The sequence below is a fragment of the Caloramator fervidus genome (assembly GCF_900108045.1).
Taxonomy (GTDB): domain Bacteria; phylum Bacillota; class Clostridia; order Clostridiales; family Caloramatoraceae; genus Caloramator; species Caloramator fervidus.
Genome location: NZ_FNUK01000016.1, coordinates 1 through 48,176 on the forward strand (window position 1 = coordinate 1; position 48,176 = coordinate 48,176).

The 48,176-nt window shown below is 31.2% G+C and carries 47 protein-coding genes and 1 other RNA gene; 3 read left to right on the forward strand and 45 right to left on the reverse strand.

Going from position 1 to position 48,176, the window contains the following annotated elements; genetic code table 11:
* The 6 genes from C4R78_RS06450 to C4R78_RS06475 form a co-directional block, all read right to left on the reverse strand.
* The coding region (locus C4R78_RS06450; protein WP_173689750.1) for a transposase at positions 1-245 on the reverse strand (245 nt) is incomplete at its 3' end.
* Between the two features lie 138 nt (positions 246-383).
* A complete protein-coding gene (mnmA, locus tag C4R78_RS06455; protein ID WP_103896265.1) occupies positions 384-1,463 on the reverse strand; it encodes a tRNA 2-thiouridine(34) synthase MnmA in 1,080 nt (359 codons plus the stop codon).
* Between the two features lie 43 nt (positions 1,464-1,506).
* Entirely contained in the window at positions 1,507-1,929 is a 423-nt protein-coding gene (gene nifU, locus C4R78_RS06460) for a Fe-S cluster assembly scaffold protein NifU (RefSeq protein ID WP_103896266.1), read from the reverse strand.
* A gap of 2 nt (positions 1,930-1,931) precedes the next feature.
* Positions 1,932-3,116 carry a cysteine desulfurase NifS gene (gene nifS, locus C4R78_RS06465; protein ID WP_103896267.1) on the reverse strand — a complete coding sequence of 395 codons (1,185 nt, stop codon included), beginning with the start codon at positions 3,114-3,116 and terminating at the stop codon, positions 1,932-1,934.
* Positions 3,117-3,118: 2 nt separating this feature from the next.
* Complete coding sequence (locus C4R78_RS06470; RefSeq protein ID WP_103896268.1) at positions 3,119-3,559, reverse strand: RrF2 family transcriptional regulator; 441 nt, start codon at positions 3,557-3,559, stop codon at positions 3,119-3,121.
* A gap of 84 nt (positions 3,560-3,643) precedes the next feature.
* Positions 3,644-4,954, reverse strand: coding sequence for a replication-associated recombination protein A (locus C4R78_RS06475; RefSeq protein ID WP_103896269.1), 1,311 nt, complete (start codon positions 4,952-4,954; stop codon positions 3,644-3,646).
* 99 nt (positions 4,955-5,053) lie between these two features.
* On the opposite strand from C4R78_RS06475, the gene C4R78_RS06480 reads away from it, so the two are divergent.
* Positions 5,054-6,250, forward strand: coding sequence for an MFS transporter (locus C4R78_RS06480; RefSeq protein ID WP_103896270.1), 1,197 nt, complete (start codon positions 5,054-5,056; stop codon positions 6,248-6,250).
* Here the strand turns inward: C4R78_RS06480 and C4R78_RS06485 are convergent.
* From C4R78_RS06485 to C4R78_RS06495, 3 genes are read right to left on the reverse strand one after another with little or no spacing between them, the layout of a single operon-like run.
* On the reverse strand, positions 6,247-7,515 hold the full coding sequence (locus C4R78_RS06485; RefSeq protein ID WP_103896271.1) for a hypothetical protein: 1,269 nt from the start codon (positions 7,513-7,515) through the stop codon (positions 6,247-6,249). The genes C4R78_RS06480 and C4R78_RS06485 overlap by 4 nt on opposite strands.
* 48 nt (positions 7,516-7,563) lie before the next feature.
* On the reverse strand, positions 7,564-8,145 hold the full coding sequence (rbr, locus tag C4R78_RS06490; protein ID WP_423236638.1) for a rubrerythrin: 582 nt from the start codon (positions 8,143-8,145) through the stop codon (positions 7,564-7,566).
* 12 nt (positions 8,146-8,157) lie between these two features.
* The gene (locus C4R78_RS06495) at positions 8,158-8,418 is read right to left on the reverse strand and encodes an ATP cone domain-containing protein (protein WP_103896273.1); all 261 of its coding nucleotides are present in this window, start codon (positions 8,416-8,418) and stop codon (positions 8,158-8,160) included.
* Between the two features lie 166 nt (positions 8,419-8,584).
* On the opposite strand from C4R78_RS06495, the gene trpS reads away from it, so the two are divergent.
* Complete coding sequence (gene trpS / locus C4R78_RS06500) at positions 8,585-9,583, forward strand: tryptophan--tRNA ligase (RefSeq protein WP_103896274.1); 999 nt, start codon at positions 8,585-8,587, stop codon at positions 9,581-9,583.
* A gap of 18 nt (positions 9,584-9,601) precedes the next feature.
* Here trpS and orr read toward each other — a convergent pair whose 3' ends face one another.
* From orr to C4R78_RS06680, 36 genes are all read right to left on the reverse strand, one after another.
* Positions 9,602-10,660, reverse strand: coding sequence for an ornithine racemase Orr (gene orr / locus C4R78_RS06505; protein WP_103896275.1), 1,059 nt, complete (start codon positions 10,658-10,660; stop codon positions 9,602-9,604).
* A gap of 1 nt (position 10,661) precedes the next feature.
* On the reverse strand, positions 10,662-12,020 hold the full coding sequence (locus C4R78_RS06510) for a GlmL-related ornithine degradation protein (RefSeq protein WP_103896276.1): 1,359 nt from the start codon (positions 12,018-12,020) through the stop codon (positions 10,662-10,664).
* The gene (oraE, locus tag C4R78_RS06515; RefSeq protein WP_103896277.1) at positions 12,010-14,214 is read right to left on the reverse strand and encodes a D-ornithine 4,5-aminomutase subunit OraE; all 2,205 of its coding nucleotides are present in this window, start codon (positions 14,212-14,214) and stop codon (positions 12,010-12,012) included. Before oraE ends, C4R78_RS06510 begins: the two co-directional genes overlap by 11 nt.
* Positions 14,207-14,581: an ornithine aminomutase subunit alpha gene (locus C4R78_RS06520; RefSeq protein ID WP_103896278.1), complete on the reverse strand. Its 375-nt coding sequence runs from the start codon at positions 14,579-14,581 to the stop codon at positions 14,207-14,209. Before C4R78_RS06520 ends, oraE begins: the two co-directional genes overlap by 8 nt.
* Before the next feature lie 16 nt (positions 14,582-14,597).
* Positions 14,598-16,025: a 2-amino-4-oxopentanoate thiolase subunit OrtB gene (ortB, locus tag C4R78_RS06525; protein ID WP_103896279.1), complete on the reverse strand. Its 1,428-nt coding sequence runs from the start codon at positions 16,023-16,025 to the stop codon at positions 14,598-14,600.
* Entirely contained in the window at positions 16,012-16,320 is a 309-nt protein-coding gene (gene ortA / locus C4R78_RS06530; RefSeq protein ID WP_103896280.1) for a 2-amino-4-oxopentanoate thiolase subunit OrtA, read from the reverse strand. Before ortA ends, ortB begins: the two co-directional genes overlap by 14 nt.
* Positions 16,321-16,336: 16 nt before the next feature.
* Entirely contained in the window at positions 16,337-17,377 is a 1,041-nt protein-coding gene (gene ord, locus C4R78_RS06535) for a 2,4-diaminopentanoate dehydrogenase (protein ID WP_103896281.1), read from the reverse strand.
* Positions 17,378-17,647: 270 nt separating this feature from the next.
* Complete coding sequence (locus C4R78_RS06540) at positions 17,648-19,027, reverse strand: sigma-54 interaction domain-containing protein (RefSeq protein ID WP_103896282.1); 1,380 nt, start codon at positions 19,025-19,027, stop codon at positions 17,648-17,650.
* Entirely contained in the window at positions 19,024-20,271 is a 1,248-nt protein-coding gene (locus C4R78_RS06545) for a competence/damage-inducible protein A (protein WP_103896283.1), read from the reverse strand. Before C4R78_RS06545 ends, C4R78_RS06540 begins: the two co-directional genes overlap by 4 nt.
* A gap of 30 nt (positions 20,272-20,301) precedes the next feature.
* Positions 20,302-23,424 carry a hypothetical protein gene (locus C4R78_RS06550; RefSeq protein ID WP_103896284.1) on the reverse strand — a complete coding sequence of 1,041 codons (3,123 nt, stop codon included), beginning with the start codon at positions 23,422-23,424 and terminating at the stop codon, positions 20,302-20,304.
* A gap of 36 nt (positions 23,425-23,460) precedes the next feature.
* Entirely contained in the window at positions 23,461-24,210 is a 750-nt protein-coding gene (locus tag C4R78_RS06555; protein WP_103896285.1) for a patatin-like phospholipase family protein, read from the reverse strand.
* Between the two features lie 62 nt (positions 24,211-24,272).
* Entirely contained in the window at positions 24,273-25,505 is a 1,233-nt protein-coding gene (glyA, locus tag C4R78_RS06560) for a serine hydroxymethyltransferase (RefSeq protein ID WP_103896286.1), read from the reverse strand.
* Between the two features lie 120 nt (positions 25,506-25,625).
* Positions 25,626-25,898, reverse strand: a complete 273-nt coding sequence (locus C4R78_RS06565) for a metal-sensitive transcriptional regulator (RefSeq protein ID WP_103896287.1) — start codon at positions 25,896-25,898, stop codon at positions 25,626-25,628.
* A 12-nt stretch (positions 25,899-25,910) separates the two neighbouring features.
* Positions 25,911-26,405, reverse strand: a complete 495-nt coding sequence (locus C4R78_RS06570; protein WP_103896288.1) for a YajQ family cyclic di-GMP-binding protein — start codon at positions 26,403-26,405, stop codon at positions 25,911-25,913.
* Positions 26,406-26,475: 70 nt separating this feature from the next.
* Positions 26,476-27,192 carry a tRNA threonylcarbamoyladenosine dehydratase gene (locus C4R78_RS06575; protein WP_103896289.1) on the reverse strand — a complete coding sequence of 239 codons (717 nt, stop codon included), beginning with the start codon at positions 27,190-27,192 and terminating at the stop codon, positions 26,476-26,478.
* 17 nt (positions 27,193-27,209) lie between these two features.
* A non-coding RNA gene (gene ssrS / locus C4R78_RS06580) (6S RNA) lies at positions 27,210-27,391 on the reverse strand.
* A 53-nt stretch (positions 27,392-27,444) separates the two neighbouring features.
* Complete coding sequence (gene aspS, locus C4R78_RS06585; RefSeq protein WP_103896290.1) at positions 27,445-29,238, reverse strand: aspartate--tRNA ligase; 1,794 nt, start codon at positions 29,236-29,238, stop codon at positions 27,445-27,447.
* 10 nt (positions 29,239-29,248) lie between these two features.
* Entirely contained in the window at positions 29,249-30,508 is a 1,260-nt protein-coding gene (gene hisS / locus C4R78_RS06590; protein ID WP_103896291.1) for a histidine--tRNA ligase, read from the reverse strand.
* 90 nt (positions 30,509-30,598) lie between these two features.
* Positions 30,599-32,017 carry a coproporphyrinogen dehydrogenase HemZ gene (gene hemZ, locus C4R78_RS06595; RefSeq protein ID WP_103896292.1) on the reverse strand — a complete coding sequence of 473 codons (1,419 nt, stop codon included), beginning with the start codon at positions 32,015-32,017 and terminating at the stop codon, positions 30,599-30,601.
* A 12-nt stretch (positions 32,018-32,029) separates the two neighbouring features.
* Positions 32,030-32,215, reverse strand: a complete 186-nt coding sequence (locus C4R78_RS06600) for a hypothetical protein (RefSeq protein WP_103896293.1) — start codon at positions 32,213-32,215, stop codon at positions 32,030-32,032.
* A gap of 53 nt (positions 32,216-32,268) precedes the next feature.
* Positions 32,269-32,889 (reverse strand): MBL fold metallo-hydrolase, encoded by a 621-nt coding sequence (locus C4R78_RS06605; protein ID WP_103896294.1) that lies wholly within the window; start codon positions 32,887-32,889, stop codon positions 32,269-32,271.
* Between the two features lie 9 nt (positions 32,890-32,898).
* Positions 32,899-33,348, reverse strand: coding sequence for a D-aminoacyl-tRNA deacylase (gene dtd, locus C4R78_RS06610; RefSeq protein ID WP_103896295.1), 450 nt, complete (start codon positions 33,346-33,348; stop codon positions 32,899-32,901).
* Between the two features lie 10 nt (positions 33,349-33,358).
* A complete protein-coding gene (locus tag C4R78_RS06615) occupies positions 33,359-35,506 on the reverse strand; it encodes a RelA/SpoT family protein (RefSeq protein WP_103896296.1) in 2,148 nt (715 codons plus the stop codon).
* A 105-nt stretch (positions 35,507-35,611) separates the two neighbouring features.
* Complete coding sequence (locus C4R78_RS06620) at positions 35,612-36,130, reverse strand: adenine phosphoribosyltransferase (RefSeq protein WP_103896297.1); 519 nt, start codon at positions 36,128-36,130, stop codon at positions 35,612-35,614.
* Between the two features lie 2 nt (positions 36,131-36,132).
* The gene (gene recJ, locus C4R78_RS06625; protein WP_103896298.1) at positions 36,133-38,496 is read right to left on the reverse strand and encodes a single-stranded-DNA-specific exonuclease RecJ; all 2,364 of its coding nucleotides are present in this window, start codon (positions 38,494-38,496) and stop codon (positions 36,133-36,135) included.
* Positions 38,497-38,597: 101 nt separating this feature from the next.
* Entirely contained in the window at positions 38,598-39,464 is an 867-nt protein-coding gene (secF, locus tag C4R78_RS06630) for a protein translocase subunit SecF (protein ID WP_103896299.1), read from the reverse strand.
* Between the two features lie 14 nt (positions 39,465-39,478).
* A complete protein-coding gene (secD, locus tag C4R78_RS06635; RefSeq protein WP_103896300.1) occupies positions 39,479-40,711 on the reverse strand; it encodes a protein translocase subunit SecD in 1,233 nt (410 codons plus the stop codon).
* Positions 40,712-40,775: 64 nt separating this feature from the next.
* Entirely contained in the window at positions 40,776-42,140 is a 1,365-nt protein-coding gene (scfB, locus tag C4R78_RS06640; RefSeq protein WP_103896301.1) for a thioether cross-link-forming SCIFF peptide maturase, read from the reverse strand.
* A gap of 53 nt (positions 42,141-42,193) precedes the next feature.
* Positions 42,194-42,334 (reverse strand): six-cysteine ranthipeptide SCIFF, encoded by a 141-nt coding sequence (gene scfA / locus C4R78_RS06645; RefSeq protein ID WP_103896302.1) that lies wholly within the window; start codon positions 42,332-42,334, stop codon positions 42,194-42,196.
* Between the two features lie 83 nt (positions 42,335-42,417).
* Complete coding sequence (locus C4R78_RS06650; protein WP_103896303.1) at positions 42,418-42,816, reverse strand: TIGR04086 family membrane protein; 399 nt, start codon at positions 42,814-42,816, stop codon at positions 42,418-42,420.
* 46 nt (positions 42,817-42,862) lie between these two features.
* Positions 42,863-43,987, reverse strand: coding sequence for a tRNA guanosine(34) transglycosylase Tgt (tgt, locus tag C4R78_RS06655; protein WP_103896304.1), 1,125 nt, complete (start codon positions 43,985-43,987; stop codon positions 42,863-42,865).
* Between the two features lie 10 nt (positions 43,988-43,997).
* Entirely contained in the window at positions 43,998-45,023 is a 1,026-nt protein-coding gene (queA, locus tag C4R78_RS06660; RefSeq protein ID WP_103896305.1) for a tRNA preQ1(34) S-adenosylmethionine ribosyltransferase-isomerase QueA, read from the reverse strand.
* Positions 45,013-46,026 (reverse strand): Holliday junction branch migration DNA helicase RuvB, encoded by a 1,014-nt coding sequence (gene ruvB / locus C4R78_RS06665; protein WP_103896306.1) that lies wholly within the window; start codon positions 46,024-46,026, stop codon positions 45,013-45,015. Before ruvB ends, queA begins: the two co-directional genes overlap by 11 nt.
* 9 nt (positions 46,027-46,035) lie before the next feature.
* Entirely contained in the window at positions 46,036-46,620 is a 585-nt protein-coding gene (ruvA, locus tag C4R78_RS06670; RefSeq protein ID WP_103896307.1) for a Holliday junction branch migration protein RuvA, read from the reverse strand.
* Between the two features lie 9 nt (positions 46,621-46,629).
* Positions 46,630-47,124, reverse strand: a complete 495-nt coding sequence (ruvC, locus tag C4R78_RS06675; protein ID WP_103896308.1) for a crossover junction endodeoxyribonuclease RuvC — start codon at positions 47,122-47,124, stop codon at positions 46,630-46,632.
* Positions 47,125-47,197: 73 nt separating this feature from the next.
* Positions 47,198-47,779, reverse strand: a complete 582-nt coding sequence (locus C4R78_RS06680; protein ID WP_103896309.1) for a hypothetical protein — start codon at positions 47,777-47,779, stop codon at positions 47,198-47,200.
* Between the two features lie 213 nt (positions 47,780-47,992).
* Here C4R78_RS06680 and C4R78_RS09355 point away from each other — a divergent pair.
* The coding region (locus C4R78_RS09355) for a transposase family protein (RefSeq protein ID WP_146057674.1) at positions 47,993-48,176 on the forward strand (184 nt) is incomplete at its 3' end.

A 48,176-nucleotide genomic window follows, 5' to 3' on the forward strand; every position in this document is an offset into this window, starting at 1 on the left:
ATCGTTTGGCGTATAGATTTTATACCAAACATATATTGAATTAAAACTATTTTAATTAATACAACAGGATCTATGCTTGGTCTCCCATTATTTAAGCAATACATGTCCTTTACAAGATCATATATGAAATCAAAATTGATAGCTTTTTCTATTTTTCTAACTAAATGATCTTCTGGAACCAATTGGTCAACAGAGATAAATTCAACTTGTTCTCTACGAATTTTATCTTTGTTGATTGTTAGCATACTTATCCTCCTTTATTACTTCGTATATTATTATATTTCGACATAAAAAAAGAGAATCCTTTTTTTGTGATGGATTCTCTTTTTAAAATTATACTTTGTCAACAATCTGACAGCTTTAAAGTAAAACCTTTAAAGCTGCTATAAAATATCTTTTATTATTCCTCCACCAACCACTATATCATTATCATAAAAAACAACCGATTGTCCTTTAGTTATAGCCCTTTGAGGTTTATCAAACTCCACAATAACTCCACCTTTGTATGGATAAATAATAGCATCAGCTTCCTTAGCTGTATATCTTATTTTTGCCGTAACCCTCATTTCACTTTCTAATTTATCAAAGGGAATAAAATTTACGTCTTCTGCATAAAGCCTATTTTTAAAAACTTCTTTTTCATCTCCTACCACAACTATATTTTTTTCTGGAATTATATCTATAACAAAAACAGGTTTTCCAAGGGCAAGTCCTAATCCCTTTCTTTGGCCAATAGTATAATGTATTATTCCTTTATGTTCTCCTAATATGTTTCCATTAACATCAACAAAATAACCTTTTTTTACTTTGTCAGGTACTCTTCTCTTTATAAAACCTGCATAATCATTATCTGGAATAAAACAAATCTCTTCACTATCCGGTTTATTATAAACCTCAAGACCTATTTCCTGTGCTATTTTCCTTACTTGATCTTTTGTATAACCTCCAAGAGGCATTAAGGTATGAGCAAGTTGGTGTTGGGTTAAATTATATAACATATAAGTTTGATCTTTTTTAGAATCTTTAGACCTTAACAAAAGGTATCTTTTTTTATCCTCATCATATTTAATAGATGCATAATGGCCTGTTGCAATATATTTTGCCCCAAGGGCATTAGCCTTTTTTAAAAACTCATCAAATTTAATGTATTTATTACATGCTATACATGGATTTGGAGTTTTGCCGGCAAGATATTCATCTACAAAATAATTAATAACCTTTTTCTCAAAAACTTCTCTAAAATTCATTACATAATAGTAAATTCCAAGCTTATCTGCTACTTTTCTTGCATCATTTACTGCAGAAATTGAGCAACATCCTCCAATTTTATCTTCATAAAATACATCCTTAGGAACTAAAGTCATTGTTATTCCTATAACATTATAACCTTGTTCTTTGAGAAGATAAGCTGCAACAGAGCTGTCTACTCCGCCACTCATACCTACTACAACTGTTTCCTTCATTAAATCACCTCACTAAAATACCCCGGAAAATCCGGGGTTTTTACTATTCATGATGATCATGTTCAGAATTTGAAAATCTATCTTCCCATGGCTCTAGACCATTTTTTATCCTATAATCATTTATAGCTTTATGAATTGCTTCCTCTGCAAGAACTGAACAGTGCATCTTTACAGCAGGAAGACCACCTAAAGCTTCTGCAACCGCTTTATTTGTCAAATTCCATGCTTCTTCAAGGGTCTTTCCTTTAATAAGCTCTGTTGCCATGCTGCTTGATGCAATTGCTGCTCCACATCCAAAGGTTTTAAATTTTACATCCTTTATTATATTATCTTCTATTTTTAAATAAATCTTCATCATGTCCCCGCATTTTGGATTTCCAACTTCTCCTATTCCATCCGCATCGGGTATTTCTCCCACATTTCTTGGATTTATAAAATGTTCCATTACCTTATCACTGTATTCCATAATTATATTTCCCCCTTTATAAACTTTTCATACAATGGCGACATTTCTCTTAAACGTTGAACTATATTAGGTAAAACAGAAAGAACATAATCTACATCTTCTTCAGTATTCAAATCTCCCAAAGTTAATCTTAAAGATCCATGAGCAATTTCATGTGGAAGACCAATCGCAAGTAAAACATGTGATGGATCTAACGACCCTGAAGAACATGCACTTCCTGTTGATGCACAAATTCCAAATTGATCAAGAAGCAGAAGCAATGATTCACCTTCTATAAATTTAAAGCTTACATTGATATTTCCAGGAAGTCTTTTTTCAGGATGGCCATTAAGCCTTGTATAAGGTATTTTTTCCATAATACCATTTAACAATCTATCTCTTAATTTTTTAATTCTTTCATTATGACCATCTATATCCTGTGTTGCAAGTTCTATAGCTTTACCTAATCCTACTATACCAGGAAGATTTTCAGTTCCTGCTCTTTTTCCCTTTTCTTGACCTCCACCATGGATTAAATTGTCTATTTTTACACCTTTTCTTATATATAAAGCTCCAACTCCCTTTGGTCCATAAAACTTATGGGCTGCTAGAGATAGTAAATCTATATTCATTTCCTTAACATCTATCTTTACATTTCCTACCGCTTGAACCGCATCCGTATGGAATATAATCCCTCTTTCCCTGGCAATCTTACCAATCTCAGCAATAGGCTGAATAGTTCCTATTTCATTATTTGCAAACATTATTGTTATAAGTATAGTCCTATCTGTTATAGCTTTTTTAAGTTCATCAATGTTTACCATTCCATATTCATCCACATCTAAATAAGTAATCTCAAAACCTATTTTTTCAAGATACTCACATGCATGCAAAACTGCATGATGTTCTATTTTAGTTGTTATTATATGATTTCCTTTGTCTCTATTTGCAAAGGCAACTCCTTTAATTGCCCAATTATCTGCCTCTGAACCTCCGCCTGTAAAAAATATCTCATCTGGCAAAGCATTTAACGCCTTAGCTACCTTCTCTCTAGCCTCTTCAATAGCTTTTTTTGATTTCCTTGAGAATGTATAAACAGAAGAAGGATTACCAAAATTTTCTGTAAAGTAAGGCATCATAGCCTCTAAAACCTCAGGCTTAACATAGGTTGTTGCCGCATGATCCATATAAACAAATCTTTTTTCCATACTTATTCTCCCTCTCCTTTAGTTTTTTCTTGAAGGCTGTTATAGTCATTAACAACATCCTGCAAAGTAGTAGAATTTAAAATCTCATTAATACTATTGCTAATCTTGAGCCATAAAATCCTTGTAGCACAATAATTTATCCTAGAACAATTCATTTCTTGCGTTATACAATCAGAAATTTCAATGGGGCCTTCAAGTACACCAAATATATCTGCTATAGTTATCTCTTTAGGAGGTCTTGATAATATATACCCTCCCTTAGATCCCCTTACACTTTTTATAAGTCCTGCCTTCCTTAAGCTTGCAAAAAGTTGTTCTAGATAATACTCTGATATATTTTGCCGCTCTGCAATCTCTTTTATTGAAACGGGGTCACCACCATAATGAAGAGCAAGCTCAAACATGGCCTTAACCCCATATCTCCCTCTTGTAGATAGTTTCATTTTACCACCCCAAATTCCGAGTAAAAAAGTAGGATTTTAATTTTAGGTTAACATATCTAAACAAAATTGTCAACGTTAAAACAATTATTTTTTAAGTCTACTTAACCTTTCTTTTATTTTTAATTCATACCCATTATTTGTAGGATTGTAATATTTTTTCCCTTTTAATTTTTCTGGAAAATATTCTTGATTTACAAAATTATTTTCATAATCATGGGGGTATAAATAACCTATCCCCCTATTTAAATTTTTAGCACCATTATAATGAGCATCCTTTAAATAATTTGGAACATCTAAGTTAGGATTCTTTTTAACATCTTCAAGAGCATTATCTATTGCTAAATAACAAGCATTACTCTTTGGCGCACATGCTACATAAATAGCCGCTTGAGCTAAAATAATTCTTGCCTCCGGCATCCCAACAAACTCAACAGCCTTTGCTGCATTAATTGCTACATTAAGAGCCATAGGGTCAGCATTTCCTACATCTTCACTGGCACAAATTACAATCCTTCTTGCTATAAAAAGCGGATCTTCTCCTGCTTCAATCATTTTTGCAAGATAATAAACAGCAGCATCAGGATCAGATCCCCTCATGCTTTTTATAAATGCTGAAATAACATCATAATGATTATCTCCATTTTTATCATAATTTATCAGTGGCTTTTGCATACATTCAACAGCATCATCTAGCGTAATTATGATCTTTTCTTCATCATTTTTAGATGTTAAAACAGCCATTTCAAAAGCATTTAAAGCTCTTCGTATATCTCCTCCACTATTATTTGCAAAAAACCAAAGAACTTCATCTGAAACCTCTATTTTTAAATCTTTATATCCTTTTTCACTAGTTAAACATCTTTTCAATACCTTAAATATATCTTTAGCCTCTATAGGCTTTAGCTCAAAAATTAATGATCTTGAAAGAAGAGCCTTATTTACCTCAAAATAAGGATTTTCTGTAGTTGCACCAATTAAAACGATGGTTCCATTTTCCACATAAGGTAAAAGAGCATCCTGTTGAACTTTATTAAATCTATGTATCTCATCAATAAAAAGTATTGTTTTCTTACCATAAAGCTTTAACATATTTTTTGCTTCATCAACAGCATTTTTTATATCCGTAATATTTGAAGTAACAGCATTTATCTGCTTAAATTCAGATTTTGTAGTATTAGCAATAATCCTTGCCAGAGTCGTCTTTCCTGTCCCTGGAGGACCGTATAATATTACAGAAGTTAAATTATCTGTAATAATAGCCCTATAAAGCATTTTATTTTTTCCAACAAGATGTTCTTGTCCTACAAACTCATCTAAAGTCTCAGGACGCATTCTTTCTGCAAGAGGTTTAACATTTTGCTGATTTTTTTTGTTAATATAATCAAATAAATCCATATTCATCACCAAGATAATTATATCACAATAATTGTTATTTGAAACTTTAAATAATTAGATATATAATATGTTAAGTAGCTTTAAAAAAGGAGGAACTAAATGAAAATAAAAAGTTTAAAAAAAGATATTTTATTTTATCTTATATTTGAGCTATTTTTAGGAATTTTTGTAGGTGCATATGGCTTTTTATTAGGACCTTATATCATGAGCATAGGCTACAAAGAAAATCTAGTTGGAACTATATCATTAGTTCAAACCACATCTTTTGCTTTATTTGCATACTTTGCAGGAATATTAAGCACCAAATTTAAAACTAAAACTTTATTTGTCCTATCATCCCTTTTGTGTTTTTTTAGTTCTTTATTATTTGCCTTTTATGTAAAAATAATAACTATAATATTAGCAACAATAATTTATGCATTAGGACTTTCTATTGTGGTTGTTATAAAAACCCCTTTTATAGTTAAAAATACTAAGGGATTTAATACAGTAAAAATAATAAGCATTGTATTAGCTTATTGCATAACCACTAACCTAATAGGTAATTATCTTGCTGGATATATATCCAGCATATTAGAATATAGGAAAGTATGGTTTATATTCGGATTATTCTCTCTACTTAGTGCCTTACCCGCACTTTTAATTAAGTCTGACAAAACAAATATATCTAAAGTTGAATATAGAAAAATACAAATTACACCAAGAATGATATTTTTAATTTTATATACATCCCTTGGTTCTTTTGCCTTTGGATTAATTGGATCCTACTATACAACATTTTTAATAAACAAATTAAATTTAAATGCAAAAAATGCTTCTTTTATTAACAGTTTTAATATAATTGGAACTATACTGGCTATGTTTATATCCCCTTATATATCAAAACGCATTGGCAAAACTAAAACCCTTTGGTATACAAAAGTGCTCTGTTTCCCAACACTTTGTGGGCTATCTTTTATAAGTTTAATTTCTAAATTGTCAATACCTTTGCTATCGCTACTATATTTTTTAAGAGCTTTATTTTTAAATATTCCTATACCAATTGAAAACGACCTTATATTAAAGTCCGTTTCACTTGAAAATCAAGCTAAATTTAACAGTCTAGTAGTTCTGACAAACAATATAACAATTTCCTTATCCTCCCTTATGGCAGGGTTTATAATCTCTGAAATGCCTAACGGGTATGAAATTTCTTTTATATTAAGTTCTATCTTCTTTTTAATGCAGGGATTTATGTTTTATAAATTTTCTTCTAACTTCATTAAGAAAAACAAAAATGATGGCTTATACTTTTAGCCATCATTTTTGTTAAAAAGGTAAATAACATTTCCTTCTTTATGTACTTTTTTAACTGATTTTTCCTCTAATCCTTCCTGTTCTAAAAATTTTATAAAATCTTCTAATTCTTTTGGACCTATGCTTTCCCAAAAATTTTGCATTTGAGGATTTTTATATATTTCATTCCTTATTTCTAAAATTTCATTTACATCAACTTTTTCATCAAAAACATCTTGAAATTTAGTTTTATCAACTCTTTTCATTAATTTATTTCCAAAATAGGTAAGATCATATATTATAAAAGGATCACTTAAAATATCATAAGAAGAACAATTCTTATTAACAACTGCCTCAGCTTCTCTAAAAACAATATCAAAATCCATTTTTGAAAGATAGCAGGGTTGAATTATAGGAATAAAATAACTTAAAGGAAGTATGTAAAATTTAACTAAATATGATGTAATTATAAAGTAATTATCATAATGACTTTTGGATTCATCTTTATTTATTCCTAATATATAGTCTACAAAATCATACTTGTCTATTTCTAAAGCCTTTAAGAACCTATCTAAAAACTTTTGAATTAAGCCTTTATTTTTTATATTTCTTTTAAGATAAATTACATTATAAAAATCTAAGTTTAAAAAACCTAAAACTTCTGAAGCTATTTTTACCCAAAAATCTATTATCTTTTTATAAGAATTATTATTATTAAAAAAATCAACATCAAAATCATTGCCTGTTATGAACACTCTTCTTCCTTCATTTTCATAAGAAAAAGCATTAAAATAGGCAGCCAAATTGAAAATCTGAAGCAAATAAAAGTCGTCTTTAAAAAACAGGTTGTCTTGAATATCTTTATAAACTTGATCTAATTTTAATTTACTTAAATCAACTCTTTTATTTGTAAAAAAACTTTGTAAAAATTGAATATCATTAAACAAACCGTTATTATCCTCAGTAAAAACTCTATATTCCATCTTAAAATCCCTAAGTTCATTTTCAATAAATATAGGAACAATATTAGGTAAAACAGCAACTTCATCTTTGAACTTTTCAAATATAATCCTGTTAAAAATATTTGCTGGTGAAAAGTAGGTATTATCAATTAAAGCTGAATAAAACCATTTAAAAAAAATAATTTGGCTTAACTGTTTTACGGCTAATTTCTTTCTATATTCATTTTTTTTTATCTTTCTAAAAGCCTCTGTAAACTCAATTTTATATATATCAAACAATTTACATACATCATCATTATTTTCAATAAACTCTAAAACTTGCATGATTACCTCTCCTTATAAAATATAAATAAAAGACGCCATCCAGGCGTCTTAATAATTTTCAACAAATACTTCAAAATATCCTTGAGGATGTTTACATGCAGGACAAACTTCCGGCGCTTCCTCTCCCTCATGGATATATCCACAATTGTTACACTTCCACAAAACTTTTTTGTCTTTTTTAAATACCTTGCCATTTAATAAGTTTTCATAAAGCTTTCTGTATCTTTCTTCATGTCTTTTTTCAACCTCTGCTATTTTTCTAAAAGCTTCAGCTATTTCATGAAATCCTTCTTCTTCTGCAATTTTTGCAAATTCCGGATAAAGTTCTGCCCACTCCTCTTTTTCTCCATTTGCAGCATACTTTAAATTATCTAACGTGCTTGAAAGTGCAACGGGATAATCTGCTGTAATTTTAACCACATCTCCTTTGAGTTCTTCATTTAAAAACTTAAAAAACACCTTTGCATGTTCTTTTTCATTTTCAGCTGTTTCCATAAATATATTTGAAATTTGAATAAAACCTTCCTTTTTAGCTTGACTCGCATAATATGTATATCTTGTTCTTGCCTGTGACTCTCCTGCAAAAGCCTTCATTAAATTTTCAGCAGTTCTACTTCCTTTTAAATTCATAATTTCCCCTCCTTAAGCAAAGTCTTTGTAAGCTTTGGCAACCTCTTTAAACCCCAAATTATTAAGTACATCAATAACTAAAAGCCTTATTTCATAAGAAGTTACCTCTACTTTATTAAATTGCTTTATCCTTTTTTCAACTTCGTTAACTACATTTTCAACATCAGACAAAGTCAAAGGTTCTTTAACATCATCAGAGGCATTTTGAATCGAAACCATTATCTTATCTTTATTAAAATCCTCTACTCTACCATCTTTTTTTAATACCTTCATATAACCCCTCCAAAATAATCTTATTAAGATTATAACATCTATTTTTGAAAAATTCAAACAAATTTTATAATTTCTTGACAAGCTTAACATAATATAATAGCATATATAAAAAGCATGAAACCTATCATAAGTTTAAATATAAAAACTTAATAGAAAGGAGATGTAAATCTTGGAGGAAAAAAAGGTTATATTTAGTGGAATAAAACCCTCTGGAGATCTAACCCTTGGAAATTACCTTGGAGCTATAAAAAATTGGGTTAAACTTCAAGATGAATATGAATCCTATTTTTGTGTAGTAGATTTACATGCCATAACTGTAAGACAAGAACCTGCCCTTTTAAGAAAAAGAACACTAGAAATACTAGCCATATACATAGCATCAGGAATAGATCCTGAAAAAAATACTTTATTTATACAATCTCATGTTCCTGCCCACTGTGAAGCAGCATGGCTTTTAAACTGCTTTACATATATGGGAGAATTAAGTAGAATGACTCAATATAAAGACAAAGCAAAAAAATTAGGAGAAAGCATCAGTGCAGGACTTTTTAATTATCCCGTTTTAATGGCTGCTGATATACTTTTATATAATACAGATCTTGTTCCAGTTGGAAAAGATCAAAAACAACACTTAGAACTTGCAAGGGATATTGCAATAAGGTTTAACAATCTATATAGCCCCACCTTTAAAGTCCCTGAAGCATACATTCCAGAAAGAGCTGCTAAAATAATGGACCTTCAAGATCCATCAAAGAAAATGTCAAAATCAGAAGATAATCCAAATGGATATATCCTAATAATGGATTCACCAGATGTTATAAGAAAAAAAATATCAAAAGCTGTAACCGACACGATAGGTATAGTTAGATATAGCGACGAACAACCTGGAATTAAAAATCTAATAAATATATTATCTGCAATAACTAATCTAACTCCAGAGGAAATAGAAAGAAAATATCAAGGATGTGGGTATGCTCAATTTAAAGCCGATGTTGCACAAGCAATAATTGATGAACTTACTCCTATTCAAAACAAAGTAAAAGAACTTCTAGAGGATAAATTATATCTTGAATCAATATACAAAAAAGGTGCTGAAAAAGCAAATTATATAGCAAATAGAACATTGAGAAAAATGCAAAGAAAAATAGGCTTTATATTAAAATAAAGGTCCAAAGCTGGACCTTTATTTTATTACCTTCTTTACATATTCTGAAGTCATAGATTTTAAAAGGGAACCATATTCCATAAAAAACTCAATTGTATCCCCAACTTTATAATTTCTCTTACTTTGAGTAACATCTAATATAGTATGATCACTACTTGCCCCAAGAACAGTAATGTCTTTATCAATAGGAATTAATGTATTTGGATCTATATCTTGTCTTCCAATAGCAACAATTGCTCTTTTCATGATTCCCTTATCTTCAAAATAAGGTTTTTGTCCAAAAGCATCCATACCAATATTCCCAATTGGAACCGAAGGCTTATCTTTAAGCTCTATTATCTCTGCTTTCAAAGTAAATACATCCCTATGAAGCCCCTCTACAAAATTTCCAAAGGCAGTCTCCCTTCCAAGAAGCAAAGCCTCACCAAACCTTAAATTGTTTATTCCCTTTGGAAGCCTTCCTTGAAGAAGAAGATATAGACTGCTAGAATTTCCTCCTGATATAATTTCAAGCTCTAAATTGTATTTATCTTGCATGTTTTTTGCAATCTCAACTAGCTTTCCTAAATTTTCTTCATCAGGAATTACTCCTCCATAACAAGTTAAATTAACTCCAAAACCAACAATTTTAATTCCTTCTATTTTAACAGCTTCCTTCACAAAACTATCCACATCCGTTGGCCAAATTCCTTCCCTTAAATCACCTAAATCTACCATTAATATAACTTTATGAATTTTTCCCTGTTTTATAGCCTCTAAACCTAAAAGTTTTAAAGTTTCAAGCTCTGAATTTTGACTATAATCAGCATATGTTACAACTTGCTCAACTTCGCTTTGCATAGGTATTCTCAAAAGAACTTTTTTTACGTTTAAATCTTTAACTTTTATTAAATTTTCAATCCTTGAGTCTGCAATATATTCAACTCCACTATCAACCATTGCCTTTGCAAGGTCATAAAGGGCACAAAAACATTTAGTAACTCCCATAACGCTTACCCCGTTTTCCTTGCAAAGTTTTACTAAAAAGCTTGTGTTCTCCTTAAGTTTTTTCAAATCTATCTCAACTCTTGGATACATATTATGCACCTTCCAATCCTAAGCTTTCTAGTAGTAGTTTTTTGGCAGCCTCTTTATGTTTTTTAGATAATACACCAAGGGAAGCCATAATATAATAATTATCTATGAGAACTTTAACACCTTTTTTAGGATATAAGAACATATCGCCGGTATTATCATAGGGAATGCTGGACAATATCTCAACCCGCTTAGGCAGCCTTGTCAAGGCTCCTCCAGTCCCTATGATATACTTAACGTTCGTAAGATCTTTACCTTCTGCTACTGTTTTTTTACCTGTTGGACCAAATATATACCTTAAAGAACCCGCATGCCTTCTTACAGCAGTTAAAACAGCTTCCTTAGTAAGCCTTTCTATAAACTCCTTTTCCCTTTCAGTTTCAGGTATAGGCTTTCTGTTTTTTATAAGCTCTTCAGCATCTGGAAACTCTTTTTTCAACTCCTCTAACCCTATCTTTTCAACAATATGAGGCAAATTAACAAAAACCCCCAAATCCCCCTCAACCGTTCTTTTAGCAAAGGGTTCAGGACTTATAAGAATTCTTTGTATTTCATCACTTCCTTCAGTAACAGAATGAACATCAGTAGTTGCTCCACCAACATCTAAAACCATTAAATCTCCTAAAACCTCATAAAGCAAAATTGCACTTTCCATAACCGCACCAGGAGTAGGTATTATAGATTCATTTACCATACTTCTAACTTTAGCCATTCCTGGAGCTTTAGTTATATGTTCTTCAAAAACTTTTTGTATGATTTTTCTCGTAGGCTCAACATTTAACGTGTCTATCCTTGGATATACATTTTCCACTATATAAAGAGGTTGATTAGCTTGTTCAAAAATTATTTTCACTTCTTCATGATTTTCAATATTTCCTGCATAAATAACAGGAACATTAAGCTTTAAATTTGCAATCTGTTCTGCATTATAAAGAGCTGTCTCCCTTTCACCATAATCTACTCCACCAGCCACTAGAATAATGTTAGGTCTTATCTCCTTAATCTTTTGAAGATCCGTCCTTCTTAGTTTTCCTGCCGTAACCATTTTTATAATAGCACCGGCCCCAAGGGCGGCTTCTTTAGCCGCCCTTACAGTCATATCATAAACAAGGCCGTGCACTGTCATCCTAAGTCCTCCAGCAGCACTGGAGGTTGCAAAAAACTCATCATATTCTATATAATCAGCACCTATATTTTTAGCAAGAGATTCTAATGCCATATTAAGCCCTATTGTGACATCCCCCTCTAAAACTGTTGTAGGTCCTTGTCCCTGACCTATAAACCTTACTTCATCTTTTATGTTAAAAGCATTTAAAACTGTAGTAGTACTTCCTATTTCAGCTATAAGACAATCAATTTTCATTTATATCCTTCTCCATTTCCCATCTTTTCTTTACGAGGAAGGATGCCACATGAACTCCCTTAGTTCCTCTTCCAAAACCTGCATCCATTCCTGCTTCCTTTGCAATTTCATCTGTAATTTGAGTTCCTCCAGCAGCAAGTATAATTCTATCTCTTATACCTTTTTCAATGCAAAGCTCGTGTAATTTTTTCATATTCTTTATATGAACATCGTTATGGGTTATTATAGTACTTGCCAATATAGCATCTGCGTTTAATTCTATTGCTGCGTCAACTAGCTTTTCAACCGGACATGAAGTTCCTAAATAATGAACCTCTATACCATATTTTTCTATTCCACCGTGCTTAATATCAATAACTTCTCTTAACCCAACTGAATGTTCATCTTCACCAACAGTTGCAGCCACAACCTTCATAGGCTTTCTTTCTATATCTTTTCTTATAATATCATCATCTAAGACTTCAGGTTTCTTTGGAATAGAAAGCTTAGAAATATCTATGGTAAATGGTACTCTACCTTTTATTTCTACAACCGTTCCTTCTGATGGATGTGCAGAAAGTTTATGAATTACTACAACATCTTCAAGTCCCATTTTCTTACCTATCTCAAGAGCTGCAGCTTCTGCTGTATCTTCATCACATGGCAAGAATATAGTAGTTGCAACTATACCATCTCCTGTCCATTCAACTTCTGGTTTTATTTGAGTTGATTTTCTTAAATGTTCTGTTTCTTTTAATCTCTTATAAACATTATCATTTTCATCAAGCTCGTCTATAAATACTATCTTTTCTGGCTTGTGGAATGTACAACCATCTATAAGATCACATGGTTTTTCAAGGCCTTCTGGTAAATTATTGTATCCAAAATGTTCACAAACAGGAGCCATATAATCTTTATCTCTTTCAACTACAGTTCCTGCTCCAATACCTCCATCTATGTGTCTTACTATACCATCACCATTTCTTTCTGGGTACATACCAGAATCCACAAAGAATCCCATTTCAACAGCTTTAAAATATCCTCCAACTTCAAGTATTTCTTCCATAAATAGAACTGCTCTTTCTTTTAATTCCCTTACCTTTTCTGCAAGATATCCATCCTTTTTAAGTTCAACCATTTCTAAAAGTCCGTCCATACCTACAAGAGCTTGTTTTGCTGTATCTATTGCTTGAATATTATAATAATGCCATGGAACATTTCTTCCTTCATCTGGAGTTATTGTTGATTGAATATCTGCACTTGTAAGCCTTGATATTAAAAGATTTAAAACGTGGGTTACAGTAGCCTCCCTTGTATCGCTTTCCATATACTTTGTATTCATTTGAGCTCTCATTTTATAATCCTTAAACAACTGTCTTAATGCAACAGCATATGGTAGGTCTATCCTTAAACATGGTGCTGGTGGTGCTGTTGGAGGAACCGTTGAGAGAGCAATATTTTCAGGTTTCATTCCAACTGCTTTTGAGAAAGCACAGTTTATAGCATGTTGAACCATAAGTTCTGGCATAACCTTCCAAGCCTTCATTGCAGTTGCATTAGCGTTATGGGCCCCATCTATTTGAAGCATACCTGCCCATGCCATAATCTTTTTAGCAACAGCTGCGTCAACAAAAGATCTTACCATATTTATGTTTCTGTAAAGAACATTATATTGAGGGTCTTGATGTGCACCATTTACTCCTTCTTCTGCAAACATAACAGCTATATCTGGTCCTGCAACACCTGAAACATATGAATGGAAATTAATTGGCCTTCCTACTTCTTCTTCTATAAGATCAAGAGCTTTTCTTGTTGCTCTAACTTGTTTTCTTGATATTGGAACTCCCCCAACTCCCTCTGGAGTTCCTTCAATAAGTCCATCAAAATGGCTTTGGCCTGCTGTTCTAATTACCATTATATGATCGGCACCATGCCATGCAGCCATTCTCATTCTTCTTATGTCATCTTCAAAACGTCCTGAAGCAATTTCTGTTGTAATTATACAATCTGGCTGTGGATCTATATTACCAAAACTTCTTGCGGCAGGTAATGGAATGCTTTGTTTTAATGGTTTTGAAGCTTGATGATATTCAAATTCTCCATAAATTTGTTTTCCTCTATCTTCCCTCCAATGCCATCCACGTCTTTTGGGTCTATAATTTTCAAGATCCTTTAAAATTTCTTCAATATCAAGTTTTTTATTCTTATCAAGCATTTGAAGCACCTCCTTCAAAAAGTCCTGGAACTTCTTCCCAACATTTACCCTCAACAAGTAAAAGTCCTGCTTCCCTTATAGGTATATTCTTTTTCTTTGCTAGTCTATAAACTACGTTTCCTGCACCTTTTCCTAAAAGTCCAAGCTTCATAACACCTTCAACAATTGCCTTTGCTTCTATACTTGAAAATCCCATTCTTAAAAGAACAGATCTTTCAACAGCAGGAGAAGTATGAGTGTAAGCGAGTTCAACTAAAGGCTTTACAATCTCCTCTGCAAGCTGCCAAAATCTTTTTTCAAGTTCTTCATCTGTAAGATTTCTTAAATGCTGTCTCCTCACTTCAAAATCATCTGGTCTTTTTGCCATATTACTCCCTCCTTGTTTACTCTACTTTTACATTTAATTGTTCTAAAACAGATAAAACAAATTCTTTGTCTGTTTTAGTATCTTCTGCTAAAAACTCAACATCTTCTAAAGTTACATAATCAACTTTGTAATTATCTATACAATTCTTTATATATGACCTTCTTAATTTGTTTAGGTCAACCTCTCTTGCTTTTATAAGCCTTGGATCCTCTGGAAGAATTATATTTTTTCCTGCAACTTCTTCATCTGGGTTTCCAAACCTTATATCAATACCATTTTTTCTTGCAAAACTTAACTGTGACAGATGATGTTTTCCAACGCCAGTATATTCAGTTTCTTGAACTACTATTACTTGGTCTTCGTCCATTTCCATAGCAAGAGCAAAAGCAGCAGTTAAAGACGTATTCCCTGCAGGACCTCTTTCTATTCCTTCAAGTTGTGCAAGGGCTTCTGTTATATAGAAAACCTCACCCTGTTTTACAGTAAAATATCTATCAAGATATCTTAAAGGTCTTGCTGCACTCCTTGGAACATCTGATCTATCTGGCCAAGTTGCAAATGGAATTCCAAATCCTGTATGTCCAGTTGTAAAAGATTTTCTATTAAAATCATAATCTGATGCCATATGAAGTCCTGATAAATCAACGCTTGCTCCATAAACTTTAGTATCTAAAGCTCCTGCCTTTATAAGACCTCTTGCTGTTCCTGTAACATTACCTCCACCTGCATGGGTTACAACAACAACATCAGGATCTTTTCCTATTTTTTCCCTACACTGCATGGCAATTTCATAACCTAAAGTTTCAACACCTGCTATCCCAAAAGGAGAATATAATGAGGCATTAAAGTAGCCTGTTTCTTCTAAAACCCTTAAAAACATATAGAAAAGCTCTGGACCAACTGAAAGTTGTATAACTTCTGCTCCTAAGCATTCACACTTTCTTTGTTTTTCAAGTATTTCTGGTTGTCCAATTTTTCTTGAGTCATAGCATTCTTGAACTATGATAGCCTTTAAATTTCTCATAGCAGCTTGAGATGCAACAGCTGCACCATAATTTCCGCTAGTTGCCGCAACAACACCTTTAAACCCTAATTTTTCCGCATGATAAACTGAAACAGAAGCTCTTCTATCTTTAAAACTTCCCGATGGATTACATGCTTCATCCTTTATAAAAATCCTTGCTCCTTTTCCCTTTGGAGCCAATTTTCTTGCTAATTTTGTTAAATTTTTAAGCTCTATTAAAGGAGTATTTCCAACACCAACGCTTGACTGTATCCTTTGAATTTCTTGAAGTGAATATCCTGTCTCCCTCATCATTCTTTCATAATCAAAAGCAATTCTTCCCGTTTCAAAAACTGAATAATCTATTCCTACTGCTTTTTTCATTATCTCGTTTTTTCTTGCCATGACGGCCTGATAACTTAAATCTTTACTCACGGCCATCACCTTCTTTCAATATATTTCTTAAAGTTATACCTATTTGCAAAATCTCTGGAACAAATTCACCAAAACCATAAGTATATGTTGGATTTACCTCGACAAGCTTTCCTTTTACCACCCTTCCTGTAAGAGTTGTTATCTCTACAGTATCGCCAATATTAGCATCATGGTTTAAAAATCCTTTAACCCACATTTCTAAAGGAACATTTTTAGTGTCTTCGGGAATATTTGCGGTTCTTTCATGAGGTTGTAAAACAACCTCATGAATTTGAACCCAATCCCCCTTTTTAGCCTTCATTTAATATCACCCCAAATTACCTTTTAATATATTTTCTAATATCAGCCATTAATGCATGTGGAAGAGGCATGTCTATCATAGACTTTAATCCTGGCTCTGCATTTATAACATGAGGTATCATATTAACAGCAACTGCAATAGTTCCTATTCCCCCTGGAGTTTCTGGCTTTATCGCAAGGCTTAAGTTTGGATCTCCTTCAATCCAAATGTAATCTCCTGTTTCTACACCTTCTAAATGAGGATGTATTTGTTGTGGATGTTCAAGAGTAATTACAACTTCACCATTTTTCTTTCCATAAGCTATATGTTTGCATCCTGCAACCATTCCTGGATAAACTTTTACATGTGGAGTTTCTCTATATACATTTGAAATAATAGGTTCCCTTGTCTCAACAACCTCATCTATTTCAATTCCAAGAGCATCTGCTATCATAGGAATTGATTGTTGGAATCCTATATGTCCTACAATTGTTCCATCTTTTATTCCTTTTTCAAATTCTTCAGGAGTTGTTCCTACACCTTGAGTTCTCATAACTGTTGGTCCAAATGGAGATAAGTCATTTATTCTTGCTGCTCTTATCTTGTTTACCCTCCTGCAAGCTGCTGAAAGAACAATTATCAATGTATCAAGAACAAAACCTGGATTAACTCCTGTTCCAAGTATTGTTACTCCATTTTCCTTTGCAAGCCTATCCATTTCCTTTGCAAGTTCAGGTTCTACTGTATGTGGATATGACATTTCTTCTGCTATAGTTATAACATTCATCTTGTGTTCTACAGCCATTTTTATTTGTGGAAAAACATTTTTAACAAAAGAATCTGTAGCAATTATACAAACATCTGCCTTTACTGAATCTAAAACTTTTTTAGCATCTGTTGACGTTAAAACCCCAATTTTTCTATCAATTCCAAGATATTCACCAAGATCCATGTTTTCTTTTTCAGGTTGTCCAATTATTGCACCTACAATCTCAATTCCTTCCTTATCAAGAATCATTTTTGCCATACCTGAGCCCATAGCTCCTATTCCCCATAAAACCACTTTAACCTTGTCCATAAACATCCCCCTTAACTTTAATTTGTTTTTCACCATATTTAACAAGCAAATTTCGTGCCAACTTAAAATTAAATTTTCATGATATTTTATAAATTTAGTGTATTTCTTTTGTTATAATTTACTGAATATTTATTCACAAATTAATCTTAAAAATATTTTTGAAATTATCTGCAAATTTTTTTGCTATTGTTAACTTATAAACAATGCTTTATTAACAAAAATTTAATAAAAATATAAAAGGTTGATGCAAATATTTTTGCATCAACCTGCTTAAAATTTGGCACTTTCATTTATTTTATATTTTTTCATTTTATGTTGCAAAGTTTGTCTTTTAATTTTCAACTTTTCTGCCGCCTTTGTTATGTTATAATTTGTTTCCTCAAGAGCACTTAAAATTAAACTTTTTTCAATGTTTTCTAAATATTCATTAAGCCCTATATCCAAACTCAAATTACTCTTTAAAGATCTTTTGAAAATCTGCTCTTTATATTGACCTACAAAGTGTTCCTCTTTTAAAAGTCCTGTAGTAGCTAAATTCATAGCACTTTCTAAGTAGTTTTTAAGTTCCCTTACATTTCCTGGCCAATCATAAGACATAAACGCATCATATACCTCTTTAGATAAATCTTGAATGTTTTTATTTAATTCTTTATTATATTTCTTTATAAAATAATTAACAAGCAAAGGTATATCCTCTTTTCTTTCTCTAAGAGGTGGAATTGCTATATTTATTACACTAAGCCTATAATATAAATCCTTCCTTAGTTTTCCATTTAATATTGCAGCATATGGATCCTCATTAATAGTTGCAATAACTCTAACATCAATTGGAATATCCTTAAGTCCACCTATTCTTCTTATATAACTTTCCTGAAGAACTCTTAAAAGCTTAGCTTGAAGGTTTAGCGGCATAGAATTTATCTCATCTAACAAAATAGTTCCACCATTTGCTTGTTCAAAAAGTCCTGGTCTATCTAAAGCTCCCGTAAAGCCTCCTTTTACTGTTCCAAATAAAATTCCTTCAAGTAAAGATTCAGGTAAAGCAGCACAATTTACCGCTATAAAAGGTTTATCTTTTCTTAAACTTTCATTATGAATACATCTTGCAAAAACTTCTTTACCAGTCCCTGTTTCACCATAAATAAGCACTGTTGAGGAAGATTTTGCTGCCTTTTTAGCTATTTCAACCGCTTTTAAAAATTTTGGACTACATCCTATAATATTTGAAAAATTTGTTGTCTCACCTAAGTTATCTTTTTCTTCTGTAAGTTTAATTATTTTATCATAAAGTTCTTTTATTTTTGTAAAATCCTTTGAAATCTCTACTGCTCCAACTATCTCTCCATCCTTTATTATAGGCAAAGTTGTGTTAACTGAAGTTATATGATATCCCTTTTTATTCAAATAAGTTTGATATCTATCTATGATAATCTCTCCAGTTTTAACCGCATTTAATAAAGTACTTGTATTTTCATTAAGACTTGGAAAAACCTCTAGGATATTTTTTCCTAAAACCTCTTCCTCTTCCATACCCTCTAGGTTTGCCATAGCTTTGTTGTAAATGATTGTATTTCCATGTTTATCTATAACATGTATACCTTCTTGAGTATATTTTAAAATTATCTCAAGAATTTCTTTGTAAAAGTTCATTCTCCCCTCCCCCAATTTTTTATTTCCTTTATAAGCCAATGCATAGCAAAATTTGTAGATAAAAGCCTTATCCTTTGCCTATCCCCAGAAAGCCTAAGTTCCTTATACTTTTCTATTCCATTAAAATACATTCCAATATAAACAAGTCCAACAGGTTTTTTATCTGTTCCTCCTGAAGGCCCCGCTATACCAGTTGTTGAAATTCCTATATCAGCTCCTAAAGATAAAGCAACTCCTTTTGCCATTTCAATAGCACATTCCTTACTAACTGCGCCATATTTTTTTAAAGTTTCCTCTTTTACTCCTAATCTTTTTATTTTAGATTCATTGCTATAAGTTACAACTCCCTCTAATAAAACTGAAGAAATTCCAGCAAAATTAACAAGTCTTGAAATTAACATACCTCCTGTGCAGGACTCTGCCACTGCTATTTTTAAATTGTTCTTTATAAGAAGATTTCCTAAAACCTCTTCAAGATTTGTTTCACCTTCCCCATATATAAAATCTTTAAGTCTATTTCTTATTTCAGCTTCGATAGGATAAATAAGTTTTTCTGCCTCTTTTTGATTTTTAGCACTTGCAGTTATTCTTAAAGTCACTTCCCCTTCTTTTACATAAGGAGCTATAGTGGGATTGGATTGATTTTCTATCAAATCCCTTATTTTTTCTTCAACATAACTTTCTCCAATCCCTGCAATTTTCAATACCTTAGAATAAAGAATACCTTTTGAGTATTTTAAAAGCCTTGGCATTACCTGATTTTCAAACATAGGTATCATTTCTTTAGGAGGCCCTGGAAGCATAAATAAAACTTTTCCTTTATCTTCAAGATATATTCCAGGAGCAGTTCCAAAATCATTCAAAAGAGCTTCCCCACCTTCTATTATATACGCCTGTTTTTTAATAGCATCATTTATGGGTAAATTCCTTCTTAAAAAATGTTCTTCTATCTTTTTCAATGAATTAAAATCAAGGATTAAACCTTTATTAAAATATTTTGCCGCAACCTCCTTTGAAAGGTCATCCTGAGTTGGACCAAGCCCTCCTGTTGTTATAACCATATCGCTTCTTTTAAAAGCAATATCAAAAGCCTCTAAAAGACGTTTTTCATTATCCCCTACAACCGTTTGAAAGTAAACAAATATTCCAAGATCTTTAAGCCTTTTTGCTAAGTATTGAGCGTTAGTGTTTACAATATCTCCAAGCAAAAGCTCTGTTCCAATAGAAATTATTTCACAAATCATAGTAAGCCCCCTTTTTAGTATCCTTATGGACTACTTTAAAGTTTTAAAATATTCCTTAATTATACCATAGCTCTTTTTTAATCTTTCCCTATATTTAGGCTCTTCCCATCCCTTCCATTTGTATATTTTAGTCTCAACATATTGTTTTCCCGGAAAAACATCTACTAATTTGTTGTTTGCCACTACAATTCCACTTATTATAAATCCGTCTGTTACAGTTGTTTTAAATGTATCCCTTTCTGGATAATATAAATACTTTTTATCATCATCTAAAACCCTATGACTTGAAGGATCCGTTACATTAAGCTTTGCCCATGGAATTCTAATATATATTTTTTCCTCAATATAGAAACAATTACTTGAATCAGTAAAATCTCCATATTTTAAAGTACTTCCATCTTGCCTTATCTGTGGAATTATCTTTCCATCCATTGTAACTCTGCTTTTATTTATAACAGGTTTAATTTCTTCATAAATTCCCTTTTCTGTCTTTTTAGATGAAAACTTCATATTTCCTATGTTGTATTCTGGATGTGCTAATATCTTTGCAGTTTTATTTTTTATTTTAATAATAAACTCCATGCCAGTTGGAGATTTAAAATCAATATAAGGAGAATACTTAAAATCACCTTTACTTCTATCATAAGTATCTATACCAATTATTATTTCATTATTAATGAAATCAAAATTTTTATCATATTCAAGATCTATATACAAATATGTTTCATCAGAAAATATACTTATACTTTTAATCAATCCATCATCCTTTATTTGTAAATCAGGTTTTTCAGGTTTTATGCTCTCTACCGCAAGTATACCATAGTTTTGCTCAGGATCCACTGCATTATGCCAAAGTACATGCCTTTCATAAGGAATCATAAAAGGTTCTGTAATCCACGTCTTTTTTGCCCATTCATCCATCCATTCAAATATAATTCCTCCTATATATCCTTCTTTTTTTATTGCCTTCATCATCCTAACTATACCTTCTCCTTGAGTTATTTCATCCACTCCTCCATGATTATAACCATCAGGATTCATGTGGGCATTTCCAGCCCCTGTAGCAAGTCCAAATTCTGCAACAAGAGCAGGAAACTTTTTATGTTGAGAAATAAACTCCTTTAAATAACCTCCATACATGAGTCTTCCATACTCATCCTTATATTCTTTATAGTGCTCTTCATTGTTCATAAAATCAGGATAATTAGGATAAATATGATATGCTCCAAAAAATCCTGCAATATTTCTAGCCCCTAAATCAAAATTATTTATATTTACTATTGCCTTGTCATTATATTCAAGCTCTTTTTTAGAAAAAGCATTAAATTCACTTCTATGAAGGATAGGGTCTAACGTTGGCCAACTTACTATAGCTACCGGATGTTGAAATTTATATTTTTCTTCTTCATATTTCATTAAATAATCGCAACATAGTGCAAGCCACGCTTCAGTAGCTTCCCCTACCTGACATGACACATACTCTCCTTTATATTTGTATCCCTTATTTTTTTGATTGGTGCTTATAACTTCATCGGGTTCTAATTCTCTTCCAACCAAAAATGCAATAGTCCACTTAGAAACATCAGAATCATAAATCCCATAGGATTTTCCTATTCTCTTTGGAATTTCAATATTTCCATGAATTGCATCAATAACATATTCTATTTCTTTCATAAAACTTTTAAGATTTTCTTTATCTAAATAATTATGGTCCTTAGGATTTTCATCAGGCCATATTTCTTGAACAAGATATAAAGGATTATCTTTATGAATTTCATTATATGTTTTTAAAGCCTTATAAAATGAAGGATGAATTAATGTATATACACGAATAGTATTTACATTCATTTTTCCAATTAAATCAAACCATCTTAAATAGTCAGCTTCATTTTCAGGCATTTGAGTAAACCATTTCCCTGGAGTTGCTAATCCTAAATTAACCCCTTTTATAAAAAAACTTTGCCAAACTCCATTTTTGTATATTTGAAACTCATTGTTTTTTATCCTTGATACAAGTTTAACTCCTTTGTAATTATATAAACCATAATCAATAGCTTTATTCATAACTTTAACATCTTTAATTATTTTTTTCATCATTGGAACATACACTTTCCAATAAAAAGCATCTTGAGAATCCGTATTTACTGATACAAGCTTTTTAAACAAATCATATCCTTCTAACTTGTAAAAATAAGGCACATCATTTATATCAGCAAAATCCCCTGAAAAATAGTATGAAGTATAATCAGAACTAACCTTTCTAAGAACAGCTGGAAACTTTTTGTCTAAACCATATTTTTTAAGTTTTTTATATCCTCCCTCATTAACATCTAAAATAAAATTTGCTATAACTTCCGAATCAATTGCACTAACAACTTCAAACCAATAATTATAATTTACATAGTTTTTTACATTAAATTCCCTTAAATATTTTTCACCAAACTGAATCCTTAGTTTTTTACTACCAAAATCATTTTTATCTAAAACTAATATCTTATTATCTTGTGAAATAAATACAAAACCTCTACCTTTAAAATCCCATTTTGAATTATACTGCTTTTCATAATTTTCAATAATCCACATTGGAACTTCAACATCCTTTTTAAGCTCAACAAAATACCTTCCTATCCAACCATTCCATTTAAATCCAAAAATGTTTTCTAGCTCATCTTTAACTTTTTCCTGTGTTGGATACTCAATAGTATTAAACTCAGCAACTATAACTCTACCATTATTTAAATAAGATTTTATCTTAAAAAGTTCTTCTTCTTTTAATCCTCCATATATTAGATTTGATTTTATATCTTCTTTATTTTGCTTGTAATCATTTTCATATACTCCATAAGCGTCAGCTATGTATATAAAATCTGGATTGTTTGGCTGTATCTCAAATATATTATATCTTTCTCCATCTGGGTAAAATCCAAAATAATCCTTTTTATAATCAAAATAATTACCTGTTATTTTATTTTTTACCTTCATATTATTTAAAATCCAAACTAAACCTTTATGTTCCCTAAAATCCTTATTAGGAACGGTTTTGTCTATTATCCAAACATTCAAATATGAAGTTTTCTTTTTAATATAAAGCAAAAACGGTAGCATAATTGTCAATAGCCCCAAAAAAAATAATAAAACAAATCTTTTTTTCATATTATCACCTCTAATTTATTTTAAAATAAAAAAGGGTTAAACCCCTTTTTTTAATGCAATATCATATCCCTTTTTAAATAAATCGCAACAAAAGTCCTTTTCAAACTTTATAGTATCTTCAGGATTTGTATTAAAACAAGGCTTAAAAACAATCAAATCTTCTTTTTTGTAATAATTATAAATATCCTCTGGAACTTCAAAAGTACTTTTAAGACCAATTATTATTATTTTATCAACTTTATGTTTTTTAAAAGGCTCCAAAAGACAATTGTTTAATATACCACCATCTAATTTAAATCCATCGTATAATCCTAAAGAAACATCATTTTTAAATTTTTCAAATAATATCTTAGTATCAAACTTTTCAACATCTTTACTAAAAGGCAAAAGCGAACTTGCTTTTACACATTCCAAAGCCTCAGCCTGTGATTTATTCTTTATATCAACAATAACTTCATGTAAACTACTCTTTTTAACAAATACATAATTTACATAAACCTTCTCTATTTTTTTATCTTCTCCTTCTAATTTATAAAGTTCATCTATGATTTTGGAATTATCCACAACTTTATCTAAATAAGAAGCATACTTTTTTCCATCCATATTATTCCAAAATTCATAAAGTTTTTCATATTGATTTTTCATCATAAAATATGCATTTATAGCACCAATAGAAGTTCCTGTTATAATCTTGATATTAATATCTTTTTCTTTAAGGTACTTTATAATTCCTGCTTGAAAAGCTCCCTTTGCACCACCACCAGTTAAACATAGACCATATTGCATGATTAACAACCCCTTATGTCAAAAATTTAAAGTAAACCCACAAAGGCTTTATCCTTTGTGGGTTATTTGTAAAGCGGGAATTTTTCAACAAGGGCTTTAACTCTTTGTTTTGCTTCTTTTAAATCTGTATCTCTATTCTCTATAACCCAATTTATAATATCCGCAACTTCAATCATCTCTTCCTTACCAAATCCTCTTGTTGTAACTGCTGGAGTTCCTATCCTTATTCCACTTGTTACAAGGGGACCTTCTGGATCAAATGGTATAGTATTTTTATTAACTGTAATTCCAACCTTATCTAAAAGCAGCTCTGCATCCTTTCCTGTAATATGCTTATTTCTTAAATCTACAAGCATTAGATGATTATCCGTTCCTCCTGAAACAAGCTTAAATCCCCTATCTATCAATGCGTTTGCTAAAATCTTTGCATTTTCTACAACTTTTCTTTGGTACTCTTTAAATTCTTCACTCATTGCCTCCTTAAAACATACCGCCTTTGCTGCAATAACGTGTTCCAAAGGACCTCCTTGAATTCCAGGGAATATGGTCTTATCTATAAGTTTTGCATATTGTTCTTTACAAAGGATTGCTCCACCCCTTGGGCCTCTTAAGGTTTTATGGGTAGTTGTTGTAACAAAATCCGCATATTCAACAGGATTAGGGTGTAATCCTGCTGCAACAAGACCTGCAATATGAGCCATATCTACCATCATATAGGCTCCAACTTCATCACATATTTCCCTTATCCTTTTAAAATCTATAATTCTTGGATAAGCACTTGCTCCTGAAACTATCATTTTGGGTCTTTCTTGTAATGCAATCTTTCTAAGTTCGTCATAATCTATAAATCCTTCTTCATTTACTCCATAGGATACAAAGTTAAAAAGCTTTCCTGAAAAGTTTACAGGACTTCCATGAGTTAAATGTCCCCCACAAGATAAACTCATACCAAGAACCTTATCACCTGGTTCTAAAACTGCCATATAAACTGCCATATTAGCTTGTGAACCTGAATGGGGTTGAACATTAGCATGTTCAGCACCAAATAATTTTTTTAATCTTTCCCTTGCAATATCTTCTATAAAATCAACATATTCACATCCACCGTAGTATCTTTTTCCAGGATAACCTTCCGCATATTTATTTGTAAGCTGTGAACCTTGGGCTTCCATGACAGCCTTACTTGTAAAATTTTCTGATGCTATAAGTTCAATATGGTTGTTTTGTCTTTCCATCTCTTTTAGTATGTATTCATAAACCTCAGGATCAACTTTTTTAAGATTTTCAAGACTCATCATAACACACCCTTTCAATTTGAAAAATATTCCTAATTTTATTATAAATTTAATAAACTAATTAGTAAATATCTTTGAAACTTTTAAATAAAGAAAAATCTCCCACTGTAAGCAGGAGATTTACTTCATAAACTTTAATATTACATCTATAAGATCTTGAATTTCTTTTTCATTATCTAATTCTTGTTTTGCTGCCTTTAATATACAAGACTTTGAATAATTCTCTAATATTAATCCTCCAACCTTATTTATCGCTGCTCTAACCGCTGCAATTTGAATTAAAATATCCGAACAATCTTCACCTTTTTCTACCATCTTTTGAATTCCTTTTACCTGTCCTTCTATCCTTCTTAGTCTTTTTATTATATCCTCTTTAGAACAACATTCAACCATACCTACCCCACCTTACCTATAATTTGTAAACTGTAACTCTATTCCAAAATCCTTACTCCTTAAATTATGAATAACTGCTTGTAAATCATCTTTGCTTTTTCCTGAAACTCTTATTATATCATCCATAATTTGTGCTTGAACTTTTAATTTCATGTTTTTAATCTCTTGAACAATCTCCTTAGCCTTTTCTTTTGAAATTCCATTTTTTATCTTTATAACCTGTCTTACTGTTCCTGACGTTGCTGCTTCAACCTTTCCTTCATCTAAAAATTTAGGTGACACTCCTCTTTTAACCATCTTAGCTTTTAAAATTTCAATAATGCTTTTTAGTTTAAATTCATCCTGAGCATGAATTTTTATTTCATCCTTTTTATTAAACTCAATCTCAGCAATAATTCCTTTAAAATCATATCTTTGGGATATTTCCTTTAAGGCTTGATTTATTGCATTATCTATTTCCTGAAGATCAGGCTTTGAAACTATATCAAAAGAATATGTTCCTGCCATAGTTACCTCCTTATGTAAAAAAACTTTCAAAATATATGATATAATAAAATTTAAATTTACTCAATTACTTTTATTTATTTTTTCCAAAAACCAAATCCTTAATTACCTCTCCTGCTATAATAAGTCCTGCCACAGAAGGAACAAAGGCTATGCTTCCAGGAATATGCCTTTTAAAAGAAGCCTCTTCTGATGGTAATGGTCTTATTGGCGGCTCCTTAGAATAAACAACTTTTAATTTTTTTATTCCCATTTTTTTTAGCTCATGCCTCATAACCTTTGCTAAAGGGCAAACACTTGTTTTATATATATCTTCAACCTCAAATTTTGTAGGATCAAGTTTATTTCCAGCTCCCATACTACTTATAATAGGTATTTTAAGCTCATTACACTTTACAATAAGTTCAATCTTTGATGATATAGTATCTATAGCATCTACCACATAATCAATTTTTTCATTAAAAAATTTATGTATATTATCTTTATTTACAAACTCTTTAATAGGAATAACTTGTGCATTTGGATTAATTTCCTTTATTCTTTCTGCCATAACATAAACTTTTGGTTTTCCAATAGTATTATAAGTTGCATGTATTTGCCTATTTAAATTAGTTATACAAATATCATCACCATCAATTAAAATTAACTTTCCAACTCCTGAACGAGCTAAAGCTTCAACGGTAAACGAACCTACACCACCTATTCCAAATACTGCTACTGTACTCTTATTTAATATATCAATACCTTCTTTACCTATTAAAAGCTCTGTTCTTGAAAATGGCCCTAGCATATAAACCTCCTTACATATAAAAACCCACCGTACCGCTGGATGGAATGATTGAACCTGCTTCTCTGCAGGTGGGTGCCCTCCCCCATGCTTCTTGTTTCCTACTCAAGGTAGGCCTACATTCCACATGAGGAGTCCAGGCTCCCTTTTCATGGGTGTTGGCTCAATACATAATCCATCCTGACGAATACGGCAGGCTTTTTTATATAATATAACACCTTTTTTTTAAAATATCAATAGCAATCTAAATTGTAATTAAAGGCTCTTCTTTTTTTCTATTACAGAAATTCCAAGTTCATCTAATTGCTTTTCATCAACTGTTGATGGCGCACTAGTTAAAGGACATACTGCATTTTGGTTCTTAGGGAAAGCTATAACATCTTTAATGTTATCCGTTCCTGTTAAGAACATAACTATTCTATCAAATCCAAAAGCTAATCCGCCATGTGGAGGAGGCCCGTATTTAAAGGCTTCAAGAAGAAAACCAAATTTTTCATAAGCCTTATCCATAGTAAGGCCTAAAGCTTTAAACATTCTCTCTTGAAGTTTTGTATCATGAATTCTAATGCTTCCTCCACCTATTTCCTCTCCATTTAAAACTAAATCATATGCCTTTGCCCTAACTTTATCAGGATCTGTTTCTAAAAGATCTATGTCCTCATCCATAGGACTTGTAAACGGATGGTGCATTGCAACATATCTTCCTTCTTCTTCATCATATTCAAGTAAAGGAAACTCTACAACCCAAACAAACTTAAAATCTTTATTACAAGGTCCAATAAGATTTAACTTTTTACCAAGATCAAGCCTTAATGCCCCAAGGGAAGCAAACACAACCTTAGGTTTATCAGCAACTATTAAAAGTAAATCTCCTACTTCTACCTGCATTTTAGATTTAATCATATTCAATTCTTCTTCTGATAAAAATTTTGCAATAGGAGATTTTACTTCATTTTCCTTAAAAGCAATCCAAGCAAGTCCTTTAGCACCATAAGTTTTAGCAATTTCTTCTAATTTGTCTATTTCCTTTCTTGAAAAGTTTGCACAACCTTTAGCATTTATTCCCCTTACTGTTCCACCATTTGCCACAGCATCCTTAAATACTTTAAAGTTACTATCCTTTACAATATCGCTTATGTCAACAAGCTCTAATCCAAATCTTATATCTGGTTTATCTGAACCAAATCTTTCCATAGCCTCTTTATAGGTAATCCTTGGGAAAGGTATAGGAATATCTACATTTAGTATTTCTTTAAAAAGTCTTTGGATAAGTCTCTCATTTAACTCTATAACATCATCAACATCAACAAATGACATTTCAATATCTATTTGTGTAAACTCAGGCTGCCTATTAGCTCTTAAATCCTCATCTCTAAAACATCTTACTATTTGAAAATATCTATCAAAACCTGAAACCATTAAAAGCTGCTTAAAAATTTGTGGTGATTGAGGTAAAGCATAAAATTTTCCTGGGAAATTACGACTTGGAACTAAATAATCCCTTGCTCCTTCTGGAGTACTTTTTGTAAGCATAGGAGTTTCAATTTCTAAAAATCCATTCTCATCCATAAAATCTCTAACAACCTTAGCAGCTTTATGTCTTATCATTATATTTCTTTGTAAATCAGGTCTTCTAAGATCTAAATACCTATATTTTAATCTAACTGCTTCTGACGCATCTAAATTTTCTTTTATGTATATAGGTGGAGTTTCAGACTCTGAAAAAATCCTAAGTTCTTTTCCTTTTACTTCTATATATCCTGTAGGAATATTAGGATTTGGTGATTCCCTTAAAACAACCTCCCCAACAACTGCAATAACATATTCGCTTCTTAAAAGCTGTGCCTTTTCAAATGCCTCTTTATTTATTTCATCACCAAAAACAATTTGAACAATTCCTGTTCTATCCCTAAGGTCAACAAACACAAGTCCCCCAAGGTCTCTTCTTTTTTGAACCCATCCCATAAGAATAACCTGCTGACCAACATGACATTCTCTAAGTTCCCCACACATATGGGTTCTTTTTAATCCTTTTAAACTTTCAGCCATATTACCCCTCCTAAACCCTTTGTAAAAGTATCTTATAAAGATCGCTTAAAACTATATCCTCTTCTTTTCCTGTTTCCATTTCCTTAAGCCTTGCTTTATTACTATCAATCTCTTCATCTCCAAGAACAATTACATATTTTGCACCTATTTTATTGGCATATTTCATTTGAGCTTTTAAAGATTTATTCATAAGGTCCCTTTCACAGGGTATTCCCTTATTTCTTAAATCAAAAACTATCTTTGAGGCTTCATCCTTAGCTTTATCACCTATAGTTGCAACATATAATAATACTCCCTTTGGCTTTGGTATTTCAATTCCTCTTGCTTCTAACGTTAAAATCAATCTTTCAATTCCTAGTCCAAAACCAACAGCAGGCATATCAGGACCGCCTATTTCTTTTATTAAATTATTATACCTTCCACCACCACATATAGTTAGATTTTCCTTTATGCTACTTGTAATTATTTCAAATACAGTTTGAGTATAATAATCAAGACCTCTTACAATATGTGGGTCAACCTCATAGGGAATATTTAAAATATCAAGCTCATGTTTTAATCCCTCAAAATGATTTTTGCAATTTTCACATACATAATCAGTTATAACTGGAGCATCTTTAACTATTGCTTGACAAGTCTTTTCCTTGCAATCAAGTATTCTTAGCGTATTTCTTTCAAATCTATCCTTACAAACATCACAAAGTTTATCATAATTATCTTTTAAATAATTCTTTAAAGCCTCATTGTAATTTTTTCTACATTCTTGACAGCCTATGTTATTTATATTAACCTTTAGATTATCAAGCCCAAGCCTTTTTAAGAAGGTCATAGCAAGAGAAATAACTTCAGCATCAGCAGAAGGAGAAGGAGAGCCAAATAACTCTACTCCAAATTGATGATGTTCTCTTAGTCTTCCTGCTTGCACATTTTCATATCTAAATACAGGAGTTATATAGTAAAGTTTTGTAGGTTGAGTATCAAAATGAAGTCCATGTTCAATAAAAGCCCTAACAGCAGGAGCAGTTCCTTCAGGTTTTAAAGTTATACTTCTTCCTGCTTTATCGTTGAATGTATACATTTCCTTTTGAACTATATCTGTAGTTTCTCCAACTCCCCTCAATATAAGTTCAGTATGTTCAAAGGTAGGAGTTCTCATTTCATGATATCCAAATTCAAAACAAATTTTTCTAATTTCACCTTCAATGTAATGCCATTTATATGACTCCTTTGGAAGAACATCCTTAGTTCCCTTAGGTGCTTGAGTTAGCATCATTTAACCTCCCTTTTCATAGTAGGCTATATTATAAACAAAAACCGCCCCTTCTAAGGGACGGAATTTTTCACTTTTAAGTAAATATTATCAATAAGTTAAAGGGCTGTCAATTAACTTTTTTAGTTTTTTATTTATTTGTTCATCAATTCTATTAATATATTCTTTAATATCTTTAAGGTTTGCTACTCTTTCTATTCTTCCGCTATCTTCATAAATTATTTTAGTTACTGCATCAGCCCCTAAGGCAACAACAGTAGTTGATTCTGATATCATTTGTATATTATAAATGCATTCTTTCCCAAAATAACTATACCCTATATTTTCAAGGGGGCTTACCATATTTTTTTGCCTATACATATAATAGGGCCTCATTCCCATATACCTTACATATTTTGTAGCTATATCATACATTTTATTAGCTGTATCTTTATCTCCCTTAAACATTTTTTCATTTAAAATAGAAGCTCTTTTTATTGCCATTGTATGAATTGTTATACTATCAGGATTTAAATCTGCTATTTTTTTCATTGTCTTTTTTATATGCTCTTCATTCTCATTTGGTAGTCCTATTATAATATCCATATTTATGTTATCAAAACCACATTCCCTTGCAACATAAAATTTTTCCACAACATCATCAACACTGTGTTTTCTCCCTATTAAGTTTAAAGTTTCTTGATTCATAGACTGAGGATTTATGCTTATTCTAGAAACAAAATTCTTTTTTAATATGTTTAATTTTTTCCTATTCAAAGAGTCAGGCCTTCCTGCCTCAACTGTAAACTCCCTTAAATCATTAACACAAATAAGTTCATTAATCCAAGATAAAAAATCCTCTAATTCATATTCATTTAATGAAGTAGGTGTTCCTCCCCCTATATAAAGGGTATCAATTTTTACTTTATTCTCATTTAAGAAATTTACAATTGAATAAAATTCCTTTTTTAAAGCCAAAAGATAATCTGAAACTTGTTTATTTCCATAATAAGGATTTGAAGTAAAAGAACAATAAGAACATCTTGTAGGGCAAAATGGTATGCCAATATATAATCCTACAGATTTTGAAGGTGGCTTTAAATACTTTGATTCATTTTTAGCAACCTCCAAAACAAGTTCTGCCTTTTCACTTGATACTAGATATTCTTCTACGAGCATATTTTTAATCTCATCTTCTGAAAAGCCTTTACTTAAAGCATCATGAACTATCTTTGTAGGCCTTATACCAACAAGTATTCCCCAAAGCATAGACACTCCGGTGATATTTTCAAATAACTTTAAAACAACCTTTTTTATTGCGTTTTTTAATTCTTTTTTATCATTGGATTTTAATTTATACTCTTTAATAAAATCTTTATATCTACACAAAACACTGCCATTATTTTCATCATACACAACTTCCAAATCGCAATTATCCTCTACAAATTCTATTTCTTCCTTTGGAATATATAAAGATACTATATGAAAAACTTCATATCTAAAATCATGTCCTTTTAACCCTATCTTCACATATTTCTCCCCTTACAAATCCTTTCTTATTCTATCCTTTAAAAGTTTTAATTCTTCTTCTGTTATATTCAATTCCCTTGCAATTTCACTATCCTTAAGGCCACTGCTTAATAATTCCATATAAGCATCATAATCAATATCGTCCAATAAAGGATTCTCATAATCTAAAAATCTACTTTTATAATTTTTCTTTTTCATAAAACTCCCCCCTCTTTAGGCATACTTCTCCTTCTAGTATGCCCAAAACAACTTTATTCATTCAAAAAAGGGTTAAATCTCTTTTCTTTTCCAATTGTAGTTGAGGGGCCATGACCTGGAAAAACTTTTACATTGTCCTCAAAAATTAAAAGCTTATTCTTAATAGAATTTATTATATCATCATAAGACCCTTTTGGAAAATCTGTTCTTCCTATTGACCCTTGAAACAAGGTATCTCCTGTTATTAAAATATCACCTATTTTAAAAGTTAAGCTTCCAGGAGTATGTCCTGGAGTTTCTATAACCTCTACTTCAATACTTCCTATTTTAACTTTATCTTTTTCACTGATAAATTCATCAGGTATAAAAGGTTTTATATTCCTAAAAATAGGAAGAAGCTCTTGTGTACCTCCGTTAACTAAATACTCATCTTCTTTGCTCATCAATACTTTAGCATCTGTTTTTTCTTTTATCTTTTCAACTCCTGCTATATGATCTCCATGACCATGGGTAAGTAAAATGTATTTAACACAAAGTCCCAATTCCTCACATCTTTTTAAAACTTTATCTGGAGTTCCGCCAGGATCTATGATGGCACATTCCTTAGTCTTTTCATCTCCTACTATATAACAGTTGGCTTGAAAATAACCTAAAGTAAAAACTTCAAATATCATATCATCACCTCAAAAGTTTTTCTTACTGTCAATAAGCAATGTGACAGGCCCATCATTTATAAGCTCAACTTGCATATAAGCTTGAAATTGACCGGTTTGAACATTATCAATATACCTTTTACATTCTTTAATAAACTCGTTATACATCTTTTCTGCATGTTCAGGCTTTGCTGCCATCATAAAATTAGGCCTTCTTCCTTTTCTGCAATCTCCATAGAGGGTAAACTGTGAAACTACAAGCAAAGATCCCTTAACATCTATTAAGGATAAATTCATTTTTCCATTTTCATCTTCAAATATTCTCAAATTGCAAACTTTATCAGCCATATATTTTACATCATCTAAAGTATCGCTATCTTCAACTCCAAGCAAAACTAAAATACCATCATCTATCTTTCCTACTAACCTATCCTCTACCATAACAGATGCTCTTTTTACCCTTTGAACAACTGCTCTCATATATTCACCCCTAGCTTAGATTTCTGTAAACGTCAATTACTCCGTTTATTTTTCTAAAATCTTTTATTAGTTTTTGTATCTGTTCAACGCTTGTAACTTCAACCGTTAAATTAATTAAAGCCAAATTATTTTTTGTTCTTGCATTAATAGCCTTAATCGGAAGTTTAGAACTTGTAAGAATGCTAGATATATCAGTAATAAGCCCATGTCTATCATTTGCCTCAATGAATATCTCTGCTAAGAAAGTTGCATTATGCTCTCCCGTCCAGCTAGCTTCCACAACCCTATCTGGTTCCTCCTTAGAAAGATACTTAAAATTACTGCAGTCCTTTCTATGAATTGAAATTCCTCTTCCCCTTGTGATAAATCCAATAATTTCATCTCCAGGAACTGGATTACAGCACTTTGCAAACCTTACAAATAAATTCTTTTCCCCTTCTACTACAATACCAGGTTTTTTAATTTCAGTCTTCTTTTCTTTTTTATCTTTTTCTTCAACTATTTTAGGTTCTTCCTTTTTAAGTTCTTCTTTAAATTTATTTATAACCTGATGAACAGTTAAAGCTCCATTTCCTATTGCTGAATAAAGATCCTCTAAGTTAGTAAAATTAAATTTCTTTAAAACAGTCTCTACGTATTCATGCTTTAATAGTTCATTTACATTAAGCCCCTGCCTTTTAGCTTCCTTTTCAAAACTTTCCTGTCCCTTTTCTATGTTTTCTTCTTTAAAGGTTCTTTTAAACCACTGCTTTATCTTACTTTTGGCCTGAGAACTTTTTACAATATTTAGCCAATCTCTACTTGGTCCCTTTGAATTAGTTGAAGTTATTATCTCTACAATATCACCTGTTTTTAATTTATAATCAAGTGGTACCATTCTACCATTAACTTTAGCTCCGATGCACTTATTTCCTATGTCTGTATGAATTTTATAAGCAAAATCAATAGGCGTAGAATCTACAGGAAGGTTTATTACAGCCCCCTTTGGTGTAAACACAAAAACTTCGTCCGAAAAAAGATCTATTTTAACGTTTTCCATAAACTCTTTGGCATCTTTTGCTTCCTTTTGAAGCTCTAAAATTTGTCTTAACCATTGAAGTTTTTCATCTATATCAAGGTTTTTATTATTAATTCCTTCTTTATACTTCCAATGAGCAGCAATACCATACTCAGCTGTTCTATGCATTTCCCATGTCCTAATCTGAATTTCAAAAGGCTGTCCATTAGGTCCAATAACCGTAGAATGAAGAGATTGATACATATTTGGTTTTGGCATAGCTATATAATCTTTAAATCTACCAGGTATTGGCTTCCAAAGAGTATGAACAATCCCTAAAGTAGCATAACAATCCTTTACAGTATCAACTATAATCCTAACAGCCAAAAGGTCAAAGATTTGGTCAAAAGTTTTATTTTTATAATGCATTTTTCTATAAATACTATAAAAATGCTTAGGTCTTCCTTCTATATCCGCCCTAATCCCTGCCTGTTCTAGCTTTTCCTTTAAAATATTTATTATTTCATTTATCTCTTTTTCCCTTTCTATCCTTTTCTTTTGAACTTTGGCAACAAGATCATAATACTCTTCTGGATGTAAATATCTTAAAGCAAGGTCCTCAAGTTCCCACTTTATCTTATAAATACCAAGTCTATGGGCTAAAGGCGCATATATATCCAATGTTTCTTGAGCCTTTGCTTTTTGTTTTTCAGGGGGCAAATACTTTAAAGTTCTCATATTATGAAGTCTATCTGCAAGCTTTATAAGAATAACTCTTATATCTTTTGCCATTGCAATCAAAACTTTTCTTATGTTTTCCGCCTGTTGTTCTTCTTTAGACTTATATTCTATTTTACCAAGCTTTGTAACCCCATCAACTAATTCTGCAATACTTTCATTAAATTCTCTTTTTAAATCATCATAACTTAAATGGGTATCTTCAACAACATCATGTAAGAGGGCAGCGCAAATAGTATCAGTATCAAGACCCATTTCTATAAGTATAAGAGCAACCTCAACAGGATGTAAAATATACGGATCCCCTGATTCTCTAACTTGACCTTCATGTGCCTTTTCGGCTACGTGATATGCTTTTTTTACCATTTCAATATCTACATCTAGGTTGTTCTCCTTAATCTTGTCTAAAAGCCTCTGTAACATAATAGCCCTCTTTCCATTGTAAAATTTATGGCTGGTTAAAAACCAGCCATGTTTTTAATATATTATATATTAAATGCCTCCATTTTGCAAATTTTTTCGACAATATTAAAATTCATATTGAACTAATGAAAACACATCATACCCTTTAAGCTTTTCTCTTCCTTTTAAACCAGTAAGTTCAACTACAAACCCCATAGAAGCAACAACTCCTCCAAGTTCCTCAACAAGCTTTGCAACAGCTGAAATTGTTCCCCCTGTTGCTAGAAGGTCATCCACTATTAAAACCCTTTGTCCTGGAATTATAGCGTCTTTATGAATTTCAAGCGCATCATTTCCATACTCTAGTGAATATTCATATCTTAAAGTATCTGCTGGAAGTTTTCCAGGTTTTCTTATAGGAACAAAACCAACTCCTAAAGCATAAGCAACAGGTGCACCAAGGACAAAACCTCTAGCCTCAGGACCAACAACTAAATCTATCTCTTTATCCTTAACTTTTTCAACTATTTTATCTATAATATACTTAAATCCTTCTCCATCCTTTAAAACAGTTGTTATGTCCTTAAAGCTTATGCCCTTTTTAGGAAAATCTTCTATTACTCTTATTTTTTCCTTTAAATCCATTTTTATACCTCCCTAGTTTTATTTTCTAAAAAATTAATTATGCTGTTAAAATTATTTTCTAAATCATCTTCAATTGTTTTATATTCGTTTAATAAAATAATTTTAATTACATTACCATTTTTATATATATTTATAATACCTTTCTTTTTAAGGTGTATTAAAAGCCTATAAAGCATAAAAACATTAAACTCAAATCTTTCTGCTATATCATTAAGCGTCCCAATAATTTCATTATACCTTAACTCTTCTATAAACTTAATAGTTTTGTTTTCATTAAATACCACATATTCTTTAAAATTCTTTAATCTTTTTATTAAATTACCATCTACAAAGTGAAAAACAGTAGCATTTTTATTATCCAAATAAACATAATCATCAACATTTAAAAGATAATCATATATTAAAATATATTTCTTCTCTAAATTCATATCCTTTACTTTAGGAAATAAAACAAATTGAGCATCACAAAAAGCTTTATAAAGACTAAATTCTAAGAAATCAGCATAAATTTTAAGTTCATCTAAAGAATTTATATCATTAAATAAAATAATCCCCTTTTTAAAATGTATAAACTCCCTTAAAAAATCAATATCCTTTTTAATAAACTTAACATTGCTTAAATTAAAAGATTTAATATTATTAATACAAATTACATCCTTTAAGTATTTAAAATAATTTTTTCTAAAATTACCTAAGTTATGATCTATGACTGGCTTAATATCCTTTACATTAAGCTGTAAAATCTTTGTTCCATTCCATTCATTAATATTAAAATTAAAGGCTATATCAACATATTCCCAATCTTTATTTAAAAAATCATTATCTTTAGTAAAATCTATACATTCAAAAACTTTATTATCTTTTTCTACCATAAATTTTATAAATTGTCCTTGACTTCCTATTGGTTTTTTAGATATAACCCGTGCATTTTTAAGCACAAAAGTAGGTTCCTTATTTCCTACCCCGTAGGGTTCAAATAAATTTAAAATTTCTGCCGTTTGAATTGTCACTTCTTGAGGATCAACTTCTAAATCTATATCTATACATTCAGTAAAATATTTGCTATCAACCATTTTTGCTAGGGCATTTAATTTATTTTTAAACTCAACCAAATTTCCTTTTTTAAGAGTCATTCCTGCTGCAAGCTCATGACCTCCAAATTTTTCTAAAAGATTTGAACAGGCCACAAGATTTTCAAATAGATTAAATCCCTCTATACTTCTTCCTGATCCCCTTAAAAACTCTCCTTCCTCACAAAACAAAATTGTAGGTCTTCTAAACTTTTCAACTATCCTTGATGCAACTATTCCAACAACACCAACATGCCAATTAGGGGAAGATAAAACAATAACCCTATCATGTTTTAAGTCAACCTCATTTGAAATCATATCCATACATTCTTGTAATATATCCTGCTCTATCTTTTGTCTTTTTCTATTTTCTAAATCTAAATATTTTGCTATTTGTAAAGCTTTTTCTTCATCATTTGTTATAAAAAGTTCAACAGCAATTTTAGCATCACTAAGCCTTCCTGCAGCATTAAGCCTTGGAGCAATTTGAAAAGCAACATTGTAAGTTGAAATTGTATCTTTAATTCCAGCAATCTGTTTTATAGCCTTTATTCCTACCTTATCACTGTTTAAAATCATATCAAGACCATATTTAACTAAAATTCTATTTTCATCAACTATATCTACAATATCTGCAATTGTTCCAATTGCCACAAGATCTAAAAATTCTTCATATCCTTTTATATTATAATAATTAAACAAAGCTTGAACTAACTTAAAAGCAACGCCACACCCTGCAAGTCCTTTAAACGGATAACTACAATCATGTCTTTTAGGATTTATTGCTATCGTATTTGGTATTATACTTTTACACTCATGATGATCAGTCACTATAACATCAAGCCCTAATGATTTTGCATATTCAATTTCTTCAACAGCCGTAATTCCACTATCAACAGTTATAATTAAATCAACAGCAAGAGAATGAATGTGGTCTATAGCATCCTTATTAATACCATATCCTTCATTTACTCTATCAGGTATATAAAAACTTACATCCACTCCTAACCTTTTAAAAGCTCTATATAATATAGCTGTACTTGTGATACCATCTACATCATAATCTCCATATATATAAATTTTTTCCCTCTTTTTAATAGCCTCATCTATTCTTTTTACTGCTTTATCCATATCCTTTAGAAGCAATGGATCATAAAGCTGCTCCAAACTAGGATTTAAAAAGGCATTGACCTTTTCCTTTGTAGTAATACCTCTTGATATAAGTAAAGCATTTATCAAACTATTTTCATGAACAAAAATATCACAGCTTCTATCCTTGATTTTCCACCTTTTCATATCCAGTCTCCTCAACAGACATGTAATACAGAAAACAAGGATATTATATATAAAATCCTTTAATTTTTCAACAAAAAAAGAGCTAGCAAAAGCTAACTCTTTTAAACTCTTTTATATCTTTTTTCAAATATACTCCAAAGAGGACTTGCTATAAATATTGATGAATATGCTCCGCTTATTATACCTATAATTAATGGAAGAGCAAATTCCTTTATAGAAGGAACACCTAATATATATATTGCAGTTATAGTAAATAAAGTTGTTAAAACAGTATTTATAGACCTTGATAAGGTTTGAGTAATACTTGCATTTATAAGTGTTTCAAAATCATCGTATTTTCCAAGTTTACTATTTTCTCTTATTCTATCAAACACAACTATCGTATCATTTATAGAATAACCTAATATAGTTAGCATCGCCGCAATAAAACTTGAATTTACTGGAATTTGTAAAACGGCATAAACTGATAAAGTTATCAAAAGGTCATGAATTAAGGCTATTATAGCTGCAACCCCTGACCATAATTCAAATCTTAAAGAAACATAAATAAGTATTCCTAAAGTTGCTAGCAAATTTGAAATTAAAGCACTTCTTCTTAGCTCTTTTCCTATAGTTGGCCCTATTGTATCTACAGAACGCAATGCATCATCTTTTAAACCATATTTTCTTTTTGCATCATTAAATATTTGATTAACTTCATTTGTTGTAATTTTATTGCTTCTTATAGTAACCTCATGCCCTTCAATTTCCCTCACATCAATTTGAGGATCATATTTTTCTAAGTATTTTCTAAGCTCAACAACATCAAAAGGCTTACCTATTTTTATAGTTATAACCGTTCCACCTTTAAAATCTATACCTAAATTTAACCCTTTAAACATCCATGTTATCATACCAATCATAATTATTATAAGAGATATTGAAAACCATATTTTTTTTCTTTCAACTATTTTAAATACTCTTTCCATGTATATCCCTCCCCCTATGCTCCATAGAACTTGCTGTTTGTTATCCAGCCTGAATTAACAAAAGATTTTAATAAGAATCTTGTTACAGTTATAGCTGTAAACATACTTGATAAAACTCCTATTATTAGGGTGAGGGCAAAACCTTTTACTGCACCTGTCCCAACAAAATATAATACAAATCCAGCAATTAAGGTAGTTATATTTGAGTCAAGTATTGAACTAAATGCCCTCTTAAAACCTGCATCTATAGCTGTCCTTAAAGACTTTCCAAGCCTTAACTCTTCTTTTATTCTTTCAAAAATAAGAACATTTGCATCAACTGCCATACCTATTGAAAGTAAAAGCCCTGCAATTCCAGGCAACGTTAAAGTAGTCTTTAATACAACAGTAAATATTAATGCTGTAATAATCATATAAACAATAAGCGCAAGATCTGCTATAAATCCAGGAATTTTATAATAAACAAGCATAAATAACATAACTAAAATAATTCCGATTGTTGCAGCCTTTAAACTAGTAGGAATAGCCTCTGCTCCAAGGGAAGGACCAATAGCCCTTATTGTAGCAGGATAAAGCTTAACAGGAAGAGCACCAGATTTTATAATTCCCGCCAGTCTTTTAGCTTCCTCAACATTTCTACTTCCTGTAATTATAGCCTCACCATTTGGAATAACATCCCTAACCGTTGGAGCTGAAATAAGCTCATCATCCATATATATAGCTATTTGTTTTCCTAAGTATTTTTTTGTAGCTTCTGCAAACTTTTTAGCTCCCTCCTGATTTAACTTAAGCTGAACAACAGGAGCATTAGTCCTTTGATCAACACTAACAACAGCATCTTTGACATCCTTACCTGTCAAAATTTCATCATTGTTTGGCCCAACAAATCTTAATTTTCCTGTTCTTCCTATTTGTTCAAGGGCTGCTTTAGGATCATAAATTCCTGGGATTTCAACCCTAATTCTATTGCTTCCTGTTATTGCAACAACAGGTTCACTAACCCCTAGTGAGTTTACTCTAAGCTCTATTAAATCCCTTGTTCTTTCTACTGTATCTTTACTAACATTTTTATCCACTATTTCTTCTTCTACATAAACCCCACCCTTTAAGTCAAGCCCTAGCTTAACTACTTTACTTAAGGGCTTTACTTGATAATCCCCAACTACAATTCCAAAAAGCAAAACATATGAAACAAAAAAAATTAAAAAAACACTTAAAATAAATTTAATTCTATCTCTAGTTTTCATAATAATCCCCCTTTGTATCTTTTGTAAACACCAAATACTACATTTATCATATTCTACATATCAGCTAAAAATCCTGCATAGCCTCAAAAACTTTTATTGCAATTGCACATTCTATTCTTTTTTTCATCATTTCACAACCAATCTCATATGGTTTGTGAATATCCCCATTAAAAGAATAATTATTTGCTTGACATCCTCCACTACAATAGAACCTTGCCCAGCATTCCATACACTTTGGTTTGTTATAAATATGGGCATTTTTAAATTGATTAGATAACTTTTCATCTATTTTCCCTTCAAATACATTTCCTAACTTAAACTCCTCTTTTCCAACAAATTGATGACAAGGATATATATCTCCCTCTGGAGTTACTGCAACATATTCATATCCTGCTCCACATCCTGATATCCTTTTATATATACAAGGTCCTCCATTTATATCTATATTAAAGTGATAAAATTTAAACTCGTTTCCTTGTTTTTTTCTTTCAATTATTTCCATTGCAATTTTTTCATACTGCTCAAAAATTACTGGCAAATCTTCTTTTTTAATTGATAGAGGATTATCCTCCTCTAACACAACAGGTTCTATTGAAATCTCTTTAAATCCTTGATCTGCTAAAAATGCAACATCATTATAAAAATCTAAATTCTCATGGGTAAAAGTTCCCCTTACATAATATTGTTTGTTTTTATCCCTCTTATCTACCATCTTTTTTATTTTAGGCAGTATAGAATCAAATGTTCCTGAACCATCATATCTTATTCTTATTTTATCGTTTACTTCTTTTCTACCATCTATGCTTAAAACAACATTTCCCATATTTTTATCAATATAATCTATTATTTCATCATTAAGAAGTGTAGCATTTGTTGTTATTGTAAATCTTATATTTTTGCCATGCTTTTTTTCTTCTGATTTAGCATATTCAATTATTTCTTTTATAACTTCAAAATTCATCAAAGGTTCTCCGCCAAATAAATCTATCTCTATATTATGTCTATATCCAGAATTCTTTATAATAAAATCTATAGCCTTTTTACCAACCTCTGCACTCATGAGACTTCTCTTTCCTTCATAACTTCCTTCTGAAGCAAAACAGTATTTACATTTTAAGTTGCAATCATGGGCAATATTTAAACACATAGCCTTTATAAAAGAAGGGCTATTATCATTAATTACCATATCCTTATAAATATCCTCAGTATAAAGCATTTTTTCTTTTACTAAATAATCTATTTCTTCCAATGCTTCTACAACTTCTTCATTAGAATATTTATTTGATAAAATTTCTATTATTTCATCCTTACTTTTGTTTTCATAATAATCTAAACAATCATAAACTACATCATCAACTACATGAATTGCTCCACTATTTACATCTATAACTATGTTTTTTCCAAATAGTTTATATTTATGAATCTTCAATTTTATACCTCCTTTGTAAATTTAAAAGCAGTAACTTTAAAGTTACTGCTCCATTAGTTATGTTCACATGGTAAATTTGCTACTGTTGCTGAAGTCTTGCAAGCTGATTGACATGAATTTGCACACTCTTTACATCCTGGCTTAACTACACTAGCTTTAAGTGTACCAACGTTTATTGTCTTAACGTGCTTCATATTAACTCCTCCTTTAAATTACAAATTTCCAAAGATAAGCCTACCATGTTAATTATACCAACGATAACTGTCAAGTTCAAGTATTATTCATTCCCTTTTAATACCATACCTATCATTCCCGATAAAACTCCTATTATTAAAGAAGTTATAAATAAAATGATATAACTTCTAAAATTAACTGTACCTTTATCAACTAAATATGCAGCTAAAAACATAACTAAAATAAATAAAGCACCTATAATAGCACCATGTAAAAATCCTCTTTTGCCTATTTTTAAAGCTCCATAAATTGCTGCATAACAAATTGAAACTATTGTTATTATCCAAGTTATAGTCTTATAATAAGATTCGTTTATTTGAGCAAAATAAGCAACAGCAGTTAAAATTAAAATTAGAACTAAAGCTAATATTACTCCCCTTAAAATTGCTTTTGCATAAACCAACATAAAATTTTGTAACTTTTGTTTGTCCATTTTTGACATAAGCCCACCCCCTTAATAAATACTTATGAGGTGGGCTTTTCAATTATTACTCCTTTGTATATCCATATTTTCTAAAAAACTCTTCCTTAAAGTCTAATAAGCTATCTTCCATAATAGCCCTTCTTATATCCTCCATAAGCCTTAGTAAAAATCTTAAGTTATGAATTGTTGCAAGCCTTGCAGCAAGTATTTCTTTGGCTTTAAATAAGTGTCTTATATAAGCCCTTGAATAATTTTTGCATGCATAACAATCACATTCATCATCTAAAGGTCTAAAATCCTCTGCATATTCTGCATTTCTTACAACAAGTTTACCCTTGCTTGTAAAAACTGTACCATTTCTAGCTATTCTTGTAGGAAGAACACAGTCAAACATATCTATTCCTCTTATAACTCCCTCTAAAAGAGCATCAGGGCTTCCAACTCCCATTAAATATCTTGGTTTATTTTCAGGTAAAAGAGGAACAGTCCATTCAAGAACTTGATACATAATTTCCTTTGGCTCACCAATGCTTAACCCACCAACTGCATAGCCTGGAAAATCCATCTTTACTGTTTGCCTTGCACTCTCTTGCCTTAGATCTTTAAACATACCTCCTTGAACTATTCCAAATAAAGCCTGTTTCTCTGGCTTTCTATGAGCCTTTAAACACCTTTCTGCCCATCTTAAAGTCCTTTCCATTGAATTTTTAGTATAGTCATAGTCTGCCTCATAGGGTGTGCACTCATCAAATGCCATTATAATATCTGCACCAAGAGCATTTTCAATTTCTATAGCCTTTTCTGGAGATATAAAATGCTTTGAACCGTCTATATGGGACTTAAAAGTTACTCCTTCTTCTGTAATATCCCTTAAATCACTTAAACTAAAAACTTGAAAACCTCCGCTATCTGTTAAAATAGCCCTATCCCAATGCATAAAATTATGAAGTCCACCTGCTTTTTCAATTAGTTTTTCTCCAGGTCTTAAATAAAGATGATATGTATTACTCAATATTATTTGAGCTCCTATTTCTTTAAGTTCTTCAGGAGTCATAGCTTTAACAGTAGCCTGTGTTCCTACAGGCATAAAAATTGGAGTATCAATAGTTCCATGAGGGGTATGAAGTTTCCCAAGCCTTGCTCCTGACTGCTTACAAACTTTTAAAAGCTCAAATCTTATTGCTGACATAATCTACCTCCTATTTTATAAACATAGCATCTCCGAAACTGAAAAACCTATATTTTTCCTTTACAGCTATATTATACGCCCTCATTATATTTTCTCTTCCTGCAAACGCACTAACAAGCATAATCAAAGTTGACTCAGGAAGATGAAAGTTAGTAATAAGGCCATCAATAATCTTAAATTTATAACCTGGATAGATAAATATATCTGTCCATCCTGAACTTGCCTTTACATATCCATTCGCATCAGCAACTGTCTCAAGAGTTCTACAGGATGTAGTTCCAACTGCTATAACCCTTTTCCCTTCTTTTTTAGTTTGATTTATTATTTGAGCATTCTGCTCATCAATATTATAAAATTCTGCATGCATCTTGTGTTCTTCGACGTTTTCTACCTTAACAGGCCTAAAAGTTCCAAGCCCAACGTGTAAAGTTAAAAAGGCTATTTTTACTCCTTTTTGTTTTATTTTTTCAAGAAGCTCATTTGTAAAATGAAGACCTGCTGTTGGAGCTGCTGCTGAACCTTCAACCTTTGAGTAAACCGTTTGATATCTTTCCTTATCATCAAGCTTTTCTTTTATATAAGGTGGAAGGGGCATCTCTCCTAACTTATCTAAAACATTTTCAAAAATTCCATCATAATGAAACTCAACAACTCTACCACCGTAATCAGTATTTTCTAAAATAGTGCATTCCAACTCACCATTTCCAAAGACAAATCTAGTTCCTATTTTAGCCTTTTTACCTGGTTTTACTAAAGTCTCCCATTTATCTTTGTCTATTCTCTTTAAAAGGACAAACTCAACCTTTGCTAAAGTATTTTTTTTAACTCCAAAAAGTCTTGCAGGTATAACCCTGCTGTTATTTAAAACTAAGCAATCTCCAGGATTTAAGTATTCTACTATATCTTTAAATATTCTATGTTCTATATCTCCTGTCGTTTTATCAAGAATCATAAGTCTAGACATATCTCTTTGTTCTAAAGGCTTTTGAGCTATAAGCTCTTGTGGTAAATCAAAATAAAAATCTTTAACCTTCAACTTCAAACCCTCCTAATTTTATTCCTAAATGTTCATAGGCAAGCCTTGTTGCAATTCTTCCTCGATGAGTTCTGCTTATAAACCCAATTTGTAAAAGATACGGTTCGTAAACATCTTCTATGGTTTCAGCTTCCTCGCCAATAGCATAAGCTAGAGTATCTATTCCAACAGGTCCTCCACCAAATTTTATTATTATAGTTTCAAGAATTTTTCTATCTGTATGATCAAGCCCTAACTTATCAATATCCAAAAGATCTAAAGCTTTGCTTGCGGTATCCATGTCAATAAAACCATTTCCTTTAACCTGCGCATAATCCCTTACTCGTTTTAGCAATCTGTTAGCAATTCTTGGAGTTCCCCTTGAGCGTCTTGCTATTTCAAGTGCTCCTAGATCATCTATTTCTACATTTAATATTGCTGCAGAACGTTTTACTATAAGCTTAAGTTCATCAACGCTATAAAGTTCAAGCCTTGTTACAACTCCAAATCTATCCCTCAAAGGAGATGTTAACATCCCTGCCCTTGTTGTTGCACCTATTAAAGTAAACCTTGGAAGATCAATTCTTATAGACCTTGCAGAAGGTCCTTTACCTATTATTATATCCAAACAAAAATCCTCCATTGCAGGATAAAGTATTTCTTCAACGCTCCTGTTTAATCTATGAATTTCATCGATAAAAAGAACATCCCTGTCTCCTAAATTTGTAAGTATAGCAGCAAGATCACCGGGTCTTTCTATCGCAGGCCCTGACGTTATTCTAAGTCCTGACCCCATCTCATTTGCTATTATACTTGCAAGTGTAGTCTTACCAAGCCCGGGAGGACCATATAAAAGAACATGATCTAAAGCTTCTCCCCTACTTTTAGCAGCTTGAATAAATATAGAAAGCCTTTCCTTAACCTTTTCTTGGCCTATATATTCGCTAAAAGTTTTAGGCCTTAAACTTCCTTCTAACTCTATATCTTCTGTTTTTAAATTAGAACTTATAATTCTATCCTCCATATATTACACCTAACCCTTCATTAAAAATTTAAGGGCACATTTTATATAATCCTCAACATTATTAGCTTTAACATTCTTTACAGCATCTATGGCTTCCTGTTTAGTATATCCTAAACTCATCAACGCCGCAATAGCTTCCTTTTTAATATCTTCATCAATTTCAACTCTAGCCTCAGTTTCTGTTTCAAAGTCATAATCTTTAAATTTATCCTTAAGTTCTAAAATTATTCTTTGAGCAAGTTTTTTTCCAACTCCTTGCGCTTTGCTTAAAGTTTTATCATCTTTTGATACAACGGCTAAGATAAATTCTTGAGGCGTTATGTTAGATAATAAAGATAAAGCTGCTTTGGGACCTACTCCTGAAACACTAATAAGCATTTTAAAAATGTTTAAAGATTCCCTATCTAAAAACCCATATAAAGAAATATTATCCTCCCTTACATGAAAATATGTGTATACTAAAACATTATTCTTCTCCTTTAATAAATTAAGGTCTCTTAAAGGCATAAAAACAATATATCCTATTCCATTATTTTCTATAATAGCATAATCATCAAAAACGCATGTTATAACTCCTTTAATGTAACCAAACACAAAACCACCTCATTTTATTCTAAACATATCTTTAAATTGACTAGAATGAGCATGACATATAGCAATAGCTAAAGCATCTGCAACATCGTCTGGTTTTGGAATTTCACTTAAATTAAGAAGTATTTTTACCATTTGCTGAATTTGTTTTTTATCTGCTCTACCATATCCAACCACTGCTTGTTTTACTTGCAAAGGAGTATATTCAAAAATATTTAATTTGTTTCTTTGAGCGCAAAGTATTGCTACCCCTCTTGCCTGTCCAACAGTTATAGCTGTTTTTGCATTCATGTTAAAAAAAAGTTCCTCAAAGGCTACAGCATCTGGTTTAAAGGTTTTTATTAAATCGTCTAATTTATTAAATATTATTTCTAACCTTTCAGGCATTGTATTTTTAGGAGTAGTATAAATAGCTCCATAATGAATTACTTTAAATTTATTGTTTATATACTCAACAAATCCATATCCAACAATAGCAATACCTGGGTCAATTCCTAAAATAAGCAACCAAATCACCTTCCTAAACTTGATAATGATATTTTATAACAACAAAAAAGTCCATGCAAGGCTTTGGCATGGACTATGATGTATATTCTTCAATAAGCTCCATAGCATCTTCTAGAGATTCGAATATTTTACCCTTTTTAACTTCTTCTTTGTCACCATCAGGCAAATCTTCTACATTAAGGTCTGTAAGTTTTACAAGTTTAAGCTCTCCGCTTTTATCTACTTGAAAAATTGCAACAAAACCGTCTTGTTCTTTTACAACATAACATCCTTTTGGCCATTCATCTAATATATCCTTTACAGCTAAAACCCTTTTATTGCTAAAATCAATCACAGTATATCCCTTGCTTTTGAAATATTCTTCTGCTTGAGTTTTATTCATCCCAACAACTTCAGAGGAAGCTTTTTCAATTATATCCCTATTATACTCAACACCCTTTAAATATCTTTCCCTTAATACTATTTCCGTCGAAGGTCCAATTATGTTTAAATCAGGAAGTTTTGCGGTATTTTCAATAAGCTCATCTTCAATTGCCTTTTCTTGCAAAATATCTTTGTTCCTTTCAACATACTTTAAGGTTGTATAATACCCTGCTAAAAAACTTGTTGCTAAAGATAAAACAAGTGCAAAGGCTATTCCCACAATCCTTTTCATAACTATCCTCCTTTCATGAGGATAGTATTACCATTTTACTTAAAATTATTCAAAAAATAAAGCTACATTCCTTAAGGTTCTATAATAAATGTTGGGGTGGTAAATAAACCTCAACATTTTTTCTTTAAATACAAAAAAGCACTTTATTCAGATGCCAGCTTTGCTAAAATATAATTAACCCACAAAATATTTTGAAAGGAGGCATCTGATAAAGTGCTTAGGAATAATTTTATCAATAATTTGCTTAATTTAAAAGATGTTTTCGTAAAAAATATTGTAAATGGTGATGATTTCGTTGAATTTCATGTTGAAACTAAAAAAAAATCTCATGTTTGCCCTTCTTGTGGCTCTACTACTTCTAAAGTCCATGACTACAGAACCCAAAAAATTAAAGACG

Bases quoted from the DNA above. Each gene is read 5' to 3' on its own strand.
- rbr (WP_423236638.1), bottom strand. From the start codon at position 8,145: ATGAATTTAAAAGGAAGTAGAACTGCTGAAAATTTAATGAAGGCTTTT.
- tgt (WP_103896304.1), bottom strand. From the start codon at position 43,987: ATGTCAGCAATAAGATTTGAGCTTTTAAAAGTTTGTAAGCAGTCAGGA.
- dtd (WP_103896295.1), bottom strand. From the start codon at position 33,348: ATGAGAGCAGTTGTTCAAAGGGTAAAAAGAGCATCTGTTATGGTAGAG.
- C4R78_RS06650 (WP_103896303.1), bottom strand. From the start codon at position 42,816: ATGTCAAAAATGGACAAACAAAAGTTACAAAATTTTATGTTGGTTTAT.
- C4R78_RS06510 (WP_103896276.1), bottom strand. From the start codon at position 12,020: ATGAAAATTGATTGTCTTATAGCTGAAATAGGAAGTACTACTACAGTT.
- glyA (WP_103896286.1), bottom strand. From the start codon at position 25,505: ATGAGTCTTGAAAATCTTAAAAAAGTTGATCCTGAGGTTTATGAATAC.
- C4R78_RS06545 (WP_103896283.1), bottom strand. From the start codon at position 20,271: ATGATTTGTGAAATAATTTCTATTGGAACAGAGCTTTTGCTTGGAGAT.
- nifU (WP_103896266.1), bottom strand. From the start codon at position 1,929: ATGGAATACAGTGATAAGGTAATGGAACATTTTATAAATCCAAGAAAT.
- scfA (WP_103896302.1), bottom strand. From the start codon at position 42,334: ATGAAGCACGTTAAGACAATAAACGTTGGTACACTTAAAGCTAGTGTA.
- C4R78_RS06550 (WP_103896284.1), bottom strand. From the start codon at position 23,424: ATGAAAAAAAGATTTGTTTTATTATTTTTTTTGGGGCTATTGACAATT.
- nifS (WP_103896267.1), bottom strand. From the start codon at position 3,116: ATGGAAAAAAGATTTGTTTATATGGATCATGCGGCAACAACCTATGTT.
- C4R78_RS06600 (WP_103896293.1), bottom strand. From the start codon at position 32,215: ATGAAAAAGAAAAATTATAAAAGTAGATTTTTAGATTATGAGAATCCT.
- C4R78_RS06520 (WP_103896278.1), bottom strand. From the start codon at position 14,581: ATGGCAAAAAGACCAGATGATTTTGAAGTGAGGAGACAGCATTTAAGA.
- secD (WP_103896300.1), bottom strand. From the start codon at position 40,711: ATGAAAACTAGAGATAGAATTAAATTTATTTTAAGTGTTTTTTTAATT.
- C4R78_RS06615 (WP_103896296.1), bottom strand. From the start codon at position 35,506: ATGTTACAGAGGCTTTTAGACAAGATTAAGGAGAACAACCTAGATGTA.
- mnmA (WP_103896265.1), bottom strand. From the start codon at position 1,463: ATGAAGGAAACAGTTGTAGTAGGTATGAGTGGCGGAGTAGACAGCTCT.
- C4R78_RS06570 (WP_103896288.1), bottom strand. From the start codon at position 26,405: ATGGCAGGAACATATTCTTTTGATATAGTTTCAAAGCCTGATCTTCAG.
- ortA (WP_103896280.1), bottom strand. From the start codon at position 16,320: ATGAAGGCTAAAAAGGGGGATTGGGTTCAAATTCATGAGGTTGTTTTA.
- C4R78_RS06475 (WP_103896269.1), bottom strand. From the start codon at position 4,954: ATGGATTTATTTGATTATATTAACAAAAAAAATCAGCAAAATGTTAAA.
- C4R78_RS06680 (WP_103896309.1), bottom strand. From the start codon at position 47,779: ATGAAAAGGATTGTGGGAATAGCCTTTGCACTTGTTTTATCTTTAGCA.
- C4R78_RS06565 (WP_103896287.1), bottom strand. From the start codon at position 25,898: ATGGTTGAATGTTGTTCTAAAGAGGATATAATAAAAAGACTAAGAAGG.
- C4R78_RS06605 (WP_103896294.1), bottom strand. From the start codon at position 32,889: ATGATATTTGAAGTTTTTACTTTAGGTTATTTTCAAGCCAACTGTTAT.
- ortB (WP_103896279.1), bottom strand. From the start codon at position 16,025: ATGGCCGTGAGTAAAGATTTAAGTTATCAGGCCGTCATGGCAAGAAAA.
- C4R78_RS06575 (WP_103896289.1), bottom strand. From the start codon at position 27,192: ATGCTAGGGCCATTTTCAAGAACAGAGCTTTTAATAGGTAAAGAAGGT.
- C4R78_RS06470 (WP_103896268.1), bottom strand. From the start codon at position 3,559: ATGAAACTATCTACAAGAGGGAGATATGGGGTTAAGGCCATGTTTGAG.
- C4R78_RS06555 (WP_103896285.1), bottom strand. From the start codon at position 24,210: ATGCAATATGGTCTATGTTTAACTGGTGGTGGTGCAAAGGGAGCTTTT.
- C4R78_RS06540 (WP_103896282.1), bottom strand. From the start codon at position 19,027: ATGAACTTTTACAAAGAAATTCTTGAGATAATTTTAAAATATACTCAA.
- orr (WP_103896275.1), bottom strand. From the start codon at position 10,660: ATGTATCCAAGAGTTGAGATAGATTTGAAAAAACTTAAGGAGAACACA.
- C4R78_RS06485 (WP_103896271.1), bottom strand. From the start codon at position 7,515: ATGCAAGTTTTAGAGTTTATTGAAAATAATGATGATGTATGTAAATTG.
- aspS (WP_103896290.1), bottom strand. From the start codon at position 29,238: ATGGCTGAAAGTTTAAAAGGATTAAAAAGAACCCATATGTGTGGGGAA.
- hisS (WP_103896291.1), bottom strand. From the start codon at position 30,508: ATGCTAACTCAAGCACCTAAGGGAACTAAGGATGTTCTTCCAAAGGAG.
- ruvB (WP_103896306.1), bottom strand. From the start codon at position 46,026: ATGGAGGATAGAATTATAAGTTCTAATTTAAAAACAGAAGATATAGAG.
- C4R78_RS06620 (WP_103896297.1), bottom strand. From the start codon at position 36,130: ATGGATTTAAAGGAAAAAATAAGAGTAATAGAAGATTTTCCTAAAAAG.
- ord (WP_103896281.1), bottom strand. From the start codon at position 17,377: ATGGACAAGGTTAAAGTGGTTTTATGGGGAATAGGAGCTATGGGCTCA.
- oraE (WP_103896277.1), bottom strand. From the start codon at position 14,214: ATGCTTGATAAGAATAAAAAACTTGATATTGAAGAAATTTTAAAGGAT.
- secF (WP_103896299.1), bottom strand. From the start codon at position 39,464: ATGGAAAGAGTATTTAAAATAGTTGAAAGAAAAAAAATATGGTTTTCA.
- C4R78_RS06495 (WP_103896273.1), bottom strand. From the start codon at position 8,418: ATGAAGGTATTAAAAAAAGATGGTAGAGTAGAGGATTTTAATAAAGAT.
- C4R78_RS06480 (WP_103896270.1), top strand. From the start codon at position 5,054: ATGAAAATAAAAAGTTTAAAAAAAGATATTTTATTTTATCTTATATTT.
- recJ (WP_103896298.1), bottom strand. From the start codon at position 38,496: ATGAAAAGGTGGAAAATCAAGGATAGAAGCTGTGATATTTTTGTTCAT.